The sequence below is a fragment of the Cupriavidus sp. FW305-46 genome, assembly GCF_058787075.1.
On the sequence record NZ_JBYSZI010000049.1, the window covers coordinates 1 to 54933 of the forward strand.

The window sequence follows — 54933 nt, forward strand, 5'->3', positions numbered from 1 at the left end:
CCCCCGCCTTTTCCCAGGAATGGGAACCCCCCCACGCTTCGATAATCCCTGCTGACGAATAGCGGCCTGCCGCTTCGCACGGAGCATGGATGTCCGAAGAAAGCGACCTCGAGAAAACCGAACCCGCCTCACCCCGGCGCCTGGAAAAGGCGCGCGAGGAGGGGCAGGTGGTGCGTTCGCGCGAGCTGGCCACGTTCATCATGCTGATCGCCGGCGTGACCGGCCTGTGGACGCTGGGCGGCCATCTGGGCCGCAGCCTGAACCAGGTGATGCAGGGGGCGCTGCGCTTCGAGCCGGCAACGGCGTTCGATACCTCGCGCATGCTGTCGCGCTTCGCCCTGATGGCGTGGGACAGCCTGCTGGCCTTCTTGCCCCTGCTGCTGTTGTTCGGCGTGGCCGCGCTGGCCGCGCCGCTGCTGCTGGGCGGCTGGGTGTTCTCGACCAAGTCCTTCGCGCCGCAGTTCTCGCGCCTGTCGCCGCTGGCGGGGCTGGGCCGGATGTTCTCCGCGCATTCGCTGGTGGAGCTGCTCAAGGCCCTGGCCAAGTCGCTGCTGGTAGGCAGCGTCGGCGCCTGGGTGCTGTGGAAGCGCCTGCCCGAGGCCATCGCGCTGATGAATGCGCCGGTGCAGGAAGCGCTGCTGCATATGGTCGACCTGGTCATGCATTGCTGCCTGGTGGTGTCGCTGTCGCTGCTGGTGGTGGCGGCCATCGACGTGCCGTGGCAGTACTGGGAGTTCTTCAAGAAGCTGCGCATGACCAAGGAAGAGGTCAAGCAGGAATTCAAGGAAAGCGAGGGCGACCCGCATATCAAGGGCCGCATCCGCCAGCAGCAGCGCGCCATGGCGCGCCGCCGCATGATGACCGAGGTGCCCAAGGCCGACGTGGTGGTGACCAACCCCACCCACTTTGCCGTGGCGCTGCGCTACGAGGAAGGGCGCATGGGCGCGCCGCGCGTGGTGGCCAAAGGCACCGGCGATATTGCCGCCCGCATCCGCGCACTGGCTGCCGAGCACCGTGTGCCGCTGATGTCGGCCCCGCCGCTGGCGCGCGCGCTGCACCGCCACGTGGAGCTGGGCCAGGAAATCCCCGCCGGACTCTATACCGCCGTGGCTGAAGTGCTGGCCTGGGTCTATCAACTGAAGCACTGGCACTACTCGCAGGGCCCGCAGCCGCAGGCGCCCGCGGACCTGCCGGTGCCCGATGAACTCGCCGTACCGGAAATGCGCGAATGAACGCTCTGAGCAACCTGTTCAACCTGCCCGGCCTGCGCTCCGCCGGCCAGCTCAAGGCCATGACCGGGCCGCTGCTGATCATCATGATCCTGGGGATGATGATCCTGCCGCTGCCGGCCTTTGTGCTGGACCTGCTGTTCACCTTCAATATCGCGCTGGCGATCATGGTGCTGCTGGTCAGCATGTACACGCAGAAGCCGCTGGACTTTGCCGCCTTCCCTGCGGTGCTGCTGTTCACCACGCTGCTGCGGCTGTCGCTGAACGTGGCGTCCACGCGCGTGGTGCTGCTGGAAGGCCATACCGGCCCGGACGCTGCTGGCAAGGTGGTGGAGGCCTTCGGCCACTTCCTGGTGGGCGGCAACTTCGCGGTCGGCATCGTGGTGTTTGCGATCCTGGTGGTGATCAACTTCATGGTGATCACCAAGGGCGCGGGGCGTATCGCCGAAGTCGGCGCGCGCTTCATGCTGGATTCGATGCCCGGCAAGCAGATGTCGATCGATGCCGACCTGAACGCGGGCCTGATCGACGAAGCCGCCGCCAAGAAGCGCCGCGCCGAAGTGGCGCAGGAATCTGATTTCTACGGCGCCATGGACGGTGCCAGCAAGTTCGTGCGCGGCGACGCGGTGGCGGGCCTGCTGATCATGTTCATCAACGTCGCCGCCGGCATGGTGGTGGGCATGGTGCAGCACGACCTGGACTTCGGCACCGCCGTGCACAACTACACGCTGCTGACCATCGGCGACGGCCTGGTGGCGCAGATCCCGGCGCTGGTGATCTCCACCGCCGCGGGCGTGATCGTGTCGCGGGTGTCGAACGAGCAGGACGTGGGCGAGCAGCTCACCGGCCAGCTCTTCGCCAACCCGCGCGTGCTGTACCTGACCGCCGGCATCATCGGCCTGATGGGCATCATCCCGGGCATGCCGCACTTTGCCTTCCTGCTGCTGGCGGGCGTGCTGGTGTGGATGGGCCGCTACGTCGCTCGCCGCGCGGCCACGCAGGCGCAGACCAGGCAGCGCGAAGAGCGCACCCCGGCGGTGGCGCAGGAATCGACCGAAGCCAGCTGGGACGATGTCACGCTGGTCGACCCGCTCGGCATGGAAGTGGGCTACCGCCTGATCACGCTGGTGGACCGCGCGCAGGACGGCGAGCTGCTGGGCCGCATCAAGAGCATCCGCAAGAAGGTGGCGCAGGAGATCGGCTTCCTGGTGCCGGTGGTGCATATCCGCGATAACCTCGAACTCAAGCCCAACGCTTACCGCATCACGCTCAAGGGCGTGGAGATCGGCCGCGGCGAAGCCATGCCGGGCCAGTGGATGGCGATCAACCCCGGCCAGGTCAGCGGCACGCTGCCGGGCGCGGCCACGCGCGATCCGGCCTTCGGCCTGCCGGCGGTGTGGATCGATGCGGGCATCAAGGAGCAGGCCCAGTCCTTTGGCTATACGGTGGTCGATGCCAGCACCGTGGTGGCCACGCACCTGAACCACCTGATCCACATGCACGCCGCCGAGCTGCTGGGCCGCCAGGAGGTGCAGGCGCTGCTGGACCGCATCGCCAAGGACTCGCCCAAGCTGACCGAAGACCTGGTGCCGAAGACCATCTCGCTGACCGCGCTGCAGAAGATCCTGCAGAACCTGCTGGACGAAGGCGTGCCCATCCGCGACATGCGCACCATCCTGGATGTGGTGGCCGAGCACGCGCCCAAGATCAGCGACCCGAACGAGCTGACCGCGATGGTGCGTGTGGCGCTGGGCCGCGCCATCACGCAGCAGCTGTTCCCGAACAATGCCGACCTGCAGGTGATCGGCCTCGATGCCGGCCTGGAGCGCGTGCTGTCGCAGGCGCTGACCAATGGCGGCGGAATCGAGCCGGGCCTGGCCGATGCGTTGCTGCAGCAGACCCAGGGCGCGGTCACGCGCCAGGAGCAGATGGGCATGGACCCGGTGCTGCTGGTGCCGTCGCAGCTGCGCCCGCTGATGGCGCGCTTCCTGCGGCGCACCATGCCGCAGCTGAGGGTGCTGTCGCATGCCGAAGTCCCGGACAACCGCAATATCCGCATCACCGCCATGATCGGCGCGTGAGGAGTCAAAGATGAGCGTAGCCAAGTTTGTCGCGGCCAACGGCCGCGAAGCCATGCGCCAGGTGCGCGAAGCCATGGGTCCGGACGCCGTGGTGCTGTCCAACCGCACCGTCGAGGGCGGCGTGGAGATCGTCGCCATGCGCGATATGGATCTGGGCAGCGTGCAGGCCACCGCGCAGGTCTACGTGCCACCCGCGCCGGTGGTCGAACCCGCCGCCATCGGCGACCTGCGCGGCGAGCTGCAATCGATGCGCGCGATGCTGGAGCGCCAGCTGGCCGGGATCAGCCCTGCCCCAAGCGCGGTTCCAAGCGCGGCAGCGCACGGCGTGGCCGCCAGCGACCCGCTGCGCGAATCCCTGTTTGAATGGATGGTCGGCGCCGGCTTCTCCGGGCAACTGGCGCGCACGCTGCTGGCGCGGCTGCCGCTGGGCTATGACCGCCCCGCGGCCATGGGCTGGATCCGCACCGAACTGGCAAGCAAGCTGCCGGTGCTGGGCGATGAGGACAGCCTGTTCGCGCAAGGCGGCGTGCTGGCACTGGTGGGTCCCACCGGCGTAGGCAAGACCACCACCACGGCCAAGCTGGCGGCGCGCTTCGTGCTGCGCCACGGCGCCGACAAGCTGGCGCTGCTGACCACCGACAGCTTCCGTATCGGCGCGCACGAGCAACTGCGCATCTACGGCGACATCCTGGGCGTGCCGGTGCATGCGGTAAAGGATGCCGCCGACCTGCGCTTCGCGCTGGCGGCGATGAAGGACAAGCACCTGGTGATCATCGACACCGTCGGCATGAGCCAGCGCGACCGCAGCCTGTCGGAACAGATCGCGATGCTGGCCGGCGTGCCGGCGCCGGTGCAGCGCGTGCTGCTGCTCAACGGTGCCAGCCACGGCGATACCCTCAATGAAGTGGTGCATGCCTACCGCCATGACGCCGCGCCCGATGGCGGCGGCATCGATGGCTGCATCATCAGCAAGCTGGACGAAGCCACCCACCTGGGATCGGTGCTGGACGTGGTGATCCGCCACCGATTGCCTGTCTTCTATGCCTCCACCGGGCAGCGCGTGCCCGAGCACCTGGAACTGGCCAACAGCACCGCACTGGTCGAGCGCGCCTTCCTGACGCCGCGCCGGGGCTCGGTGTTTGCCGATGCCGATGCCGCGCGCCGTGCCGCCGCTGGCGCGGGGGAAGAGACAACTGTGCGCGGTGGCGCCACCGACGTGCTGCGCTCGCTGACCGACAGCGCCGACGCGCTGGGCCAGTGCGTGGCCGAACTCAACGGCGCGGGCCTGGGCTTCGACCTGGCCCGCTCGCTGTGGCAACAGCGCAGCGCCGGCGCGCCCGCCCTGCGCGCGATGTCGCAGCAGGTGCGCGAAGCGGTCTGCCGCGACGTGACCCGCCAGTGCGAGCAGTACGTGCTGGCCTGCGCCGCCACGCTGCAAGTGGCCGTGCCCGGCCGCCGCACGCCGCAGCCGATGCAGCACACGCTGTGGCTCGCCGACCGCGACGGCATGCCGCTGGCCGCCACTGTGACCCCGACCGGCCGTGCCGGCCAGCCGTTGGGCGAGGCCGAGACCGATGCCGCCAGCCTGCGCGCCGCCATGAGCGCCGCGCGCAAGGTGGTCAACCTGATCGATGCCGTGCCGACCGCCGCCACGCTGGCGCGCTGGCAGCAGGCCGGCGAGCGCTGGGTGGGCGGCGCGCGCAAGACCGCGCGCGTGGTCAGCGCCGGCGCCGCCTGGAAGCTCGATGCGCTGGCCGACACGCTGACCTTCCACGCCGTGGGCGAGGACACCGTGCGCGAGCGTGAAGCCGTGCGCTGGCTGGCCAGCGCCGAAGTGCGCGTGCCGGACAGCCCGGCGCGTGGCAAGGGCACGCCCGAAGGCGGCATCGATGCCTGCCTGGTGGTGGCACGCCTGGCCGACCGCGCCACCGGCGAACTGCTGGATACCCGCTACCTGCTGTGCGATCCGGCGCTGGCGCAGGACGCCGCACAGGTAGCGCGCTGGGCCCTGTGGACCGACGCAGCCGATGCGCGCCTGCGCACGCTGCGCCACGCCATCGACCACTTCGCCCAGGACGCCGAAAACGGCCACGCCGCCGGCGCCGCGCTGGCCGCGTTGCAGCTGGGCCTGTCCGTGCTGCGCCTGGAACACGCGCCGACCGCGGCCGCGCCCGCCTTCCTCGCGCGCCTGGCTGGCCGCACCGTGCGCCAGGGCGTGCCGGTGCCGGGCACGGTGCTCAATGAAGGCATGGGCCGCATGCTGGCATTGCTCGACGTGCTGGAAAACTATCCGGGCCGCGGCAGCGCCGTGTCCGCTGAAACGATGGAGGTGCTGCAGTGAGCGCCCTCGCCATGGACCAGGCCGAGAGCCTGCGCCGGATGCTGGCGCCGCGCACGACGCGCCGCATCGCCGTGGTCGCCAGCGAACGCGGTGCCGGCGCCACCACCGTGGCGCTGGGCTTGTCGCACGCGCTGGCCATGCAGGGCGAACGCGTGCTGCTGGTCGACGAAGACGCCGCCGCGGCGCGCGCCACGCGGCTGTCCGGCGCCAGGCCCGCCGGCACCCTGGCCGATGTCAGCGCAGGCCGACTGCCGCTGGACGCTGCGGCAGGCACCGGTCCCGGTGGCGTGCTGTCGGTGCTGCAGGCTGGCCGGCCTGTGCCGGGCAGCGCCTTGCCGGCTGCTGCTGCGAGCGGTTTCCGCAGCGTGCTGGTGGATGCCTGCGTCGATGCCGACGGCGCGCTGTCGGCGCTAGCGGGCAGCGCGCACAATGTGCTGATCGTGATGCGGCCTGAGCTGGCGTCGATCACCGCCGCCTATGCCTGCATCAAGCGCCTGCACCACTTGTATGCCTGGCGCCAGTTCCACCTGATCGTCAACATGGCGGCGAGCGAGGCTACGGTGCAGGCGATCCTGCGCAACCTGGCGCGCACGGCCAGCCAGTACCTGGGCGTCGAGGCGCTGTGCGCGGGCTGGCTGCCGTCGGACCCGCTGGTGGCGCGCGGCGTGCAACTGGGGCGCTGCGTGGTCGAGGCGTTTCCGGCGGCGCCGGCCACCACCGCGCTGCGCCGCACCGCCGGCAGCATCGGCGCCTGGCCGCTGCGCGCGGACACGTCCGCCCCCGCGCCCGCAGCCGCAATGGCCTGAGCCTGCCAGCCATGCCATCCAACCGAACCAGACCCTGAGCCAGCCCCCGCCGCACGTTGCGGCGGTCCAGCAATCCAGCATTCACGAGAATTGCACCATGTACACGATCCAGGGAAAGCTCGAACAGGCCGATGTGGTCAAGGCGCATGCACAGCTGGTGCGCCGCATCGCCCTGCAACTGGCCGCCAGGCTGCCTGCCAGCGTGCAGATCGACGACCTGATCCAGGCCGGCATGATCGGCCTGCTGGATGCCGCCAAGCGTTATGAAGACACCCACGGCGCGCGCTTCGAAACCTATGCCAGCCAGCGTATCCGCGGCGCCATGCTTGACGAGGTGCGCGCCAACGACTGGCAGTCGCGCAGCCTGCGCCAGTTCACCCGGCGCATCGAGCGCACGCAGCGCGGGCTGGAGCAGAAGCTCGGGCGCGCACCGGTCGACTCCGAAGTGGCCGAGGCCATGGAGATGGCGCTGGACGAATACCAGTTGCTGCTCAATGAGGTCTATGGCTGCCAGCTGCTGCACTACGAGGATTTCGAGCGCTCCGGCGAAGAAGACTTCCTGGACCGGCACCTTGGCGGCAGCGATGACGGCAACCCGCTGACCGTGCTGATGGAAAGCGGCATGCGCGAGGCACTGGTGCGCGCCATCGAACGCCTGCCCGAGCGCGAAAAGCTGGTGCTGTCGCTGTGCTATGACCAGGAACTGAACCTGCGCGAAATCGGCGCGGTGCTCGATGTGACCGAGTCGCGCGTGTGCCAGATCCGCGGCCAGGCGATCACGCGGCTGCGCAACCAGTTGCGCGGCTTGCTGTGATGCAGGCGCTGGGCCGCGCCGCGCGCGGCGCTTGCTGGCTGCTGGCTGCCGTATCGGCCTGCGCCTGGGCCGCCATTGAGGGCGGCACCCGCCATGCCTGGACCGGATCGGTCAACGGGCCGGCACTCCACTGCCGCGGACAGCGCGCGGTGTCGCCGCCGATCCTGCCCACCGGCGTCTTGCCGCAGTCAGAAGGGGTCATCACCTCGGTGCGCTGGCGCTACAGCTTCGCCAAGACCCCACCGCTGGAACTGCAAGCCTATCTCTGCAATGCCCAGCGCTGCGTGCTGCTGCCGCAGGCGGAAGGGAAGACCGATGCGTTCTTCGGGGATGATGCCACCAAGGGCTTTGTATTTGCGTTCCGGGTGCCGGGGCAGGGGAGCCTGGTGCCGGTGCTTCAGGGGCGGAGTAATGAGGTGGTGGTGGGGTTTCGGTAGGAGTGAATGTTCCGTTCTTTCGTCACTTCTGAATAAGTGACGAAAGAACGGAACATCTGGCGATCCCCTCAACCCGCCGCCAGACTCACCCCACCCACCCCAGCCGCCGCCTTCCCATCCTTCCCATACAACCCCGCATCCCCGCCACTATGCTGGCGCAGCGCCTGGATGGCTTCACGGGTGAAGTCGAGATGGGCGTCCACAACCGCCCCGTTGAGCGCATTGGCGTCACGCGCGGTGCGGGCCGCAAAGATCAGCCCGCGCCAGGCATCGGCCACCGCCGGTTCGACCTGGCGGCCGAGCAGCTGGCCTTCGGGGCCGGCGCGCAGGCCCAGCGCGCCCATCTGGGCTTCGCGGGCCTTGAGTTGGCGGGACAGGGCCTGGCCCAGTTCAACCTTGCGCGTCAGCAGTCCGCTCAGGGACTGGAAGTCGCCCCGCTTGAGGGCGTCGCGCTCTTCGGCGAGGAGTTGGCCGAAGGCCTGGATGCCTTCGGTTTCGCGCTGCAGGGACTGGATCAGGCTCTGGTTCATTTGGGCTATCGCGGTTCAGCCTGGCCAAGCTCGCGCAGGGTCGCGAGCAGGCCGTCGGCAATCTTGCCCGGGTCGATCCTGATCCGGCCCTCGGCGATGGCCTGGCGGATCTCTTCGACCTTGGCGGTGTCGATATCGTCGTCCGCGGGCTGCGTCAGGCGGGCGCTGATGTCGCGCACCTGGGCGGCCAGCGGGCTGACGCTCAGGCCGGCGGACGGCGCCGCGGCGCTGGCCGGCGCGGCCTGGGGCCGGGCGGCGGCGGCGTCCGCGGGGGCGTCGGCGGGCCGGGACGAGGCGGTGTGGTTGATCTTCACGGGGCGTTCCTTGCTGGTTTCCTATGGCATTACGGTCGCGCCGGCGAATTCTTTAGGGCGCTCGCCCCGATTTCGCCGCGCGGCGGTTTCGGCGGCATTTTCGCATGCCGCCCGCCACGGGTTTCCAGTCTTTTGGCCACGATCAAGGCACTTTCGGGGGGTTACTGCAGCACCACGGTGTCACCGCTGCGCACCAGCCCGTTGACCACCTGGCCGCTGCGCAGGCGCACCTGCACGGTGTTGCCGGTGGCGGCGTCGGCCAGCACCTTGCCTTCGCTGGTGATCTGGAAGGCATCGCCTTCCACGGCCACGGTGACGGTCTGGCCCTGGCGCACGGCGATGGCCTTGCGCAGCAGGTCGGCGCGTATCGGCGAGCCGGCGGCAATACGGTTGGCGGTGACCGCGCCGGCAAGCTGCGCCGGGTCGGTGATCACCGCGCGCGGCAGCGTGCCCAGGTCGCCCTGGCGGACTTCGATATCGGCCTGGCCGACCGGCTCGCCCGGGCCCAGCGCGCGCGCGGCGACGTAGTAATCGGTCAGCACCGCCACGCGCGCCTGCATGTAGCGCACCCACGGCCGCTCACCGCCGCAGCGCACGCCGACGGAGACGCGGCCCCACGGCGACGTGCCGGCGGGCAGGAACGGGTCGGGCGCAAGGCAATCCGGCGCGCGCCCACCCGAAGGCGGTGCCACCTGCACGCTGACCTTGCCCGGCAGGCCGGCGGTCTGCTGCAGCAGGAAGCGTTCCACGGCAACGCGCGCGGGGTCTTCGGCAAAGGGGCTGGCAGCGGGATTGCCTGCATGAGCGGCCTGCTGCTGCCCGTGCGCGGCCGGCGCCTGCATGGCGACGGGCATGACCTGCGCGGGCGCGGCACCGGCGGCGGCCGGGCCAAGCAGGCAGGCCGCCAGCAGGGCTTGCGCCAGGCTGCGGGCGTTGCGGCGATTCTGTTTCATCTGGACTTCCCGGCAAGGACGGCACGGCATGCACGGCATGCCTGGCGCCCGGCCCCGTGACTGGCTGCGCGCCCCGTTTACATCTGTCATCGGGGTCCCATTGTAGGCAGCCCCTCGCGCGAGGGCGGGCCGAAATGCATGGATTTCCCGTCCTTATTCATCCGATTGGCGTGACAGGTCGCCGCCTAAGATGGCAACCCTGAAGAAGGTCGTTCGCTCCGTTCATGTGAGCAGGGAGATGCCAGGATGATTGACAGACTCGACGCGGCACTACGTTTCCAGCAGGAAGCGCTGAGCCTGCGCAACCAGCGGCAGTCGGTGATTGCCTCCAACATCGCGCACGCGGACACGCCCGGCTACAAGGCGCGCGATTTTGATTTCTCCAGCACGCTGGCGCAGAGCGTCGAGCGCGGCCATCGCAATGAAGGCATGTCGCTATCCACCACCTCGGTGCGCCATCTGCCCGCGCAGGCCCCGGGGCGCGAGGAATTCGACCTGGCCTACCGCATCCCGCTGCAGTCCAGCGTCGACGGCAACACCGTGGAAATGGATGCCGAGCGCGTGGCCTTCGCCGACAACGCCGTGCACTTCGAGTCCGGCCTGACGGTGATGAATTCCAAGATCAAGACCATGCTGGCCGCGATCCAGCAATAAATCGAGCAGTAAGGGAGAGAGCGCATGCCGGCAATGAACATCTTCGACGTCGCGGGCTCGGCCATGGCCGCGCAGTCGCAGCGCATGAACGTGACCGCTTCCAACCTGGCCAATGCCGACAGCGTGGTCAGCCCCGACGGCCAGGCCTATCGCGCCAAGCAGGTCGTGTTTGGCATGGCGCCCACGCCGGGGCAGACGGACATCGGCGGCGTGCAGGTGCGAGGCGTGTCGGAAGACCCGTCGCCGCCGCGCATGGTGCACAACCCCACGCACCCCATGGCCAATGCCCAGGGCTACGTGGTGATGCCCAACGTCAATCCGGTGGAAGAGATGGTCAACATGATCTCGGCCTCGCGCTCCTACCAGGCCAATGTGGAAGTGCTCAACACCGCCAAGAACATGATGCTCAAGACGCTGACGATCGGCCAGTGACAAGCCCCGGCCTGTATCGGCAACGCCTCCACCAGCACGCAGACAACGAACCGACATGACAACCACCTCCGCGGTAGGCAGCAACACCCAGGGCATCAACGACGCCCTCAAGAGCGGCAGCGCCAGCGCGTCCGAGCTGCAGAACAACTTCCTGACCATGCTCGTCACGCAGATGAACAACCAGGACCCGCTCAATCCGATGGACAACGCGCAGCTGACCTCGCAGCTGGCGCAGATCAGCACGGTCAGCGGCATGCAGACCATGAACGCCACGCTGTCGCAGTTGCTGTCGCAGGTCAGCGCCAGCCGCGCCATGGACTCCGCAGCGCTGATCGGCCATACCGTGATGGTGCCGGGCAAGCAGGTGTCGGTGGCAGGCGGCGTGCCGGGCAAGTTCGGCCTGGACCTGCCGTCGACCGCGGATGCGGTCACCGTCGACGTGCTCGACAAGGACGGCAACGTGGTGCGCACCATTGACATGAAAGGGCAGACCGCGGGCGTGCACAACGTCGCATGGGACGGCAAGAACAACGCCGGCGCGGCCGTGGCCGACGGCGACTACACCTTCAAGGTGACCGCCACCGCCAACGGCACCTCGGTGCAGCCGGTGGCGCTGGTCTACGGCAAGGTCCAGAGCATCAGCGGCGACGCCAGCGGCGTGCTGGTGGACCTGGGCGACGGACAGACCGCGAACGTCGACGACGTGCGCCGCATTCTCTAGTACGCAGGTGCCGGCAGCGCACAGGCGCCGGCCGGCTTCAACGACAGCCTAGTCAAAAGGAAGCAATCATGGGTTTCGGTCAAGGGGTAAGCGGCCTGAACGCCGCCGCGTCCAATCTGGACGTGATTGGCAACAACATCGCCAATGCCAACACGGTTGGCTACAAGCAATCGGCAGCGCAGTTTGCCGACATCTACGCGGGCACCAAGATCGGCCTGGGCGTGCGTGTGAACTCCGTGGTCCAGTCGTTCAACCAGGGCAATATCGAGGCCTCCGGCCGCTCGCTGGATGTGGCCATCACTAACGGCAATGGTTTTTTCCGCCTGACCAGCCCGGAAGGCGCGGTCTACTACTCGCGCAATGGCCAGTTCCAGCGCCAGGAAGACGGCCGCATCACCAATATGCAGGGCCTGCAAGTGACCGGCTATCCGGCAGGCGTGGCTGGCGGCGCAGGCGTGCAGCCGCAGCCGCTGGTCATCAGCAACGCCCAGATGGAGCCCCGCGCCACCAGCAGCATCACCGCCAAGTTCCAGCTGGATTCGCGCGCTACTGTGCCGACGCAGGCCTTCGCCAGTGCGGCCGGCTCGCCGCCGACCAGCAATATGTTCAACTACAGCACGGCGATCAACGTCTATGACTCGCTGGGCAACAAGCAGCAGCTGATGGCGTACTTCGCCAAGTCGGCAGGCGCCCCGACCGTCGCTGGTGGCACCGACTGGCGGATGTACGTGACCGACGTCAACGGCAACGCGGTCGGCGGCGCACCGGTCACGCTCGCGTTCGACAACGCGGGCGCTCTGCAGTCGCCCGCGGCCGGCGCCGTCACCCTGACCCAGCCGGCCGTCAACGGCGCGCAGGCCATGGCGATGAAGCTGGACCTGACCGGCACCACCCAGTTCGGCGCCGACAACGACGTCAAGCAGCTCAGCCAGAACGGCTACACCTCGGGCAGCCTGCTGGGCTTCTCGGTCAATGGCGACGGCACCATCACCGGCAACTATTCCAACGAGCAGACCAAGCCGCTCGGCCAGATCGTGATGGCCGCATTCGGCAACGTCGAAGGCCTGAAGCCGGAAGGCGACAACGTGTGGTCGGCCACCGGTGCCTCCGGCCAGGCGCTGGTCGGCGCGGCCGGCGGCAGCATGGGCACGCTGCGCTCCAATGCGGTGGAAGCTTCCAACGTGGACCTGTCCGGCCAGCTGGTCAACCTGATCGTTGCGCAGCGCAACTACCAGGCCAATGCGCAGACCATCAAGGCGCAGGACACGGTCATGCAGACCCTGGTCAACCTGTGACCGCCACGCTGAGCTGAGCCGCCGCCATGGACCGCATGATCTACACCGCCCTGTCGGGCGCCAAGCAGATACTCGACCAGCAAGCGGCGGTATCGAACAACCTCGCCAACGTCTCCACGCCGGCCTTCCGCGCGCAGGTCAACCTGTACCGCGCGGTGCCGGTGGTGGGGCCGGAGGCGGGCACGCGCGCCTTTGCGCTGGCCTCGACCCCCGGCGCCGACATGCGCGCCGGCCCGCTGACCTACACCGGCCGCACGCTGGACGTGGCGCTGCAGGGCAACGGCTGGCTGGTGGTGCAGGCCCCGGACGGCAGCGAAGCTTACACCCGTGCCGGCGCGCTGCAGGTGGCGCAGGACGGCCAGGTGCAGACCATCTCCGGCCTGCCGGTGATGGGCGACGGCGGTCCGCTGGCGGTGCCGCCGGGCTCGCAGGTAACCATCGGCACCGACGGCACCATCACCGCGCGCGGCCCCGGCGAAGCCTCTGCCGGCCTGGCGCAGGTGGGCCGGCTGCGCGTGGTCAACCCGCCCAACGACGCCATCGCGCGCGGCGATGACGGCCTGTTCCGCCTGCGCCCCGGCGCGCAGCCGCTGGAGGCCGATCCCACCGTGCGCGTGATCTCGGGCGCGCTGGAAGGCAGCAACGTCAACCCGACCGAAGCCATGGTCGAGATGATCGCCAATGCCCGCCGCTTCGAGATGCAGATGAAGATGATCCAGGGCGCCGACGGCAACGAGCAGCGCGCCAACCAGCTGCTCTCGACCAACTGACCTGAATGACTGACCGGCACGGCGCGCCGTGCCAGCACCAACGCAAGGACCACCATGATCCGCTCTCTCTGGATTGCCAAGACCGGCCTCGATGCGCAGCAGACGCAGATGGACGTGATCTCGAACAACCTGGCCAACGTGTCGACCAACGGCTTCAAGCGCGGCCGCGCGGTGTTCGAGGAACTGATGTACCAGACCATCCGCCAGCCCGGCGCGCTGTCATCGGACCAGACCACGCTGCCTTCCGGCATGCAGCTGGGCACCGGCGTGCGCCCCGTGGCTACCGAGCGCATCCACACCCAGGGCAACCCGCAGCAGACCGGCAATGCCAAGGACGTGGCCATCCTGGGCCAGGGCTTCTTCCAGGTGGCGCTGCCCGACGGCACCACCGCCTACACCCGCGACGGCTCGTTCCAGGTGGACCAGAACGGCCAGCTGGTGACCTCCAGCGGCTTCGTGATCCAGCCTGCCATCACCATCCCGGCCAACACGCTGTCGATGACCATTGCGCGCGACGGCACCGTGTCGGTGACGCAGCCGGGCTCCAGCGCCAACGTGCAGGTGGGGCAGCTGCAGCTGGCCACCTTCATGAACCCGGCCGGCCTGGAAAGCATGGGCGAGAACCTGTACGTGCAGACCGATGCCTCGGGCGCGCCCAACACCACCGTACCGGGCCTGAACGGCGCTGGCGTGGTGCAGCAGAACTACGTGGAAGCCTCCAACGTGAACGTGGTGGAAGAGCTGGTCAGCATGATCCAGACGCAGCGCGCGTATGAGATCAACAGCAAGGCCGTGCAGGCATCCGACCAGATGCTGCAGCGCCTGTCGCAACTGGGTTGACTGGTGTGAACATGGCCACCTTGCTTTCCCGCCTGGGCGCGCATGCGCTGGTTTGCCTGGCCGGCGTGGCAATGCTGGCCAGCGGCGGCTGCGCGCTGATGCCGCGCGAGCCGCTGGTGCAACTGCCCACCACCGCGCGCGCAGAGCCGCGGCCGATGGGGCCGGCCACCGGTTCGATCTTCGCGTCCTCGTATGCTGGCAACCCGCTGTTCGAGGATCGCCGTCCGCGCAATGTCGGCGACATCCTGACGATCGTCATCACCGAGAACGTCAACGCCAGCAAGAACTCGGGCACCAACGCCAGCCGCAACGGCAACACGTCGCTGGCATTCGACGCCGTGCCCAAGGCGCTGGCCGGGCTGTTCAGCAGCAGCTCGAACGCCAGCATCAATGGCGCCAACACGCTCAAGGCCAGCGGCGGCGCCAGCGCGGCCAACACCTTCAACGGCACCATCACCGTCACCGTGCTTGAGGTGCTGGCCAACGGCAACCTGGTGGTCTCCGGCGAAAAGCAGATGGCCATCAACCAGGGTGCCGAGTTCATCCGTTTCTCCGGCGTGGTCAACCCGCGCACGATCACCGGCGACAACGCCGTGCCCTCAACCCAGGTGGCCGATGCGCGCATCGAATACACCGCCAAGGGCGTGATCGACGAAGCGCAGAACATGGGCTGGCTGCAGCGCTTCTTCCTCAATGTTTCTCCGTTCTGACCGCGCCATGTCTGCTCCGATGCTCGCCCGTTTCCTGTCCCGCCTGCTGCGCCTGAGCGTGATCAGCCTGGCGCTGGGCGTGGCCTTTGGCGCCTTTGCCAGCGTCGCCAAGGCCGAGCGCCTGAAGAACCTGGCCACGTTCCAGGGCGTGCGCGAGAACCCGCTGGTGGGCTACGGCCTGGTGGTCGGCCTGGACAACACCGGCGACCAGACCATGCAGACGCCGTTCACCACGCAGAGCCTGACCAACATGCTCTCGCAGCTGGGGATCACGCTGCCGGCCGGCAAGAACATGCAGCTCAAGAACGTGGCGGCGGTGATGGTGACCGCCTCGCTGCCCGCGTTCGCGCAGCCCGGCAGCCAGCTGGACATCGTGGTGTCGTCGATGGGCAATGCCAAGAGCCTGCGTGGCGGCACGCTGCTGATGACCCCGCTCAAGGGCGCCGACGGCCAGGTCTATGCCATCGCCCAGGGCAATATGCTGGTGGGCGGCGCGGGCGCGTCAGCCAACGGCAGCAAGGTGCAGATCAATCAGCTGGCGGTGGGGCGCATCGCCAACGGCGCGATCGTCGAGCGCGCGGTGGCGCCGTTCCAGCCGGATGGCGGCGTACTCAACCTGGAACTGAAGGACACCGATTTCGGCACCGCCGAGCGCGTGGTGGAGGCCATCAACCGCTCCATGGGCGGCGGCGTTGCCGCGGCGCTGGATGGCCGCGTGGTGCAGGTGCGTGCGCCGGCCTCGGCGGCTGCGCGCGTGGGCTTCCTGGCCCGCATCGAGAATATCGACGTGACCCCGGCCAAGGCCGCGGCCAAGGTGATCCTGAACGCCCGCACCGGTTCCATCGTGATGAACCAGGCCGTGACCGTGGAAGACTGCGCGGTGGCGCATGGCAACCTGTCGGTGGTGATCAACACGCAACCGGTGATCAGCCAGCCCGCGCCGTTCAGCGGCGGCCAGACAGTGGTGGCGCCGGTGTCGCAGATCGACATGAAGCAGCAGGGCGGCTCGCTGCAGATCGTCAAGGCGGGTGCCTCGCTGGCCGCCGTGGTCAAGGGGCTGAACGCTCTGGGTGCGACTCCGGCCGACCTGCAGACCATCCTGGAGGCCATGCGCGCGGCCGGGGCGCTGCGTGCCGAGCTGGAAGTCATCTGACCATGAACACGGCACGACCCCCGCAGGCGGCGGAGCTGACGCAGCGCTTCGCGCTGGACACGCAGGGCTTCGAGGCGCTCAAGCACAGCGCGCGCGGCGGCGCCGACGCCAATACGCTGCAGGCAGTCGCCAAGCAGTTCGAGGCGGTGTTCACGCAGATGGTGCTCAAGAGCATGCGCGATGCCACGCCGCAGGATGGCCTGTTCGACAATGAGCAGAGCAAGCTCTATATGTCGATGATGGACCAGCAGCTGGCGCAGCAGATGTCGTCGCGCGGCATTGGCCTGGCCGATGTGATGGTGCGCCAGCTGGCGCGCGCCACCGGCACGCCGATGCCGGCCGGCATGAATGCCATGAGCCCGGCCGAATCAGGCAAGGCCGCGGATGCCGAGATGGCAAGGCTGCTTGACAGCCGCGGCGCGGGTGCCATGCCTGCCGACGCCGGCGAGCTGGCCGACCTGCCTGCCATCGGCACCATCGTGCCGGGGCAGAACTGGAATCCCACCGCAGGGCTGCGCCAGTATCAGCCGCAATCCTATGCGGATCGCGGCCAGGGTGACGACCGGCTTGGCAGGCTGCCGGACGACGCGCCGGCCCACGTCAGCGCCTTTGTCGCCCGCATGGCCGGACCCGCGGAAGCCGCCGCGCGCGCCAGCGGCGTGCCGGCGCGGCTGATCGTAGGGCAGGCCGCGCTGGAATCAGGCTGGGGCCAGCGCGAGATCACGCACGCCGACGGCTCCACCACCTTCAACGTCTTCGGCATCAAGGCCGGCGCCAGCTGGAAGGGGCGCGTGGCCGAGATCACCACCACGGAGTATGTCGACGGGCAGCCGCAGAAGGTGCGGGCGAAGTTCCGTGCCTATGGCTCGTATGACGAGGCCTGTGCCGACTATGCCCGCCTGCTGACCAACAACCCGCGCTATGCGGGCGTGGTCAGCGCGGCGTCCGCTGAAGAGGCGGCGCATGGCCTGCAGCGCGCGGGCTATGCCACCGATCCGGCGTACGGGCACAAGCTGGTGAAGATCATGAAGAAGGTGGCGGCCTGAGGGCAGGGGTGTTGCACTGGCGCCGGCCGTAGCTGACACCGTATGAACGCGGCTCCTCTCTCCCGCACGCGGGAGAGGGGAGCAAACCAGCCGGGATCTGGAAAGCGCCACTTCCACACCTAAAGTCCCGCCCCAACCAGCCGATAACTTCCACATCCACCACCGCCGGCCCTTGCCGCGGCAGTCCCATCAATCCGGGGTCAGAGCACAATGTCTCTCTTCAGTATTGGTCTTTCCGGCCTGAACACCGCGCAGAACGCGCTGACGACGACCGGCCACAACTTTGCCAATTCGGCGACCGAAGGCTATTCGCGCCAGAACACCATCGTGGCCTCGGCCGGCGGCCAATACACCAGCCAGGGTTTCTATGGCTTCGGCTCCAACACCACCACGGTGATCCGCGTCTATGACGAGTTCCTGACCGGCCAGCTGCGCGGCGCCACCTCGGCCAGCGCATCGCTGGCGGCGTACTCGGACCAGATCGCCCAGATCGACAACCTGCTCGCCGACCAGAAGGGCGGCCTGGCGCCGCTGATGCAGAAGTTCTTCGCGGCGGTGCAGGCCGTGGCCGACACACCGGCCGATCCGGCAGCGCGCCAGGGAATGCTGTCGGCGGGACAGGCGCTGGTGGGGCAGGTGCGCTCGGCCAGCAACTACTTCAAGCAGCTGCAATCGGGCGTCAACGAGCAGGTCGGCACCGCCGTCACGCAGGTCAACGCATATACCAAGCAGATTGCCAACCTGAACCAGGAAATCACCCGCCTGAAGGCTGCCTCCGGCGGCCAGCCGCCCAACGACCTGCTCGACCAGCGCGACCAGGCCGTGGCCGAGCTGACCAAGCTGGTCGGCGCCAAGGTGGTGGTGCAGGACAGCGGCACCTACAACGTCTTCGTCGGCAACGGCCAGCCGCTGGTGATGGGCAATGATGCGTACGCGCTGAAGGCGGTTGCCTCGGCGGCCGATCCCAACCGCACCGTGGTGGCCTACACCCTGCCCAACGGCAACGTGTTCGAGAGCGAGCCGGGCGCGATCACCGGCGGTTCGCTGGGCGGCCTGCTGCAGTTCCGCACCGAATCCCTGGACGCGGCGCAGAGTGCCATTGGCCGGCTGTCGCTGGCGATCGGCCAGCGCTTCAATGCGCAGCACAAGCTGGGCATCGACCTGAACGGCGCCATTGGCACCGACATGTTTGAACTGGGTAGCGCGACCTCGATCCCCAACGCCAACAACACCGTGAAGACCACGGTGGCAACGGCCAGGATCGACAATGCCTCGGCCCTGACCACCAGCGACTACAAGCTGCAGTTCGACGGTACCAACTACACGCTGACGCGCCTCTCCGACAACCAGCAGGTGGTCACGCCGGTGCCCGCCGGCGGCGCCAGCTACCCGCTGCAGTTCAGCGCCGACGGCTTTACCGTCGAGATCAACGCGGCGATGGGCACCAACGATTCGTTCACGATCCAGCCCACGCGCAATGCCGCCACCGGCTTCGACATGGCGATCAGCGACCCGGCCAGGATCGCCGCGGCATCGCCGGCTCGCGCCGACGCGGCGGCATCGAACAAGGGCAACGGAACGGCCAGCCTGGGCAAGGTCGCGCCCGGCTATTCACTGCTGTCCGGCACGATCACCGCCAGGTTCGACGGAGCCAACTATGTCTTCAGCGATGCCAACGGACCACTCGCGACCCAGCCAACGCCCGTGCCCAACGGCAGCAATACCGACTACACCCTCAACGGCCTGACCTTCAGCTTCGGCGGCACGCCCGCGACGGGCGACACCTTCACGCTGAGCAGCAACGCCGGCGCGGTCAAGGACAACGGCAACATGCTGGCGCTGGCCAAGCTGCAGAACGCCAAGACCATCGGCGGCGTGTCCAGCTTCAGCGAGGGCTATGCCCAGCTGGTCAACGACGTCGGCACGCGTGCCAAGTCGGTCAAGATCGCCTCTGCCTCGCAGGACAGCATCACCACCCAGATCAAGACCGCGCAGCAATCGGTGTCCGGCGTCAACATGGACGAGGAGACCGTGTCGATGCTGCGCTTCCAGCAGCTGTACCAGGCCAACGCCCGGGTGATCCAGACGGCCGGCACGCTGTTCGACACCATCATCGGCATCGGCAGGTAAGCGGCGGCACCCACCAGCGTCAGCAGAGTCAGAAGAGGTAACCAATATGCGCGTTGCAAGCTCCACCCTGTACCAGCAAGGCCTGGCTTCGATGAACTACCAGCAGGGCTCGCTGCTGCATATCCAGCAGCAGCTCGGCACCGGCCGCAGCATCCTGACGCCGTCCGACGACCCCGTCGGCGCCACCCGCGCGCTGGGCGTGAGCCAGGCCCAGGCCGTCAACGGCCAGTACGCTACCTCACGCAAGCAGGCCAATATCGCGCTGGCCGCGGAAGAGAACGCGCTGCAGTCGGTGACCACCGTCACGCAGAACATCCAGACGCTGCTGGTGCAGGCCGGCAACGGCACCATGAGCGATGCCGACCGCGGCTCGCTGGCCACGGCGCTGGAAGGCCTGTACAACCAGCTGGTGGGTCTGGCCAACTCCGACGACGGCAACGGCCAGTACCTGTTCGGCGGCACCCGCTCCGGCAGCGCGCCGTTCACGCAGAGCAAAGGTCCGGGCACCTATATCGGCGACAACGGCCAGCAACTGCTGCAGGTCGATGTGGCGCGCCAGATGCCCGCCGGCAACACCGGGCGCGAAGTGTTCATGAGCGTGACCGGCGGCGCCGGCTATGTGGTCAAGGGCAATGCCAACAACACCGGCAGCGCCACGTTCGGCACGGTGTCGACCACGAACCCGAGCGATCCCGACTACGGGCTCTCGATGGAGGTCAAGTTTGCGACCAATGCCAGCGGCCAGATGGAGTACACCATCACCAACCTGTCGGCAGGCACGACCCCCGCGCCGGTCGTGAAGGGGCCCGTAGCCTACACGTCGCCAGCCCATATCGACGTCGCCGGCGTCAGCTTCAACGTGACCGGCGATCCCAAGGACGGCGACACCATGACCATGGCTCCCGCCAGCGAGGCCGGCACCGACATGTTCGCCAACCTGCAGACCGTGATCGACACGCTGCGCCAGCCCACGCCCGACAGCAGCGATCGGGCCCATCTCGGCAACGTCATCTCCACCGCCACGCGCCAGTTCTCCAACTCGCTCGACAACGTGCTGACCGTGCGGGCATCGGTGGGTTCGCGCATGAATGAACTGGATGCGCTGGACGACGTGGGATCCAATCGTGACCTGACGTATGCGCAGACGCTGTCGGGGCTGCAGGATCTGGATTACGCGAAGGCGATTACCGAGTACTACCAGCGGCAGACGGCGCTGCAGGGGGCGCAGCAGTCGTTCATGCAGATACAGGGGATGAATTTGTTTAAGTATCTGTAAGGCGGGTGGGGCGCGGCGCTGATGTGCCTCCTGTTGTGAGGGACGAACTTTCCAACCTTTGTTCGTCCCTCACATCGCTAAACCTGAACCGGAAGAAGTCGCACTCGTAGATCGCGTTGAGCACTGAGTGCGGTCCAGTGCGGCTGCGCAATGGCGGAAGCCCAGTTATTGCGCAAACTAATGTGCTATTAGGATGGTGGAACCTCGGCCAGTCAGGAACCACGTATGAAGTGTGCCTAAGCCTTTCGCCTCAATGGCTCCCCGCTCTTCCACAAGGAACTCTCTTCCAAGCAAGCGCCGCGTGGCATCCGTCAATTGCACGCGCCCGGCGACACCGTGGGATTCCATCCGGCTGGCAGTGTTAACCGCATCACCCCATAAATCGTAGATGAACTTCCGTTTGCCAATGACGCCGGCGACCACTGGGCCACTATTCAGTCCGATCCGCATCCGCAACCCGAAGCCCCTGCACTGCCTTAGCCCCGTGCAGTCTCGTACCGGCTGGCGGGAAGCGCCTCGCGTTCGTTCGCCGCATCCTGCAAGCGGAAGTCGAACCGGATCCGGGTGAATGGGGCGGTGATTTCGAGCGACTCGTACCCTGCAGTGCTTTTAGCCTGCTCAAGCTCCACAATGAGCCCGTCACGCGTGGCAAAGGCGAAATCGTCGTCCAGGTAGGTGTCTCCCGGAATGTTGACCTGTGTGGTCAGCGCACGCTTGCCCTCACCGGAAACGAGGAAGTGGATATGCGCGGGGCGGTTGCCGTGACGGCCCAGCAGATCGAAGAGCTCGGATACGGGGCTGTTGGGCGGAATCGCGTAACCGGGCGGCAGGAAGCTGCGGAAGCGATAGCGGCCGAGTTCGTCGGTCTCGATGCGGCGGCGCAGGTTGTAATCTGGCTGGGACGGGTCGAAGTGGGAGTAGCGACCGAATTCATTGCAGTGCCAGACGTCGACCACGGCGTACGGCACGGGTCGGCCATCGGTGCCGAGCACCTGCCCTTCCATGACGAACGGTGTGCCCTTGTCCTCGTTGCCGGCGTCCAGACGAACCTCGTTGCGGCACAGCGGGGCGCCGGGCACGTAGAGCGGGCCCTCGATGGCGCGCGACGTGCCAGAGGCGCGTGCGGCAGCCAGGTCGGCCTCATCCTCGCGGATGTCGAGCAGGCGGTCGAAGCCGAGACCGGCGGTGATGAGGCCGATCATGTCGGCCTGCCCCAGACGGGTTAGCCATTGGGCGGCGGCCCAGAACTCATCTGGCTTGACGTCGAATTCGTCGATGGTGCGGAACAGGTCGCCGACGATGCGCGCGGTGATGGCGCGCACGCGCTCGTTGCCGTCCTTGCCGATGCGGCGGCTGTTCACCAGTTCAAGCAGTTGTGCGGCATGCATTTCAGCCATGATGGAGTCTCCTTTTGTTTTGGGGTATTGATGGTTGGAAGCGGCGCAGGGCCGCCGTGCTACAGATCCAGAACGATGCGGGCCGTGCGCGAGCGCGACACGCAGGCACAGATTTGCTGGTTGGACGCCTTCTCCTTCTTGGAAAGGCAGTTGTCGCGGTGATCCGGCTCGCCCGCGATCACGGGCACCACGCACGTGCCGCAAATGCCTTCGCGGCATTCGGTGTCGATATCGCAACCAGCGGCCTGCAGGGCATCGACGAGCGAAATGCCTGCCGGGACGACAATGACCTTTCCACTCTGCGCCAGTTCGGCCTCGAAGGCTCCGGCCGGCAGACTCGCCGCCTCGGGATCGGCCTGGAAGTGCTCCAGGTGAACCGCATCCGGCCCAATGCTGCGTTCGCCCTCCTCGACGACGCGGCGCATGAAGGCCGCAGGTCCGCAGGTATAGGCGAGCGCGCCCGGCGTTGCCTTCGCCATGCAGCCGGCAAGCACTTGCCCGACCGCATCGCGCTCCTTGGCGATGTGGAACGTCACCTTGCCCTCGAACGCTTCGGACTCCAGCAGATGGACAAAGGCGGCATGCTCGCGCGAGCGCACAAAGTAGTGCAGGTGATACGGCTGGCCGATCTGGTTCAGACGGTACGCCATGCTAAGCAGCGGCGTGATGCCGATGCCGGCGGCGAACAGCAGGTACTCACTGGCGCCCGCCGCGAGGCTGAAGAGGTTGCGCGGGGCGCTGATCGATAATTCCTCGCCTTCTTGCACGCTCTCGTGCAGGGCAGCGGAGCCACCGCGCGAGGCGTCCTCGCGCTTCACTGCGATCAGGTAGCCAGACGTATCGTCGGGCGGGCTGCACAGGGAATACTGGCGTGTGACGCCGGTCGGCCCGAGCACGTCGACGTGAGCCCCCGGCTCATACGGCGCAAGCGCCGCGCCATCACAGGGCACGAGGCGGAATGAGCGAATGCCGACTGCCTCTTCCACAACCTTTTCGACTCTGACTTTGTACATGACTACCCTTCCAGACTAACTACCTTAAACCAGTTTTCGCGCGCAAGATCAGCGCATCAGGAGGCCGCCGTTCGCGTCCCAGTTGGCCCCGGTGACCGCGCCCGCGGCGTCGGCGGCCAGCAGCAGCACGACATCCGCCACATATTCGGGCGACCCAAGCCGCTGGACGGGGATCGACCGGCGAATCGCGTCGAGCCGATCCGCCGGCACGGTTTCGTGCACGATCGGCAGGTCCAGCGGACCAGGCGAGACGCAGTTCACGGTCACCCCATGCGCAGCCAGCTCGCGCGCGAAGACTTTGGTCAGGACCGCGACGCCACCTTTTGCCGCGGCGTAGTGCGCGCCAGTGGCGGTGCCGCCGCTCTGGCCGGCGAGCGATCCGATGTTGACGATGCGGCCGAAGCCGCGCTGCGCGAAATGCGCGCCGAACACCTGCGAGCCGACGAAGGTGCCGCGCAGGTTGATGGCCACCACCTGGTCGAACTCTTCAGGGCTGATATCCATCAGCGCCGACACTTTGGACTTGCCAGCGTTGTTGACCAGCACGTCGGTGCCGCCCCAGCGCTCCTGCAATGCCGCCAGGGCTGACTCGAACGCGCTCTTGTCGGTCACGTCGAGGGCAAGGCCGATGGCCGATGCGCCGGAGGGATCCAGTGAATCGGCGACGGCGCATGCCGCACGGAAGTCGAGGTCGCCAAGCGCCACCCGGTACCCGGCGGCGTGCATGCGGCGCGCGATGACTTCGCCGAGGCCGCGGGCGGCGCCGGTGATCAGGGCAACTCGTTGCATGATGCCTCCTACAGCAGGAATCCGAGAGCGTTCAGGCTGTCGGTCGAGTTGATCAGGCGCACCACCTTCTGTTCCAGGCGGATGCCTTCCTGCGTGAAGCGCAGGCGGTGTGTCAGGTCTGCCGCGAACAGCGTGTGGATCTCGCGCTTGTACGCAACCAGGACCTGCGCCGAGCTGACCTCGATGACGTCGGCCGAACGCGATACTTCGGTGAAGCGCGAGACGGTGCGCACGGTGCGGGCGGCATCGACGGCCGACACAGAGTTGCCGGAGGTCAGGCGCTCGATGCGCATGTCACGCATGCGCGCGTCGTCGTAGGCGTAGTTCAGCGTGGCCTCGAAGTCGGTGGTATCCGGGTTGATCGGCACCACGTAGTGGCCGGTGTCGCTCCACAGTCCGGCCCACTGGTGATAGTTCTTGCGGTCGAGCAGTTCCGCCTCGCGCCAGATGAACTCGGCGGCAAGCTGCAGCGAGGGCGAGACCATGGACAGTTCGTTCGGCTTATTCATCGCTCATCATCCTTTTCCACATGCGGTAGGCTTCGCGCATGCCGCCTTCGTCGGTGGCGTGCGAGATCTTGTCGCCGTTGTCGGCGACGACTTCGCGGTTCAGGCCGCGGTTGACCAGGATCGGCACGTCCTTGCCGGCGTACGAGCCGCGCTGCACGCGCTCCCAGGCTTCGGCGTCGTCAGGACTGCCGAAGCCGAAGGGGCCCTGGAAGTGCTCATGGATGCGCAGCCGCTCGCGGTTGGCGATCTCGGGGCCGCCGTCCATGCCCAGGGCAATGTGGCGAATCTCGGTTTCCGTCGCCGATACCGGATGCAGCACGCGGAAGAAGGCCATCGACATCGCGACGTTGGGGAACAGGTTCAGGTTGAAGCCCGCGCCATGCAGCGCACGGACAATGCGGCGCACCTGCTCGGGCGGCATCTCTTTTGAGAGCGCCTCGGTCACGTGCGCGAAGCGTTCCTGCAACGGCTCCGTGCCGTCGTCCTGGTCGAGGTCGACGTGCCCGGGCACCATCACCATCACGCTGTGGCCGTTGCCCAGTGCGTGGGTGACTGCCTTTTCGTCGGTCATGAAAGACAGCATCTCGGACGTCTCTTCATCCACCGACGACATCCACGACTTGTGGACGATCGGGAAGTGGTAGCCGTCGGTGGTGTTCTCGAGCTGGATCTTCCAGTTGCCCCGGAAGCGGAACTTGTGTTCGCCCTGGGTCTTGATGGGGTAGCCCGCGCCCTGCTTCATGAACAGGTCGATCCAGCGCTTTGCTTCGCCGAGGAAGTCGCCGAGCGGTTCCACGTCCTGGTTGAAGCTGGCGAAGACCATGCCGGCGTAGCTGTCCACGCGCAGCGAGCGCAGCGGCAGTTCCGACTTGTCCAGGATGTCCTCGTAGCCGTCGGGGTAGGGCAGGGCGCGCAGCTTGCCGTCCAGGCCGTAGGACCAGCTATGGTATGGGCAGGTGAAGCCGGTGGCGTTGCCTTTCGACTTCTCGCACACCGTGGCGCCGCGATGGCGGCAGCGATTCTCGAGCACGCGGATGGCGCCGGTCTTGTCGCGCACGACGATGACGGGCTGGCGGCCAATCTTCGTGGTCTTGAAGTCGCCGGGGTTGCGGATCTCGCTCTCGTGCGCGACCCAGATCCAGGTCTTGTAGAAAATGCGCTCTTGCTCGAGCTCGAACAGGCCGGGATCGTAGTACATCGAACCGTCCACGCGGTCCGCCTGCACCAGTTGCTCAGGCTTTGCCGCGAAGGTCAGCGGCTGGTAGCTATCGTGGGTATCGTGGGAACACATGCTAGTTCTCCGTGGGTTCAGTGGGAGGCACCATCGGCAGCGACCGCGCGCTCGATCCGGGTGGCGATGGCGCAGACCGTTTCGTCGTCACGCTTGCGTCCGACGATCTGGAGCCCGGCCCTGATTGGGATGCCGGGGACGCCGGGCAGCGACACGGGCAGGGTGAGTGCGGGATGGCCGCTCAGGTTGAAGGGCCGCACCAGCGAGGTCAGGCCAAGGATCGGCGCTCCTTCGCGGACTGCGGCAAGGGTTGGGGGCAATCCGGGAAGCGTGGGCAGCACGATCGCGTCGACTTCGTCGAGCACGGCGTCGACCTGCGCCATGAATGCGTGGCGCACGACTTTGGCCTGCAGCAGATCGTCGCGCCCGACCTGGCTCGCGGCGATCAGGCGTTGCCCGACATCGGGCTGCAATGCACCCGAGCCGGCCAGGTGGCCGAAGGCCGCCCAGGTCTCGGCACTGATGATCTGCATGCCGGCCTCATAAGCGGCGCTCATGCCGTCGAGTCGGACGCGCTGCGTGGAGAAGCCTGACTTGCATAGCGCACTGGCGACGGCTTCGAGAATCGCGGGGTCCGCCTGCACCTCGTCCAGCAGGCCGATGCGGAAGCACCGCCCGGCACCGTGCGCCTGCAATGGATCGAAGCCCGGCGCAATCACCGCCATCGCGGCGACGATGCCGGCGACGTCATCTGCAAAGGGTCCAACGCAATCCAGCGAGGACTCGGCCGGATGCGCACCGCGTCGGCTGACGCGGCCAAAGGTCGGCTTCAGGCCAACGACCCCGCAACAGGCCGCGGGCATGCGGATGGATCCGCCGGTATCGGTGCCCAGCGCGATGCGCACTTCACCGGCGGCTACCGCGGCGGCGGAGCCGCTGGAAGAACCACCCGGAATCCGGTCGGGAGCCTGGGGATTGACCGGTGTGCCGACGAAGTCGTTGATGCCCGAGATGCCGAAGGCGAGTTCGTGCATCGTGGTCTTGCCGACGATGGACCAGCCGGCATTGAGCAGCCGGGACACCACTTCCGCGTGTTCGGCAGCGGGCGGCGCGTCGCGCAGCGCCCGGCTGCCCGCGGCCGTGGGGTAGCCCGCGATGTCGATGCAATCCTTGATGGCGATGGCGGGACCGGAGCCCCCCAGGCGGATGCGTGAGACGAAGCCGGTCATTGCGGCGTCTCCTTGCGCGCAAGCGCGACCTCCAGGCAGGACAACCGCTCCGTCTGGAAATGCCTGATGCGGGCGGTTCCGTCAGTGTCGACCGCGAATTCGACCGCCAGGCGTGCCGAAATCAGTTCGGTCTTCCCGCCGGCATGGACCGATAGCTGCTGCATGATCCAGTGGCCGCGCACAACGCCCGCTTCCGCGGCCATCGCTTCGCTGGTGAGGAAGTGCACGTTGCGCAGGAAATGCGGCGAGGGCGGAAGGTAGCTGCGCAGGAAGTTGGCGATGGCGGCCGGTCCGACGTGCCGGCCGAACCCCGTGGCGTACTCGGCGCCGACGCCTTCCCATACGGCGTCGCCGGTGAACAGCGCTTCCAGTTCGCCGTCGCGCGCATCGTTCGGCGCCGGCACGTCGCACAACGACATATAACGGGACAGCGTGCGTCGCGCCGCGTTCTGGGCTTCGAGCGCGGCGAGCCGGGTTGCCAGGAGACTCGCGGCGGCGCCGGTCTCGCCGGACTGCGCGATGCACTGCGCTTGCGTCATGGCTTCAGGCCGCCTCGGCGGGGATTTCGAGCGCGCGACCCACGCGCGCCTCGATCTTGGCGTAGCGCCACAGGCTATGCTCGCCGACCGGCGTGGTGCGGAACAGGTTGCAGGCGGCGACGACGGTTGCATAGTCCACGACGTCGGCCATGATGTAGACGGTCCATGGCGACGTCGTGGAGGGGCCGACCATCAGGCGGTCATCGTCGATGGCGCCGAGGATCGTGACGCCGGGCAGTGCCGCCATGGATTTCATCATGGCGCTGAATCCCTTCCACACTTCGATGCCCTGGCCCGTCGGCAAGTCGAAGAAGTTCTGGGTGATGCCGATGCAGAAGAGGACGCGCAGGGGAGTTTGGGCAGGTTGCGACATGGGGACTCCAGGTGGTTCTATGGTGGAAGGAGGGACGATGTAGCGGGTCAGATATACCCCGGCATGGGGGGCACGCCCAGGCACACGGCGCCGGCGGCGTCGTACAGTCCTTCGCCAAGGAACGCGTGCTGGGTCACGACCATCGCGTCGCGCAGGTAGCGCTGCAGCGGGTGCCCGTCGTAGATCGCGGCCGTGCCCGCGAGCAGGTAGGCTGCCTGCACAGCGGATGCGCCCGCGCGCGTGGCCTGCACTGCCGCAAGGCGCACCAGGCTGGTTTGTTCGGCAGAGACGGCGTCGCCCTTCAGGATCGAATCCCAGGCCGCCTCGGTGGTCTCGTAGAAGAAGCCGCGCGCTGACCGCAGCTCGGCTTCCGCCTTGGCCACGGAGATGCGCAGGTATGGGCGGTCGGCCATCTTCGGCGCGCCGGTAATGCCGGTGCGGCCGCCGGCCATCCGCGACACCTCATCCAGCGCCGCGCGGGCGACGCCAAGATTGACCACCGCCAGTACCTGCGCCGCGTAGGCGAGGGACGGGTAGCGGTAGAGCGGTTCGTCTACGGAAGGCGTGCCGCCGCGCACGAAGGTCCACGCGTCGGAGACGAATACGTTCCTGACGCGAAGATCATGACTGCCGGTGCCGCGCAGCCCGATCACTTCCCAGTTCTCGACGATCTCCACATCCTCGGGCATCAGCACGGCCGTGCGCGGCTTGCCGCCGTCGCCGACGCCGATGCCCACGCCGAGAATGTCGGCGCCCTTGCAGCCGCTCGCGAACTTCCACAGCCCGTTGACGCGCCAGCCGCCATCGACCTTCTCGGCTGGCTGGATGGGAAACAGGCCACCGGCGAACGCGATGTCCGGCCCATTTGCGTAGAGGCGGGCGAGGGTGTCGCGGGGCAGCGCTGCAAGGTAGACCGCGGCCGAGCCGAAGCTCGCGACCCATCCGGCGGAGCCGTCGGCCTCGGAGATCGTCTCGATCAGCTTGAGGAATTCAGACGGCGACCTTGCATCGCCGCCGAAGCACCGCGGCGTGGCCGCGCGATAGACACCGAGCTGCTTCAGGCGGGATACCATATCCCGCGGCACGTGCCGCTTCGCGTCGAATTCGTCCCGGCGGGCGCGGACCTCGTCCAGTACGCGGGCGAGCAGGTCCGGGCGCGGCCCGGCATCGGTGGCCTGGGGCGCAGCGATGCCGGGGTGTTGGTTGAGGAGGCTTTCCGACACGGCGGAATGCAACATAGTTGTCTCCTGTGGATGGTGTGGGCCGGCTCGGGAACCGGCTCTGACGGTGTGGACCGTTGAAACCAGTCTAGCGACGGCCCAGGGGGCCAAACAATTGGAGCGGGGCGTGCATTGCCGCACGGTTTCCCGGGGCCGGGTAAAGGAAATACCTATACGGGTCCGGGCTGTCCCGGCGGTACGCTTCGGGATGGACCTATTCACCAGCGCGGCCGTGGCCTCCGGGCGAGCTTCCGCGCGCAGGAACCACCATGTACTCATTCGGCAAAGATGACTTCTATCGCATGGTCGAGGCGCTGACCCTGCGCGTGATCCTCCATGACGCTGACACCAAGTCCATCCTCTGGGCGAACCGCGCGGCGCGCGAGACACTGGGCTTTACGCTGGAAGAGTTTCCGGCGCTTAAGGCACCCGACATGACCAGCAGCGCGGCGAAATACCGGCGCGAGGTGGGGCTCAAATGGCTGGATGACGCGGCCCGGACGGGCCAGAGCGTGATCGAATGGTGTTACCGGGCAAAGAACGGCAACGAGATCCTGTCGGAGGCCATCGCCACGCGTGTGTCGCTGGAGTCCCGTGACGTGCTGATGGTGCAGTTCCGGGACATCTCGGCGGAGGAGGCGCTCAAGCGCGAGCTGCGGCGCTCGGAAAGCCGGCTCAGGGAGTTCATGCATGACCTGGCCGAAGGCGTCGTGGTGGTAGATCGCGGCGGGTGCGTGGTGTACGTCAGCGAATCCGGGTGCCGGATCCTCGGGCGTGCCGAGGAAGCCGTGCTCGGGACGACGTTTGACACCTTCTGCGAAGTTCCCCTGATGCCTTTACTGCGCGACAACGTGCCGCCGGATGCGACCACCCGGGGCTCCTTTTCCACGCGGTACCGCGTGCGGACCGCGACGGGGGAGCTGCAGTGGCATCAGGCGGCCATGCGCTACGTAGAGATCGAGGACGATGTCAGCGGCTACCTGCTGCTGTTTCGCGACGTCACGGCGCAGGTCGAGGCCGAATCCCTGGAGCGCGAGCGGGAGCGGGAGATCGAATACCTCGCCCGCTACAACGCGATGGGGGAAATGGCGATGACGATCGCGCATGAGCTGAGCCAGCCCCTCGCGGCAACGCGCAACTTCATCGAGGGCGCGTCGATGCGCCTGGCGAAGAACCATGCCGATCCGCATCCGATCCGCTTCGGGCTCGAGGCGGCGGCCCGCCAGGTGGAGCATGCGTCGCTGATCATCAAGAGCATCCGCGAGTATGTCGTCAAGCTCGAACAGGCCGAAGTGCTGGCCAACCTGAACGACATCGTCAACGACAGCGCGTATTTCATCTCCCTCAAGTGCGAGGAAGCGGATGTGCGGCTCGAACTGGCGCTATCCACCGACCCGTTGCCGATCAGCTGCGAGAAGGTCCTGATCGGTCAGGTGATCCTCAATATCGCGTTCAACGCCATCGAGGAGATGGCGGCGCTCCCCAGCGACCGCCGCACGCTGCGCATCGAAACCTGCGCCGCCGCAGACAAGGCGATCCTCTCGGTGCACGACCAGGGGCGCGGGCTGCCGCATGCAGACAGTCAGCGGATCTTCGACGGATTCTTCTCCGGCAAGCCGGGCGGCAACGGGATCGGGCTCGCGCTCTGCAAGAGTATCGTATCGCGGCATCGCGGCGACATCTGGGCGCAGAATCGCGTGCCCTACGGCACGTCATTCGCCTTTTCCGTGCCACTGTGCGCGAGCCCTGCCGACCGCAGGCGCCGTGCCGCAGGCCGCCGCGCCAGCTAGCCCGGCGTGCCGCCCGAACCCGACGCCCAGACCTCCATCACCTCACGCACCAGCGTGGCCGTGCTCACCACGCCGAGTTTCTCGCGGATCTTGGTGCGATGGACGTCGACGGTCTTCACGCTGATGTGCAGTTCGTCCGCAATCACCTTGCTCGCCTTCCCGTCCAGCACGCGGCGCAGGATTTCCTGTTCGCGCGCGGTGAGTTTGTCCAGCTTCGCGCGGATCTTCTTGCGTTGCTCGGCGCAGTCGTGCAACTGGATCGCCCGCTTCAGTGCCCCCTGGATCTTCTCGAGCATCTGCTGCGGGTTGTAGGGCTTCTCGACGAAGTCGATCGCGCCGTGCTGCAGCGCCTTCACCGACATCGGAATATCCCCGTGCGCCGAGACAAAGATGATCGGCAGCGTTGCGCCTTGCGCGTTGAGCATTTCCTGCAGCTGGAATCCGCCGGTCTCGGGCATGCGGACGTCCAGCACCAGGCACGCAGGGCGCTCGGGATCGTAGGCGGCCAGGAAGTCCCGCGCGCCGGCAAAGCACTCGGCCTGGACCGACACCGTCTCAAGGAGCCATGCCAGGGAAGTACGGAGTTCTTTGTCATCGTCGACGATGTAGACGATAGCCGAGGAAGCAGTCATGTCGGGGGCGCTTTCGTGTATGACGTACCGCACCAACGGGTCGGCGGGTGCACATCTGAGTGGGCTGCCCGGTCGGGTGCTTGAAGTGTCAAGGGTACACCAAGCCCGCTGACTACCAGGATAAAGAAAACACGTAGATGGCCTCTCACTAGCCTGCCAATCCGGGTGGTTCGCATGAATAGCGGCCACGCCTGGCATTGCCCTACGCTTTTAGCGAAGCCGATAACGTAGGGAGGCCCCCCGATGAATGCCGTCAATCAAACAGATTTCCGCCAGGCCATGGCGCACCTGCCCGCCGGGGTCAACATCGTCACGACACAGGGCTCGGCAGGCCGGTGCGGTATCACCGCCAGCGCCGTGTGCTCGGTAACGGACTCACCGCCGACCATCCTCGTTTGCGTGAACCGGGGCAGTGCCTCGCACGCCATCTTCCAACGCAATGGCCGGCTGTGCGTCAATGTGTTGAATAGCGAACAGGAAGAGCTTGCCCGGCATTTCGCCGGTATGACGCAGGTGCCCATGGAAGACCGTTTCGCGTGGGACATCTGGGACGAAGGCGATGCCGACCAGCCGGCCCTGCGCGATGCCATTGTCAAGCTGCAAGGCAGCATCAGCGATTGCAAGGAGGTGGGTTCCCACTCGGTCATCTTCGTCACGCTCGATCGTGTCGCGGTCGGCCACCAAGGCGGGAGCCTGGTGTATTTCAACCGCGATTTTCACCGCGTGCAGCACGCGAGATAGCGCCTGCCGTTTTGTGCCGAGCGCACCGCCGGGGCACGTTCTTGCAACGCGGTTCCATCGTCGCCCTGTTGGGCGGCATCACCAACTGGCGCGGGTCTAAGGGAATTACCTATGCGCCCCGCCAGAATCCTCTATGCGAGCGCAAACGCGACCCAATATCGCACCCCCGCGGTACGTCATACGCTGCGCTGGGAATTTCATGAAAGGAGAGAGGCAATGCCAGTCGTGCAGATTTACCTGATCGAAGGCCGGTCGCAGCAGCAGAAGGAGGCGTTCATCACCGATGTCACTGACGCCGCGATCAATGCGCTTGGCGTCGACCGCTCTTCGGTCAGGGTGATGTTCCTCGACGTGCCGAAGACCGACTACGCCATCGGCGGCCAGACCGCGAAGGCGCTTGGCCGGTAGGCCTCCAGTCACTCAAGCAAGAAACGCGACACCGGGCCGTCCGCGCATCGCACACGGCCTGACAAAGGCGTACGCCCACCACGGTTGTCGCGGCCATTATCCACAAAGGAGACAAGTCATGCGACCAGATAGCGATCTTACGATCGATGCCATGCCCGCCGCTGCCATGCCGTTGCCGGGGGAAAGATTCCGCGAAGCAGACGCCATGGCCGGCGAACGCGGAGTCCGAAGGTTCTACCGCCGGTTGCTCGCCCTCTTCGTTCCGCTGCTGGTGCCGCTGGCGGGACTCGCCGCTGAGGGACGGCCCATGGAATGGGTTGTCGGCTATGCCGCTGGCGGGGGCTCCGATGTTGTCGCCCGCATGCTGGCCGAAGCGATGGGCAAGACGCTCGACCGCACCATCGTCGTCGTCAACAAGCCGGGGGCCGGCTCCAATATCGCAGCCGACTACGTCGGCAAGAGCAAGGACATCGGCAACGTCGTGATGACCGCCGATTCGGCGATGTTGGCCGCCAACCCATCGCTCTACAGCAAGCTCACCTACAGCGCGGAGAAAGACTTCGCGCCGGTCGGATCGATCGCTCGCTTTCCGCTGGTGCTGGTGGTGGCGCCGAACGTGCCGGCGACGAACCTGAAGGAGTTTCTTGCCTGGGCCAAACGCAACCCGGAGGGCATGACCTACGCCTCGCCGGGACCAGGCAGCCCGCACCATCTGGTGACCGAACTGTTCCGCCAGCAAACAGGACTGAAGCTTACGCACGTGCCGTACCGCGGCGCGGCGCCGGCGCTGCTGGACCTGATCGGCGGGCGGGTGCCGTTCATGTTCGTCGACACCTCGAGTGGGGGCGCCTACATCACGTCGGGCAAGGTCAAGCCGATCGGCGTGGCCAGTGCCTCACGGCTCAAGACGATGGGCGAGATTCCGACCTTGAGCGAGCAGGGCATGGCCGGCTTCGAGGCCTATGCGTGGCAGGCGCTGGTGGTGCCGACGGCCACGCCGCGGGAGGCAGTCACCGCCCTCAACAAAGCGTTGGTCGAGGCGCTCGGCACGACGGCCATCAAGGCGCGCCTGCAGGCACTTGGCATCGAGCCCGCGCCGAGCACGCCGGCCGAGCTCGCCACCTATGCGCGCAGCGAGCGTGAGCGGTGGGGACGCGTGATCCGCGATGCCGGAATCAAGCTGGATTGATTCGCACGCGAGCAAGGAGACCTTGGCATGAGCAGGTACGGCGACAACCGCGACGCCGTGCGTGACCGCGCGCACCGCGACGTCTACATCGACCCGGAGCTGTTCCCGCTGGAACAGGAGCACTTTTTCGCCAACACCTGGAACTACGTTGGCTATGAAAGCAAGAAACGCGACACCGGGCCGTCTGCGCATCGCACACGGCCTGACAAAGGCGTACGCCCACCACGGTTGTCGTGGCCAATCCACAAGGGAGACAAGTCATGAGACCAGGTAGCGATCCCACGATCGATGCCATGCCCGCCCCTGCCATGCCGTTGTCGGAGGAAAGATTCCGCGAAGCAGACGCCATGGCCGACGAACGCGTGGTCGGAAAGATCTACCGCCGGTTGATCGGCTTCCTGTTCGTCCTCTTCATGCTCTCATCCCTAGGCCACATCAATATCGGCTTCGCGGGACTGACGATGGGGCGCGACCTCGGCCTCTCGGCAACGGAGTTCAACCTCGCCTCGACCGTGCTCTATGGCGCCTACATTTTTTCGGGGTGCCGAGCAACATCATGCTCGGCAAGCTCGGCGCGCGTCGCTGGGTCGCGATCATCATGGTGGCGTGGGGCATTGCATCGACCGCGACGATGTTCGCCTCGGATGCCAACAGCCTTTACGTCCTGCGCATCCTGGTCGGCATCACGGAAGCGGGCTTCCTGCCCGGCGTCCTGCTGTACATGATGTTCTGGTTCCCGTCGGCGCATCGCGCACGCGCCAACGCGTTCTTCATGATCGCCATGCCTGTGACGTCGGCCCTCGGCGCCTAGCGGAGGCGCATGACGTGTCGCTGGCGAAGACGCTGTGCTCGCTGCCGGTGATGCAACTGGCCGTGGCCTATTTCCTGCTGGTCAAAGTTGGACTGGCCGAAATTGCCGAACATGCCCGACGACGAAGTGGTCATCACGATGCGGCCATACTCCTGGGCGCGCATGATTTCCCAGACGGCCTTGGTGCAGTAGATCGAGCCCATGAGGTGCACGTCCAGCACGGCCTTGATGTCGGCGATCTCGAGCTTGCTGAATGACTTGTCGCGCAGGATGCCGGCGTTGTTGACTGGGTGTCCTGGTACAACCATCACCGGCTGCTCGGCTCCATTGGGTACGTGCCACCGGCCGAAGCCGAAGCCGAAGCAACGTATTATCGGCAACTTACCGAGCAGGCCGCCACGGCCTGACTTAAACCAACTAGCCTCCACGAAAGCCGGGGCGATTCAGGACGCTGATCGTCACGTCGTTGCTTCCCTCGTTGAAGCCGTTCGCCGTGGCGACGATGATGGAAACGGCGCCGGTGATGCTGGACGCCGAACTGAGCCCGGAAACCAACACGCTGGGAATGATCAGCACCTGGGTGCCGCAGATTGTCAAGAGCTGCTCTCAGGCCTGATGCGGCGCAAGCTGCTGCGTGCAATGGGTCTTGCCGACGTCAGGATTGCATATATCGGTTCAGCCGCGGTGCCCACATACCTGCTGCGCTGGTATTGCCGGCTTGGCCTGGAGTTGCCCGAGGGTTACGCGATGACGGAAAATTTCGGATACTCGCATTTCAACAGCTTGGGTAGCGCGCGCGAAGGATATGTCGGACAGTGTTCTCCCGATGTGCAGTGCCGTATTGCGCCAAACGGCGAGATCCTGGTCAAGAGTCCAGCACAGATGCTTGGGTACTACAAGGAATCCGGCCTGACGGCCGACAGCCTGACGCCAGACGGCTACATCAAGACCGGCGACCGTGGCTACATAGACGCCCGTGCGTTCCTGCGCATTACCGGTCGCATGAATGATCCATTCAAGACGGCCAAGGGTATCTTTGTCAACCCGGCACCAATCGAAGCCAGCCTGACCAGCCATCCATGGATCGAAGCTGCCTGCGTGACCGGGGCTGGCCGCACGCAACCGTTTGCGCTGCTGATGCTGAACCAGGCGGCCCGCGAGTTCGTGGCGCGGGGAGCATGCGCAGCCGTGGCGCGGACCCTGGAACAGTTGCGCCATCGGATCAACACGCAACTGCCGGCTCATGAGAGGCTCGATATGATGGTGGTTGTCCGCAAGCGCTGGAGCGTGCAGAGCGGCGACTTGACGCCGAGCCTGAAGATCCGTCGTGCCTCCGTCGAAGACCGCCATTTGTGGCAAGTGAATTCGTTCTCGAGTTGCGGGGACACAATCGTGTTTGAATAGCGAGGTATGCCAGCATGGCTTCACCCTCTTCAGGAGGGGCGCGCGCTGCAGTCAACGCTGGTGCTGGGTCTCGTTCAACGCTACAGCTCTATAAGCGTGCGGCTGTTGCCGGTATCCGTGGCCGCATGAACGGCTTACGCGAGCACGTGGAACGGGCGTTGGAAGGCTACCGACCCGGCGTCTTGCCCGGGCGTAGCTTCCGCAGAGGGCGGAAGGTCCAGCAACGCGCGCACATCCCGCTCGATCGTTGCGAGCGAAGCGGACCTGGACAGGGCGCGGGCAAACCGGCCGTCGAGGCCTGGTGGCAGACGCAGCCACATATTGTCCGAGACCAGCAGCAGGCGCCTTGGCTTCAGCACCAGGCTGGCCAGGCGCAGCAGGTGCCAGCCTTCGGCAAGATCCGGCGGCATGCCGAACACAAGCAATGCCGGAGCCGGCAGGCGCGCATTGCGTGCCGCCAGGGCGTCCGTTTCCACGAGTTCGACCCGGCCAATGCCCGGCATTTCTCCGAGCAGGCGCATGACTCCGTGCCGGTACACCGGCATGTCGTCGATCACCACGGCATGTGCCTCGCGGCTGCGCCCCAGGACTTGCTCCCAGGCGGCCGCTCCACGGTTCGTCCAGCTCATCCTTGTCTCCTCCGGTTTGCCTGCGCTGGCTTCGTGACCAGCGCCCTGCACCAGTACCAGCAAGGGCAATGCCAACTCTGGCACGGCCGCCTCGTGCCATCGCGCACAAGCGCGGGAGCCAGGCCCGCTGCGGGTTTCCGGGAGGTTGACGCAGACCTGCCGGCCTTTGCGGACGACTGACGGCCGCGGCGGGGTGTTACGTGTAACGTAACGTGTTACGCGACCGGCCTCGGCCGGACGCCGGAGGCTGTCGAAACCAGCGTCCCGCGCAGGGCAGGACGCCAACGACCGAAAGCTGGTGCTCAATCGCGATCGGTCTCAATTCGCCTTAATCTGCCACAGAGCCCCACCCTGGAACCGCGCGATGCAAGCACATCCCTTACGCCTTTGTCCCGGCGACGATCTGCGTGCCGCACTCGAAGACGTCGGACGACCGCCTTACGCATGAAGCCTATGCCTTGGCACACTTGATGACGGTATCGAGCGTGCGAGTGGTGATGCCCTTCCCGAACGAGCGTTCGAGCAGGCGCATGAACACCGGGCCTTTCTTCGGATCGGGCACGTAGGCGCTGAAGACCTCCGTGGCATTGGCCTTGACGATGCTTGCGCCGTCGCGCTCGATGGGCAGCTCCACGTCTGGCGGCACCGGGTTGCGGAGAAAGGTGACAACCCGCTTGGCCGAAGGCGCAAGGCTGAGCCCGGCGAAAGGGTCCGAGTCGATGAGGTCCTGGAGATAGCGGGACGGCCGGACGAAGGTGTCGAAGCTGTGGCCCAGTTCAGACTGCATCGCCTTCTCGGCGCGTCGCTCCAGGCTGGCCAGTGACGACGATCGCGCGTTGAACACGACATTGCCGCTGGAGAGCAGGGTTTTCACTTCGGAGAAGCCCGCCGCCTCGAAGCAGCGCTTGAGTTCGGGCATCCGGGCGTTCATCGGGCTGATGCCGCGAAGAAAGGCAACGTATCGGGACATGGCTATCTCGTGATTGCTGGCGAATCGCCACACAGCTTGCGGTCAACGGTAGACAGGCTGGTTCGAATGGCTGCAGACATGATGCGAGCAATGCGCTGGTGTGTCTGCCACCTTGCCATGTCCCGTGCATGAACGGCACGGAAGTTGGCGTCCCAGGCTTGCGGCAAATGCGCTGGCGTCAGCGGCGCCACTAGCGGCGAACCCGCCGTGGCGGGCGCTGGATCGCAAATCCAGGCCGCTGCGGCCGGGTTGCCCCCTCCATGCCCACATAAGAAGAAAAATAGGCATCGAGCTGATCCCGGGTAAGGACGTTTCCTTGCATTTCCTGCTGCATCCCGCGCAGCAGCGCCGGCAGTGGCTACGCCTTGATGGCCTCGCTTGCCGCCTCGTCGATCAAGGCCGCGACTTCTGGTGCCTGCGACGCCAGCGAAGCATGGCTTGCCGCCAGGGTGATGACTTTCCTGGCATTGAGCCGGGCCGCCATCTTCTGCTGGTTCTCCGGGGCGATCATCCGGTCTTCGCTTGAGACCTGGTACCAGGACGGCTTCTTCTTCCACGCCGGCGCGGTGATGGTATCGCCAAAGGTGCTGGCAAGCGGCGCCTTCTGCGTCACCGCCATCACCAGGGCTTCGTCGGGCGACAGGTCCTGGCAGAAGCTCTCGTGGAACTTGTCGGGGTTGAGCCAAAGGTAGCCATCGCTGTCGGGCACCAGGTTCGGCGCTGCGGCAGGAAGATGCTGCTGCGTGATTGCGCCGGGGCTCTCCCCCGCGTCGGGAGCGAAGGCCGCGATATAGACAAGCCCGACCACATTCGGCTGGTCACCCGCCTGGGTAATCACGGCGCCGCCGTACGAATGCCCCACCAGCAGGACAGGGCCTGCCTGCTGGGCAATCATCTTGCGGGTGCGCTCGGCATCGTCAGCCAGCGAGGTCAACGGGAGCTCCACGGCGCGCAGGGACGGATACCCCTTGCGTGCCAGCTCAATGATGACGTTGCGCCAATGCGCGGCGCCGCCCCAGAACCCGTGCACCAACACAACCGTAGGCTTGTTGCTCATGACCTGGACTCCTGTTCGTGGATGAATACGGCTCGCCGATCATGGCGGCGAGCCGTGGGTCTTCGGCGGAGCGGCCCGGCTTGAACCGATGCCACGAAGGCTCGGCCTGGCGCCCCATACGACTATAGGAACAATGGCGCAACGGGGCGAGCCATGATCGCGGGCCCTGAGGTATGCGGAATTTGCCGCGCTGGCATCGGGGCTGCGCGTCTGCGCCGAAGGAGCGCAGGCGCATCGGCAAGCTCAGCCTGCGGCGTTCTCCTGCGCCGCGTCGTATTGACCCAGGCAGGCCATGGCATTCAGCCGTGAGCGCTGCAGCAGCGCCCGTTGCGCTTGCGCGGCGTTGGCGGCGTCGCCGCGCCAGGCCAGCAGGGGCGGCTCCTGCAAGGCGCGCCCGTAGGAGAAGGACAATCGCCAGGGCAGCGGGGCAAGCCGGTTCATGGCGTCCAGATTGACGGTGGCCTCGGTGGGCGTCTGGCCGCCGGACAGGAAGAAGATGCCCGGCACCGCCGCCGGCACCGTGCGCCTGAGCACCTGCACGGTCTGCATGGCGACCTCGGCCGGGGCCGCGTGCCCGGCCTCCTTGCCGGGCAGCACCATGCTCGGCTTCAGCAGCATGTGCTCGAGCACCACCGCATGCCGGTGCAAGGCATGAAAGACTGCGTGCAGCACGGCCTCGGTAACCTCGGCGCAACGCGCCATGGAGTGCGCGCCGTCCATCAGCACCTCGGGCTCGACGATGGGTACCACGCCTGCTTCCTGGCAGATCGCGGCATAGCGTGCCAGCGCTTCCGCATTGGCCTGGACGGCAGCCCAGCCCGGCAACTTGTCCGAAACGTTGTAGACCGCACGCCACTTGGCAAAGCGCGCGCCCTGCTGGCGATAGCCGGCAAGCCGCTTGGCCAGCCCGTCGAGACCCTCGGTGATCTCGTCCCCGGGTGCCAGGGCGAGCGCGATCTTGCCCTTGTCCACCTTGATACCGGGCACGATGCCCTGGCGCGCCGCCAGTTCCGGCAGCGGCGTGCCATCGTCGGCGCGCTGACCCAAGGTTTCCTCGTACAGGATCACGCCGCTGATGAACTCGCCAAGACCTGGGCTCGACAAGAGCAGGTTGCGCCACGCGCGGCGGTTTTCCTCGCTCGACTCCACGCCGATGCGTTCGAACCGCTTGGCGATGGTCGGCCCGCTCTCGTCGGCTGCCAGCAACCCTTTGCCCGCTTGTGCCAGGGCGTCCACGGTGGCTTGCAATTCGCTTTTTCTGTCCATGATCAGGCTCCGTGCAGGTGACATAGGAACAAGCATTGGCGCGAAAACGCCGTCGCGCAAGCCAGGCGGGGCGCGTAGCGCCTGCCTAAGGTGGCCGCCCGAACGCTTCGCGCAGCTTGCCCTTGGCCTTTTCCAGCGTGGCGCGGCGCGCCTTGGGCAGATGACGGCCGGCGCGATTGATGTAGAAATTGAGCATCGACATCGCCGACTGGAACGCCGTGCCCTTGCGGCGCCGGCTGCTCACGGCGGAACGCTTGAGCGAGGCGGCAATTTCCTCAGGGTTGTCCGAGGCGAAGAGGTGCGGTTCGAGGTCCAGCGCGTCGCTGTGCTCGGTTACCTGCTGCGACCAGCGCCGCGTCTTGCCGCGGCCCTTTGCCGGCTTGCGGGTGGATTTCGTGGCGGCCATTTCCGGTCCTCCCACAGCGTTATCGGGATCCGTCTAGCGTAGGCAACTTCTCGCGGTCCGTGGGGCTCAGGCGGGACCGGTGCGTGGTGGCAAGACCGCCCGAGCGGTGTGGGATAATTGCGCTTTTGCCCAGGGCGCAGCTCAAGAGGTTGTTCGCAACGGGCGCGCAAGGGCCCTTATTCCTGTGGCCCGCTTCCTTTCTGCGATATTTCTTCAGCAATAAAAAATGCCCACATACCGTTCCAAAACCTCCACCGCCGGCCGCAACATGGCAGGGGCGCGCTCGCTCTGGCGCGCCACCGGCATGAAAGACGAAGATTTTTCCAAGCCCATCGTTGCGGTGGTCAACTCCTTCACCCAGTTCGTGCCCGGGCACGTGCACCTGAAGGACCTGGGCCAGCTGGTCGCGCGCGAGATCGAGGCCGCGGGCGGCGTGGCCAAGGAGTTCAATACGATCGCGGTCGATGACGGCATCGCCATGGGCCACGACGGCATGCTGTATTCGCTGCCCAGCCGCGACATCATCGCGGACTCGGTGGAATACATGGTCAACGCGCACTGCGCCGACGCCATGGTGTGCATCTCCAACTGCGACAAGATCACCCCCGGCATGCTGATGGCCGCGATGCGGCTCAACATCCCGGTGATCTTCGTCTCCGGCGGCCCGATGGAAGCCGGCAAGACGCGCCTGGCCAACCCCGTCACCAAGGCCATGGAGTTCAAGAAGCTCGACCTGGTGGACGCCATGGTGATCGCCGCCGACAGCGCTTATTCCGACGCCGACGTGGCCGAGGTGGAGCGCTCCGCCTGCCCCACCTGCGGTTCGTGCTCGGGCATGTTCACCGCCAACTCCATGAACTGCCTGACCGAGGCGCTGGGCCTGTCGCTGCCCGGCAACGGCACGGTGGTGGCCACCCACGCGGACCGCGAGCAGCTGTTCAAGCGCGCCGGCAGCCGCATCGTGGAACTGGCGCGCCAGTACTACGAGCAGGAAGACGCGCGCGTCCTGCCGCGCGCGGTAGGCTTCAAGGCGTTCGAGAACGCCATGACGCTGGATATCGCCATGGGCGGCTCCACCAACACCATCCTGCACCTGCTGGCGATCGCGAGCGAGGCGGGCATCGACTTCGGCATGACCGATATCGACCGTCTCTCGCGCGTGGTGCCGCAGCTGTGCAAGGTGGCGCCCAACACCAACAAGTACCACATCGAAGACGTGCATCGCGCGGGCGGCATCATGGCCATCCTGGGCGAGCTGGAGCGCGCCGGCAAGCTGCACACCGACGTGCCCACGGTGCATGCCCCCACGCTCAAGGACGCGCTGGAGCAGTGGGACATCAGCCGGACCCGGGACGAAGCCGTCAGGAACTTCTACCTGGCCGGCCCGGCGGGCGTTCCCACCCAGGTGGCGTTCAGCCAGAACACGCGCTGGCCCAGCCTGGACCTGGACCGCGCCGAGGGCTGCATCCGCTCCTACGAGCACGCCTTCTCCAAGGAAGGCGGCCTGGCGGTGCTGACGGGCAATATCGCGCTCGACGGCTGCGTGGTGAAGACCGCCGGCGTGGACGAGAGCATCCTCGTGTTCGAAGGCACGGCCCACGTCACCGAATCGCAGGACGAGGCGGTGGAGAACATCCTCAACGACAAGGTCAAGGCCGGCGACGTGGTGATCGTGCGCTACGAAGGCCCCAAGGGCGGCCCCGGCATGCAGGAGATGCTCTACCCCACCAGCTACATCAAGTCCAAGGGCCTGGGCAAGGCCTGCGCGCTGCTGACCGACGGCCGCTTCTCCGGCGGCACCTCGGGTTTGTCCATCGGCCACTGCTCGCCCGAAGCGGCGGCTGGCGGCGCCATCGGCCTGGTGCGCGACGGCGACAAGATCCGCATCGACATTCCCAACCGCACCATCAACGTGCTGCTGTCCGACGAGGAACTGGCGAGCCGCCGCGAAGAGCAGAACGCCAAGGGGTGGAAGCCGGCCAAGGCGCGTCCGCGCAAGGTGTCTGCTGCGCTAAAGGCTTACGCCAAGCTGGTGATGTCGGCGGACAAGGGCGCGGTGCGGGACTTGTCGTTGCTGGATGACTGATCCTGGGGCGACCCTTTACTTCGTTTGCCGGGAAGGCCGCTCTTTGGAGCGGCTTTTTTTTGGTTCTTGTATGAACGCGCCCCGTGGCTGGCCTTCCGTCGATCCAGGAGGTCGTTTGCTGGCTACTGGGGCGAAGTGCTGACGGTCGCGGCCGAGGCGGCGGGCATTGCCGCACTGGTGATCGACGGCGGCGTACGCGATATCGCGGCACTTACCGCGCGGTGACGGCTTAAGCCCGCGTGTTTAAGCGATTCATGCCGCCACGCAAAAGGAAGCTGGACGCACCAGGCCCGAGATGCAGTCCTATGGTAAGGTTGCTGGCATGAGTTTACGGACTTTCAACCAGTGACGCATGGGCCGCAGCCATGTGGTGCTGGGAGAGTGATGCAGCGTGAGTGATGCGAAGCAGGATGCGCGGCGCGCGCCGCCGACTGAGAGAGTTTCAACCAGCAGGGCTTTGCGCCTGAGCGTGCCGCCAGAGGCCAGGCCTGCGCCGGTCAACGGGAAAGACTGGCTGCGGCAGAGGAAAGAGCAATTGCAGGCTGCCCGTGCCGCTGCCAGGCAAAGGCGCGATCTGCTAAGAGCCGAAATCATGTCGGCCGTGCAAGATGTTGCCCGAGAGGAACGCACTGCCGCGCGGCTGGAGGCTGAACGCCTGAAGGCGGAAGCCAAGACCGCGCGGGCCTACGCGCGGGAGGATGCACGCGCCGCCGCCAAGTTCGAGCGCGGCCAACCAACCCGCTCGGCGTCCAAACGAAAGACGCTTGCCAATGAGAAACGCAAGCTGGTTTCTTACGCTGATCTGTTGCGGATGCGTGGGTGATCCGGTCATTCCATGGGCCTTGAAACGGACGGTTAATCCGATCCGCCTGCGGGAGCTGACTATCTGACCCTTGGTCAAGGGCCACTCCCCGCCGCGGCCAGACTGCCTGATAAAGCGCGCTGCGCAACATCGCGCGATTCATGGATGGTGCGGGGGCAAACGCGATACGTGGCGTTCCATCAATTCGCCCACCCAATCGATAAACACCCTGAGCTTCACGCTGACGTGCCTGTTCGGCCGATAAACGACGTACATGGGCATGGGATCAAGGCGCCAGCTCTCCAAGACCGGCACTAGCTGGCCGCGCGCCACATATTCCCGGGCCATGTAGTGCGGTAGCCAAAGGACACCTACGCCGGCGAGACCCGCCGCGAGATAGGCATTGCCATCATCGAGCGCGGCCAGATAGCGGCCTCGGACACTGATGCTCTCGCCATCGCGTTGCATCGTAACCGGTGCGACCTTGCCGCTGCTGGCTCCCAGGAATCCGACGATGCGGTGGTGGGTGTCTTCCAGTTCGCCCGGATGCATGGGTGTGCCCGCTTGCTCGAGATAGCCGGGGGCCGCGTAGACACCGAGCCTTAGCTCGCCCACGCGGCGCGCTTGCAAGGAGGAATCGGTCAACTCCCCACCCCGCAATACGCAATCCACGTTGTCGCCAATCACGTCCACCATCCGGTCGCTGACGCCGATGTGAAGCTGGAATCGACGCTGACGCATGGCTCTACGGCTTCCAGTTTGAGATCAAGGTGATCGCCAAACTGCCTGGCCCGGTGTCCGACTAGCTGAGCGGAAGCGTTGCCACGGAAGAGGGGAGCGCCGTAGTGTAGGGGACCGGATTCGTCAGACTGCGTTTTCCGAAAGAGTTATTAGCTAATGACGTCGCCGTGCGCCCGCCCAAGAACCGGAATTAACGAGACTGCGCTGACGAGAATAGCTGGACTGCACGGCAGACGCCATTTGACGCAGATTTATTCGCTCTCCAAAGCGAAAAAAGGGGACATCGCCACCAATGCCCCTGCCACGTCAGAAGATATGTTTGATGCCGGCAACCACGCCGGTCTGGTTGACACCTGGCGCTACGGTTGAAGCGGTCGCGGCACGTCGACGTTAGATGCCAAGCCTTGCCAACCTAGTCGTCCCGGCTAAGAACGTGTGTCACCAGACGAGCGAGCGTCGCATTGAGCAACGCACGTTCCTCCTCGGTCAGGATCTCTTGCGTGTCAGCGGCGATGTCTTTGGCCGCAACGTCGACTTTGTCATAGACGGCCTCTCCAACCGGCGTCAATCTCACCTCAACCACTCGAGCGTTGGTCGGGCGCTTATTCCTCACGGCAAATCCGCGTTGCTCAAGCTGATCAACGATGCGACTCACCACCGACTGCTCGATGATCGTCTCCTTGCATATCTCCCCGATTGTCCGGGGACCTTGGTCAAGGCACATCCCCTGTCCTTGCCAGGCTATGGCTTCTACCTGATGGCAACCGCTCATCATCCAAGGCAGGCGTCCATTGACGCCTTCGCGGGCTGGATCCAGTCGACGGCGTTGAAGACCGAGCTGATGTAGGGCCGATCCGCACTGCCAGAGCGGCCACTGCCAGCCACGCCTCAGGCGACCGCACCCGGCGGCGCATGGCGTGCCAGGAAGCGGTCCAATTGGCCAGCGAACGCCTTGCTGTCCTGCTGGGCGTACGGTGCCGGCCCGCCGGTATCAACGCCCGAACTGCGGAGTTGTTCCATCACCTCGCGCATCGTCAGGCGCTCCTGGATGTTCTCACGGCTGAACCAGCTTCCTCGCGGGTCGAGCACATAGGCGCCCTTGTCAAGGGCGGCGGCGGCAAGAACGATGTCCGCAGTAATTACGAGGTCCCCGCTGCAGACCAGTTCGACGATACGGTCATCGGCGACGTCGAAGCCCGCAGGCACTTGCAGTGACTTGATAAAGCGCGAAGGCGGCGTGCGCATGTACTGGTTGGCAACCAGCGTGACGCACACTTCGACACGTTGTGCGGCCCGGTACAGCATTTCCTTGACGACAACCGGGCAGGCGTCCGCGTCAACCAGTACTTGCATCGCGATACTTCCAATGGGGGGAGGAGCGCTCATATTACTGCCTGCGCGTCCCGTTCGTTTGTTATTCGGCCAACGCCTGGTCCGGCGGTAGCCGGCCCGAACGCACCTTCGCTTTTACTTCCCCCGCCGCTGCGCATCCCGCCAGCCCCGCGCAGCAGTGCCGAGTTCCTTTCCATTCAATACGAAATCGGGCGAGTCCAGCAGGCGGGAAATCGCCAGATCCAGAAATTCCCGCACGCGCTTCGGTTGTGCGGTGCGGCTTCCGTAATAGATGTGCAGTCCGATGTGAGCGCTCATGTGCTGGAGCAGCACAGGTACCAGTCTGCCGGCACGGATGTGCGCCGCCGCGGAGAAGTTTGCGAGTTGGCCGATCGCTTGCCCGGCGAGCACGGCCTGCAGTTCGAGTTCGGTGTCGTTGGTCGAGAATGCCGGTGACATCAGCCTGTGCTCGAGCTTGCCATCCACCGTCAAATACCAGGGCGATACCGTGCCGGTTGCGGGGTGGCGAAAAACAGCGCATCGGTGGGCGACCAGGTCGCCCAGTGTGGCGGGAACGCCGTGGCTGGCCAGGTAGGCCGGTGCAGCGCACACGATCATCTGGATCGGGAACAACTGGCGGCCGATCACGCCCTCGTTCGGCGAAATGCCAATCCTGAAGCCGACATCCATGCGATCCAATACCCAGTTGCCAATGCCGTCGTCAAGCTGGATGTCTGGCTGGATGTCGGGATACGTCCGGCAGAACTCATCGAGCACCGGCATGAGGATGGGCGCGAAAGACGACTTTGGACCGACGATGCGCAGGGGCCCGGCAATGTCGTCCTTGGCTTCTCGGGCAATGGCCAGGGCCCGGTCCAGCGCCGCGATCGCCGGCTGGGTGTTCTCGAGCAGGCGCTGTCCTTCTTCGGTAAGCGCCAGGTTGCGCGTGGTGCGGTGGAGCAGGCGAACGCCCAGATGCTGCTCCAGTTGTGCGATCGCCTGGCTGGCTGCCTGTGGCGTCACCCGCTGCGCCTGGGCGGCGCGTCGGATGCTGCCCAACTCGACCGCCTTGGCGAACATGGCGATCGCCCTGAATTCGTTGACCGGCATGGCAATCTCCCGGCTTGGAAGCCGATTATCAAGTTTTTCTTGTAACTGATGCAAACGGGAATGGCCTAGTTGGTTGAGACAGTGGTCTTTACAGTCCCGGGTATCGGACCAATTGGACGGGAGACCACCATGCACAAGCGACAACTCGGCCGTTCTGGCCTGGAAGTTTCTGCCCTGGGCTTCGGCTGCATGGGGCTGAGTTTTGGTTACGGCCCCGGACTGGAACGTGCGGCGGCGGTCCAGATGATCCGCGACGCTTTCGAGCGCGGGGTGACCTTCTTCGATACCGCAGAAGCCTACGGTGCCCTGAACGAGGAAATGGTTGGCGAAGCCTTGCAGCCGATTCGGGATCAGGTTGTCATCGCCACCAAGTTTGGCTTCAAGGACGGCGATGCCACCAAAGGCATGGACAGCCGCCCCGAGCGCATTCGCTCCGTGGTGGAAACTTCCCTCGAGCAGGGCAATTTCGGCGACTTTACGGTCGCCCGCATTACCGACATGCCTGCCTTCGACGTGCACATCGTGCCCAGTGCCGATGCGCCGACCGGCATGGGTGAACCAGGTCTGCCACCGCTTGCGCCGGCGTTCGCGAATGCCATCGCGCGGCTGACCGGCAAGCGGCAGCGCGGCCTGCCTTTTCAGCTATAGCCATACGCGGGTATCAGCGAGCCACCGCTCGGGCTCTGAGGGTGCTGACATGCTTCTTGATTTTCGTGTTCTTCTTGCCTTGCCACTCATCTGCACAGCGGTCTTCGGCGGCAACGCTCTCTCCGCGCCGCTCGTGCTCCAGGCCCAGGGCAGCTTCGCGGTCGGCGGCACTGTCGTGCGTAGCCCGGGTATCTATGAACTGGGTAAGGCTGGTCCTGACGGACAGACGCTCCATGGTGACCATGCGCGCGTGGCTTACCAGATCCCCGTGAACCCGCGCAAGCTGCCCCTGGTGATGTGGCACGGATTTGGCGAGTTTTCGAAGACGTGGGAGACCACCCCCGACGGTCGCGAAGGATTCCAGACCATCTTCCTGCGCCGCCGCTTTCCGGTGTATCTGCTGGACCAACCGCGCCGGGGCGGCGCGGGCCGAAGCACCGTCGCCGCGCGAATCGCCGCCGAACCGGATGAACAACGCTGGTTCAATATGTTCCGCCTGGGCGCATGGCCGGACTTTTACCCCGGCGTGCAGTTCTCGAAGGATCCGGAGGCACTGAACCAGTTCTTCAGGCAAATGGTGCCGGATACCGGGCCGTTGGATAACCAGGTGGCGGTCGATGCCGTATCGGCGCTCTTCCACCGTATCGGCCCCGGCATCCTGGTCACGCATTCCTACAGCGGCGGGCTGGGATGGCAAGCGGTCATGCGCAACCCGGCCATCCGCGCCGTGGTGTCTTACGAACCTGGCAGCGGCTTCGTGTTTCCGGAAGGGGAGGTGCCTGCGGCAATGCCAAGCCTCACCGGACCCTTGGCCGGCGTGGCGGTGACGATGGCGCAATTCAAGTCGCTCACGCGCATTCCGATCGTGCTCTTCTACGGCGACAACATCCCGACCCGGCCTGGCGCGGACCCAGGGCTGGACAACTGGCGCGTGCGGTTGGCGATGGCAAAGCTGTGGGTCGATGCCGTCAATCGCCATGGCGGCGACGCCAGGCTGGTTCACTTGCCGGACCTCGGGGTACGCGGGAACACGCATTTTCCGTTTTCGGACTTGAACAACCTGCAGGTGGCAGATCTGATGCAGGCGTTCTTGTCGGAGAAGGGGCTCGACTAAATAGAGCAGTCAATCCAATAGCTTATAGCTGGCAATTTTCCCTGGCGCGAGCGGCATGGGTTCCTGGACGTAGGAAGTAACCGCAAGCGCCGCCGGCGCCTCTTCACGCATGCCGGCCACCCCTCATGATCGCGCTGGCTGTGTCGACCACGGCGGCCAGGGCAAGCATGGCGATGATCACCGTGCAAGCCTGGGGCAGATGGAACAGGGACAGCTCGAAATACAGCATCTGCCCAAGTCCGCCGGCGCCGACAAAGCCAAGGATTGCCGCCACGCGGATATTCGTTTCCCAGCGGTACAGGATGTAGGCCAGGAACTGGGGCCATACGCACGGCAGCGTCCCGTACATGAAGACCAGCGCGGCAGGAGTGCCCCCTTCCATCAGCGCGCGGGCGGGTGCGCGCGGCGCATTCTCCAGCGCCTCGGCGAACAGGCGCCCGAGCACGCCCGCGGTATGCAGTGCCAGGGCGAGGGTGCCGGCAAACGGTCCGAGGCCGACTGCGAGCACGGTCAGCGCAGCCCATACCAGCTCGGGGATCGAGCGCAACAGGTTCAGTAGCAAGCGCGACAACGCGCGCAGCGCATCGCCGTAGAGCCCGGAAGCCGGTAGTGCCAGGCCAAAGCCCAGCACCGCCGCACACAGCGTGCCCACCGCGGAAACCGCGAGCGTTTCGAGCATGCTGCCAGCGGTTCTGGCCAGAAAGGCGGGTGACAGCTGCGGCGGGAAGAACGTCAGCAGGAAGCGCGCCATCTCGGCTGCAGCGTCCGCGGAAAAAAGCTGGCCCAGATCGAGCGACAGATACGCGAAGCTGCCCGAAACCGCGGCGGCCACCGCGATCAGGGTGAGCAGGCAGCGCATGCAGAATTGAGCGGCCTTGACTTTGTGCGCCATGATTCAGTCGAGCAGCTTGCGCAGGTGCGCGCTGAGCGCGTCCGCCAGCAGGACCAGCAGCAGGAACACTAGCAGGATGGTCGCGGCTTCCCCGCCGTTGAGCAGTTTCATGGCCTGGTCCATCAACTGCCCAAGTCCGCCGGCGCCAACGAAGCCCATGACCACGGAAGCCCGGATGGCACATTCCCAGCGGTAGACGGTGTACGAGACCAGCTCCTGCGCGGCATGGGGAAGCAGCCCATAGAACAGTGCCGCCAGGCGCCCGCTGCCGCTGCCAAGCAGGGCATCCACGGCGCGTTTGTCGCTGGATTCGAGGATTTCCGCATAGACCTTTGCCAGCATGCCGCCATAGGTGATGGCCAGAGCGAGCACGCCCGCCGCCGCCCCCAGGCCGAGGGCACGCACGAAGACCAGTGCCCACACCAGCTCCGGCACCCCGCGCAGCAGCAGCACCAGGGCGCGCACGCCAGCGCGCACCGCCATGCGCGGCTTGCGTCCCCGGCCGGGGCCGATGCGCGACACCGACAGGCTGCCCGTCAAGGCCACGGCCAGAGGTGTTGCGATCACAAAGGCGAGCGCAATGCCAGCGGTGGCGATCGCCAGCGTTTCCAGCGTGGCGTTGACCACAAGCCCGAGGAATCCGGGCGAAACCTCGGGGGGAAGGAAGTTGCGCACGAAGGCGCCCATCACCTTGAGGTTTCCGGTGTCGAACAAGGCTGAAGGGCTGAACCGGGACAGCTGCAACAATGGCCACAGCAGAAGCAGCGCGACCACCAGGCCGCTGGCGCGCCGCAGCGCCTGGGGATCGCGCGGGTGGGCGGTCATCGGCACGCAGGCCTGGGTCGGGTATCGCCACCGATGGCGGCGCTCGCACCCGCCGCGATGCTCATCAGGGCCTGGCTGCCCTGTACCGGTGGCGATGCGCTTTCGGAGGCATAGAGTTCGCGCAGCAGCGCGTCGGTGACGCGCTCGGCCGGCAGGTCGAAGGCGATCTCGCCCGCCTTCAGGCCGACGATGCGGGGAAACCAGCGCAGCGCCAGGTCCACTGCGTGCAGGCTGGCGACCAGGGGCACGGCGCGTGTATCCGCTTCCTTGCGCAGCTCGCCCAGGGTGAGGTTGGCCAGCACCGGGTCCATCGCCGAGACCGGCTCGTCCGCCAGGATCAGATCCGGGCGCTGGTAAAGCACGCGGGCGACGCCCACGCGCTGCAGTTGGCCGCCCGAGAGCTGGTCGCAGCGGTCGAACAGGCGGTCGGCCAGCTCAAGGCGGGCGAGCTGTTCGCCGGCACCATCGATGTCTGCCGGATAGACCAGCGACAGCAAGGATTTCCAGGCGGGCCAGATGCCCAGGCGGCCGGCAAGGATGGCGGTGATCACGCGCTGGCGCGGCGGCATCGGCGGCGCCTGGTGCACCATGCCGATGCGGCAGCGCAACTGCCGCAGGCGTGCGGCGGACACCGCCCAGGGGCTTTGCTCCAGCACCTCCACACGGCCCTCGCTTGGCCGCAGCGACGTTGCCAGCAAGCGCAGCAAGGAGGTCTTGCCGGCTCCCGACGGACCGATGACGGCGATGGGCTCGCCGCGGCCGGCCGCCAGCGTGATCTGGCTGAGCGCACGCTGTCCGTTGGCGTAGCTGATGCTGGCGGCGTCCAGGCGGAAGCTCATCAGACCGGCATCACTGGATCAGGCCCGCGGCCCGGGCTGCGGCCTCGATGCCGTCGTAGTTTTCCGGCCGGGTGGGAATGTACTTGGCGGTCCGCTGCAATGCCATGATCTCCCGGTGCTCGGGATTGGCCGGGTCAAGCCGCAGGAACGCTTCGGTCAGCTTCTTGCGCAAGGCCGGATCGAGCCCGCCGCGCACGGTCCAGTTGTAGTCGTAGTAGGGCGGTGTGACAGCAAATACCCTGACCTTGGCGGGATCCACCTTGCGTTGCTCCACCAGCTTGTCCCACACCGAGGCATTGAGCACGCCGGCGTCGGCCCTGCCGGCCTGCACAAAAGCCACCGTCGCATCGTGGGCGCCCGAATAGGCGACCGTCTTGAAGTCCTTGTCCGGGTCGATGCCCGCCTGCAGCAGGAAGTGCCGTGGCATCAGGTGGCCGGAGGTAGAGGACGGCGCGCCGAAGACGAAGGTGTGGCCTTTGAGGTTGGCCAGTGACTTGATCGCGCTGTCGGCGGTGATGAACTTGCTGGTGAACGCGGCATCTTCCTGGCGCTGGACGATGGGGATGGTGGCTCCCTTCGTCCGGATCTTGCTCTGCACATAGGTAAAGCCGCCCAGCCACGCCATGTCGATCTTGCCGGTGGCCAGCGCTTCGACCACCGCAGCGTAGTCCGTGACGGGCACGAACTTCACCTTCATGCCGGTTTCCTTCTCCAGGTAGTTGCCAAGCGGCGCGAACTTGCGCTGCAGTTCGGTGGGGGACTCGTCGGGAATGGCCGAGACCTTCAGGACAGCCTGGGCACTGGCGAGGCCGGCAAAGCCCAGCAGGGTCAGCGCGGCAAGGCGCTTAAGCAACGGCAACACGGGCGGCACCTTGCGTCATTTCTCCGATCACGGCAGCGTCTGCGAAGCCTTCCCGGCTAAAGATCTCCAGGATCTCGTCCACGGCTTCCGGTGCGCACGACACCAGCAAGCCGCCGCTGGTCTGGGGATCGGTCAGCAGTGCCTGCTGGCTTGGCGTGACCGACGTGGACAGGTCCACCTCGCTGCCGTAGCTGACCCAGTTGCGCCCCGATGCGCCGGTCACCAGCCCTTCGGCGGCCATGCGCTCGACCCGCGGCAGCAGTGGAATCCGCCCCATGTCCAGCCGCGCGCCGACGCCCGCGCCACGACACAGCTCCAGCAGGTGGCCGAGCAGGCCGAAGCCGGTCACGTCGGTCAGCGCGTGGACAGCCGGCAATTCGGCCAGCAGTCGGCCGGGCGTGTTGAGTTTGGTGGTGCAGGCAATCAGTTCCTGATAGCCAGCCGCGTCGAGCTTGTCCTTCTTCACCGCGGCGGACAACACGCCCACGCCCAACGGCTTGCCGAGGATCAGCTTGTCACCCGCCTTGGCGCCGCTGTTCTTCTTGACCCGGTTCGGGTGCACCAGACCAAGGACCACCAGCCCGTAGATCGGCTCAAGGGAATCGATGGTGTGGCCGCCCGCGACCGGGATGCCCGCCTGGGCGCAGATCGATTCGCCGCCTTCGAGGATCTTGCCGATGACCTCGGGCGGCAGCTTTTCGATGGGCATGCCGACCAGCGCCAGCGCCATGATCGGGGTTCCGCCCATGGCATAGACGTCGGAGATGGCGTTGGTGGCGGCGATACGCCCGAAATCGTACGGATCGTCCACCACCGGCATGAAGAAGTCCGTGGTGGCGATCAGGGCCTGGCTCTCATTGAGCTGGTAGACCGCCGCGTCGTCGCTGGTTTCCTTGCCGACCAGCAGGGCTGCCGGAGCAGGGAAGCCGACCGAATTCCTGAGGATTTCAGAAAGCACACCGGGGGCGATCTTGCACCCACACCCGCCGCCGTGGGAAAAGGCGGTGAGCTTGATCTTTGCGTTGTCTGGCTGGTCCACTGCGGGGCTCCGAGTCATTCTGGTTTCAAGGCGTCGGCGACAAGTTTACTCACTTCCGCCCGTTCCCGCGCCGGCGCGAACAGCGGCGCGCGAATTGCGCATTGCTGCCGCAGGCGGTCCAGGAACCCGGCATCCCGGCTGGTGCGTTCCAGCACCAGTGCCAATTGCGCGGCGTCACCCAACGGAAAATAGCCTTCGTAATCACGGCCCAGCATGCCGACGTTGCCCGGGATGCGGCTGGCCAGCACCGGCACGCTACTGGCGACGGCCTCGATGATCACGTTGGCGCCGCCTTCCATGGCGCTGGAGATCACCATGGCCTGTGCTTTCCGGATGTGCTGCAGGGTTTCGTCATGGGGCAGGTTTCCCAGCCAGACATAGCGCCGCACACCGGGCCAGGCTCGTGCTTCCAGCGCCAGGGCTTCCTGCTGATAGGCGTCATCCAGCGCGCCGCCGATGTGGATCAGGCGCACGCGCGAATCGTCGGGAAGCAGCGAGAGCGCGCGCATGGGCGTCAGCGGGTCTTTTTCCGCCCGCATGTGGCCGACCAGCACGACCTCGAAGTGATTCTGGCGGGGCGCCGCGGGCGCGCATGCCGGGGCAGACTGGTAGATCACCCGGCACCGGGCGCGATGCGCGGCCGCCAGTTCGGCCAGCCCTTCGTCCTGCAGCACCACCAGGTGGGTGGCGAGTTCGAGCGAGCGCTGGGCCGATGCATCGGTGCGGATGTCGCGGTACAGATCGGTGCCGGTCAGCACGACGATCAGCGCACGATCCGGACAAGCCTCGGCGAACCTGGCGATGGACTCGGCCGAGCGTCGGGCGTGCAGGGCGATGAGGCAATCGGGCAGGGCGCCGCCCGGGCTGGCCGTCGACCATTCAGCGGCCAGCGTGACATCGTAGTCCCCCTGCAGGAACCGGGCCCAGCGATTGGCGGTTTGCCAGTTGCCATTGTTGGCTTTGCGCAGCGCTGGACTGATAATCGCGACGGTGGCCTTGGGAGGACGCATGACGACAGGTTCTGAGGGGGCGGCAGCAAGAAGGATAAACAAGTTCGAGCTGGATGCGGCGTTTGCCGATGCGCACCGGCGCACCTGGGCCGTGCTTGAAGAGCTGTCGCCGTCCCAATGGCAGGTTCCGTATGACGCGGGAATCAATCCGCCCTTGTGGGAGTATGCCCATATCGCCTGGTTCACGGAGCAATGGGTGCTGCGGGAGCCACGTGCCGGCCAGGACGGCTGCTGGGTGGCCAGCCTCCCGTCCATGCTGCCGGACGCCGACCGCCTCTTCGATTCCATGCGCGTCGCCCACCGGGACCGATGGCATCTTACGCTGCCCCGGCTCTCCGAGATTCGCGACTACGCAGCCGCCGTGCTGGAGCAAGTTCGCGCCAGGCTCGCCACATCGGACGATACGGACGCGGCGCTCTATTTTTTCCGGCTCGCCTTGTTCCACGAAGACATGCATGCGGAGGCGCTGACCTATATGCGCCAGACCCTCGATTATCCGCTGCATGCCCCGCTCGGCATGCCTTCCATTGCGCCAGGCGCCGGCGCGGCAGCCGCGGGCGGCGGCACGTTCCAGATGGGGTTGCCCAGCGGGGCCGACGGGTTCGTCTTCGACAACGAGAAGTGGTCCCACCCGGTCCCCATCGCCCCGTTCCGCATCGATCGCACTTGCGTCAGCAATGCCGCATTTGCGGAGTTTGTGGCCGCCGGCGGCTACCGCGACCGTCAATGGTGGTCCGACGACGGACGCGCATGGCTGCAACAGAGCAGGCTGGCGCATCCGGTGCGCTGGCGCCGGACAGCCGGCGGCGCCCCGGGGCAATGGGCGTTGCGCTGGTTCGGGCAGTGGGTGCCGCTGCCGCTCGAGCAGCCGGTGTGTCATATCAATGCCTACGAGGCGGAAGCCTATTGCCGCTGGGCCGGCAAGCGCTTGCCCACGGAAGCCGAATGGGAGTATGCGGCAACGCATGACCTGATCCGCTGGGGTAGCGCCGTGTGGGAATGGACGGCAGATCCTTTCGTGCCCTATGCAGGGTTCTCGCCCGACCCCTACCAGGAATATTCCGCCCCCTGGTTTCACACGCATCGCTCGGTTCGCGGCGGATCGTTCGCCACCCATGCCCGCATGCAACATCCTCGCTACCGGAACTTCTACCTGCCGCACCGCAGCGACCTCTTCGTCGGATTCCGCTGCTGCGGTTGAGGAAGGGGGGCGTCGTCAGGTGATATCTACTATACGGCTGACAACGACCTGACGATTGCCGGCTATCGAGCGATGAACCAAGCGGTGGCGACGAGCGAGTTCATGTTCGATATCAGCGGCTACCAGACCACGTTCGTGGCGAGCGCCGCGCTGTTGCTCGTGGCAGCGTTCCCTTGCCCTCCAGGGCGGCGAAGGATAGCGTGGGCAGGATAGCCGTCCCACTGCCGCCCATGCCGAATATCGGTTTCACTGCTCATCGGCCGAGAGTAAAATTCCGGCCATGCAACGCATCCAGGC

The 54933-nt window shown here is 66.2% G+C and carries 58 protein-coding genes and 5 pseudogenes; 32 read left to right on the plus strand and 31 right to left on the minus strand.

Annotated elements, in window-relative coordinates; translation table 11 throughout:
* Positions 1-89: 89 nt before the first annotated feature.
* The 6 genes from flhB to AC3WON_RS22175 all read left to right on the plus strand — a co-directional run bounded on the left by flhB (position 90) and on the right by AC3WON_RS22175 (position 7708).
* Positions 90-1232, plus strand: coding sequence for a flagellar biosynthesis protein FlhB (flhB, locus tag AC3WON_RS22150; protein WP_492352770.1), 1143 nt, complete (start codon positions 90-92; stop codon positions 1230-1232).
* Positions 1229-3310: a flagellar biosynthesis protein FlhA gene (gene flhA, locus AC3WON_RS22155; RefSeq protein WP_492352771.1), complete on the plus strand. Its 2082-nt coding sequence runs from the start codon at positions 1229-1231 to the stop codon at positions 3308-3310. Before flhB ends, flhA begins: the two co-directional genes overlap by 4 nt.
* A gap of 10 nt (positions 3311-3320) precedes the next feature.
* Entirely contained in the window at positions 3321-5651 is a 2331-nt protein-coding gene (gene flhF / locus AC3WON_RS22160; RefSeq protein WP_492352772.1) for a flagellar biosynthesis GTPase FlhF, read from the plus strand.
* Between the two features lie 11 nt (positions 5652-5662).
* The gene (locus tag AC3WON_RS22165; protein ID WP_492352794.1) at positions 5663-6457 is read left to right on the plus strand and encodes a MinD/ParA family ATP-binding protein; all 795 of its coding nucleotides are present in this window, start codon (positions 5663-5665) and stop codon (positions 6455-6457) included.
* Between the two features lie 97 nt (positions 6458-6554).
* Positions 6555-7271 carry an RNA polymerase sigma factor FliA gene (locus AC3WON_RS22170; RefSeq protein WP_492318128.1) on the plus strand — a complete coding sequence of 239 codons (717 nt, stop codon included), beginning with the start codon at positions 6555-6557 and terminating at the stop codon, positions 7269-7271.
* A complete protein-coding gene (locus AC3WON_RS22175) occupies positions 7271-7708 on the plus strand; it encodes a flagellar protein FlhE (RefSeq protein ID WP_492318127.1) in 438 nt (145 codons plus the stop codon). Before AC3WON_RS22170 ends, AC3WON_RS22175 begins: the two co-directional genes overlap by 1 nt.
* Before the next feature lie 68 nt (positions 7709-7776).
* Here the strand turns inward: AC3WON_RS22175 and AC3WON_RS22180 are convergent, their stop codons facing one another.
* From AC3WON_RS22180 to flgA, 3 genes are all read right to left on the minus strand, one after another.
* Complete coding sequence (locus AC3WON_RS22180; protein WP_492352773.1) at positions 7777-8238, minus strand: flagellar protein FlgN; 462 nt, start codon at positions 8236-8238, stop codon at positions 7777-7779.
* A gap of 5 nt (positions 8239-8243) precedes the next feature.
* Positions 8244-8552, minus strand: coding sequence for a flagellar biosynthesis anti-sigma factor FlgM (flgM, locus tag AC3WON_RS22185; protein ID WP_492318125.1), 309 nt, complete (start codon positions 8550-8552; stop codon positions 8244-8246).
* 161 nt (positions 8553-8713) lie between these two features.
* A complete protein-coding gene (flgA, locus tag AC3WON_RS22190) occupies positions 8714-9505 on the minus strand; it encodes a flagellar basal body P-ring formation chaperone FlgA (protein ID WP_492318124.1) in 792 nt (263 codons plus the stop codon).
* A gap of 246 nt (positions 9506-9751) precedes the next feature.
* Between flgA and flgB the strand changes: the two genes are divergently transcribed.
* From flgB to flgL, 11 genes are all read left to right on the plus strand, one after another.
* Entirely contained in the window at positions 9752-10159 is a 408-nt protein-coding gene (flgB, locus tag AC3WON_RS22195; protein ID WP_010812668.1) for a flagellar basal body rod protein FlgB, read from the plus strand.
* Positions 10160-10183: 24 nt separating this feature from the next.
* The gene (flgC, locus tag AC3WON_RS22200) at positions 10184-10591 is read left to right on the plus strand and encodes a flagellar basal body rod protein FlgC (protein WP_010812667.1); all 408 of its coding nucleotides are present in this window, start codon (positions 10184-10186) and stop codon (positions 10589-10591) included.
* Positions 10592-10646: 55 nt separating this feature from the next.
* Positions 10647-11312, plus strand: a complete 666-nt coding sequence (gene flgD / locus AC3WON_RS22205) for a flagellar hook assembly protein FlgD (protein ID WP_010812666.1) — start codon at positions 10647-10649, stop codon at positions 11310-11312.
* A gap of 68 nt (positions 11313-11380) precedes the next feature.
* Positions 11381-12607: a flagellar hook protein FlgE gene (gene flgE / locus AC3WON_RS22210; RefSeq protein ID WP_492318122.1), complete on the plus strand. Its 1227-nt coding sequence runs from the start codon at positions 11381-11383 to the stop codon at positions 12605-12607.
* Positions 12608-12633: 26 nt separating this feature from the next.
* Positions 12634-13377, plus strand: coding sequence for a flagellar basal body rod protein FlgF (locus tag AC3WON_RS22215; RefSeq protein WP_492318121.1), 744 nt, complete (start codon positions 12634-12636; stop codon positions 13375-13377).
* A 54-nt stretch (positions 13378-13431) separates the two neighbouring features.
* Positions 13432-14217: a flagellar basal-body rod protein FlgG gene (gene flgG / locus AC3WON_RS22220; RefSeq protein WP_010812663.1), complete on the plus strand. Its 786-nt coding sequence runs from the start codon at positions 13432-13434 to the stop codon at positions 14215-14217.
* Between the two features lie 11 nt (positions 14218-14228).
* Complete coding sequence (gene flgH, locus AC3WON_RS22225) at positions 14229-14927, plus strand: flagellar basal body L-ring protein FlgH (RefSeq protein WP_492318120.1); 699 nt, start codon at positions 14229-14231, stop codon at positions 14925-14927.
* A complete protein-coding gene (locus tag AC3WON_RS22230; protein WP_410054210.1) occupies positions 14911-16080 on the plus strand; it encodes a flagellar basal body P-ring protein FlgI in 1170 nt (389 codons plus the stop codon). The genes flgH and AC3WON_RS22230 overlap by 17 nt, the downstream gene beginning before the upstream one ends.
* A gap of 2 nt (positions 16081-16082) precedes the next feature.
* Positions 16083-17126, plus strand: a complete 1044-nt coding sequence (gene flgJ, locus AC3WON_RS22235) for a flagellar assembly peptidoglycan hydrolase FlgJ (protein WP_492318119.1) — start codon at positions 16083-16085, stop codon at positions 17124-17126.
* 210 nt (positions 17127-17336) lie between these two features.
* Positions 17337-19256 carry a flagellar hook-associated protein FlgK gene (flgK, locus tag AC3WON_RS22240; RefSeq protein ID WP_492352774.1) on the plus strand — a complete coding sequence of 640 codons (1920 nt, stop codon included), beginning with the start codon at positions 17337-17339 and terminating at the stop codon, positions 19254-19256.
* Positions 19257-19302: 46 nt separating this feature from the next.
* Positions 19303-20532, plus strand: a complete 1230-nt coding sequence (flgL, locus tag AC3WON_RS22245) for a flagellar hook-associated protein FlgL (RefSeq protein ID WP_492318117.1) — start codon at positions 19303-19305, stop codon at positions 20530-20532.
* A gap of 177 nt (positions 20533-20709) precedes the next feature.
* On the opposite strand, the pseudogene AC3WON_RS22250 reads toward flgL, so the two are convergent.
* From AC3WON_RS22250 to AC3WON_RS22295, 10 genes and pseudogenes are all read right to left on the minus strand, one after another.
* A pseudogene (locus tag AC3WON_RS22250) lies at positions 20710-20991 on the minus strand (adenylate/guanylate cyclase domain-containing protein); the annotation flags it as partial.
* Positions 20992-21008: 17 nt separating this feature from the next.
* The gene (locus AC3WON_RS22255; protein ID WP_492352775.1) at positions 21009-21929 is read right to left on the minus strand and encodes a dioxygenase family protein; all 921 of its coding nucleotides are present in this window, start codon (positions 21927-21929) and stop codon (positions 21009-21011) included.
* Between the two features lie 59 nt (positions 21930-21988).
* The gene (locus AC3WON_RS22260; RefSeq protein ID WP_492352776.1) at positions 21989-22942 is read right to left on the minus strand and encodes a PDR/VanB family oxidoreductase; all 954 of its coding nucleotides are present in this window, start codon (positions 22940-22942) and stop codon (positions 21989-21991) included.
* Positions 22943-22990: 48 nt separating this feature from the next.
* Positions 22991-23734 (minus strand): SDR family NAD(P)-dependent oxidoreductase, encoded by a 744-nt coding sequence (locus AC3WON_RS22265; RefSeq protein WP_492352795.1) that lies wholly within the window; start codon positions 23732-23734, stop codon positions 22991-22993.
* 5 nt (positions 23735-23739) lie between these two features.
* On the minus strand, positions 23740-24240 hold the full coding sequence (locus AC3WON_RS22270; RefSeq protein WP_492352777.1) for an aromatic-ring-hydroxylating dioxygenase subunit beta: 501 nt from the start codon (positions 24238-24240) through the stop codon (positions 23740-23742).
* The gene (locus AC3WON_RS22275; protein WP_492352778.1) at positions 24233-25531 is read right to left on the minus strand and encodes an aromatic ring-hydroxylating oxygenase subunit alpha; all 1299 of its coding nucleotides are present in this window, start codon (positions 25529-25531) and stop codon (positions 24233-24235) included. The genes AC3WON_RS22270 and AC3WON_RS22275 overlap by 8 nt, the downstream gene beginning before the upstream one ends.
* A gap of 17 nt (positions 25532-25548) precedes the next feature.
* A complete protein-coding gene (locus tag AC3WON_RS22280) occupies positions 25549-26700 on the minus strand; it encodes an amidase (protein ID WP_492352779.1) in 1152 nt (383 codons plus the stop codon).
* A complete protein-coding gene (locus tag AC3WON_RS22285) occupies positions 26697-27239 on the minus strand; it encodes a nuclear transport factor 2 family protein (RefSeq protein ID WP_492352780.1) in 543 nt (180 codons plus the stop codon). The genes AC3WON_RS22280 and AC3WON_RS22285 overlap by 4 nt, the downstream gene beginning before the upstream one ends.
* A 4-nt stretch (positions 27240-27243) precedes the next feature.
* Complete coding sequence (locus tag AC3WON_RS22290) at positions 27244-27612, minus strand: hypothetical protein (protein ID WP_209762072.1); 369 nt, start codon at positions 27610-27612, stop codon at positions 27244-27246.
* A gap of 47 nt (positions 27613-27659) precedes the next feature.
* The gene (locus AC3WON_RS22295) at positions 27660-28850 is read right to left on the minus strand and encodes an acyl-CoA dehydrogenase family protein (RefSeq protein ID WP_492352781.1); all 1191 of its coding nucleotides are present in this window, start codon (positions 28848-28850) and stop codon (positions 27660-27662) included.
* A gap of 251 nt (positions 28851-29101) precedes the next feature.
* On the opposite strand from AC3WON_RS22295, the gene AC3WON_RS22300 reads away from it, so the two are divergent.
* Positions 29102-30622 (plus strand): sensor histidine kinase, encoded by a 1521-nt coding sequence (locus tag AC3WON_RS22300; protein WP_492318109.1) that lies wholly within the window; start codon positions 29102-29104, stop codon positions 30620-30622.
* Here AC3WON_RS22300 and AC3WON_RS22305 read toward each other — a convergent pair.
* Positions 30619-31254 carry a response regulator transcription factor gene (locus AC3WON_RS22305; RefSeq protein ID WP_492318108.1) on the minus strand — a complete coding sequence of 212 codons (636 nt, stop codon included), beginning with the start codon at positions 31252-31254 and terminating at the stop codon, positions 30619-30621. The two genes, AC3WON_RS22300 and AC3WON_RS22305, sit on opposite strands and share 4 nt — an antisense overlap.
* Positions 31255-31497: 243 nt before the next feature.
* Between AC3WON_RS22305 and hpaC the strand changes: the two genes are divergently transcribed.
* From hpaC to AC3WON_RS22330, 5 genes are all read left to right on the plus strand, one after another.
* Positions 31498-31995, plus strand: a complete 498-nt coding sequence (hpaC, locus tag AC3WON_RS22310) for a 4-hydroxyphenylacetate 3-monooxygenase, reductase component (RefSeq protein WP_492318107.1) — start codon at positions 31498-31500, stop codon at positions 31993-31995.
* Positions 31996-32106: 111 nt separating this feature from the next.
* The gene (locus tag AC3WON_RS22315; protein WP_492352782.1) at positions 32107-32403 is read left to right on the plus strand and encodes a tautomerase family protein; all 297 of its coding nucleotides are present in this window, start codon (positions 32107-32109) and stop codon (positions 32401-32403) included.
* A 205-nt stretch (positions 32404-32608) separates the two neighbouring features.
* Positions 32609-33592, plus strand: a complete 984-nt coding sequence (locus AC3WON_RS22320; protein ID WP_492318215.1) for a Bug family tripartite tricarboxylate transporter substrate binding protein — start codon at positions 32609-32611, stop codon at positions 33590-33592.
* A 27-nt stretch (positions 33593-33619) separates the two neighbouring features.
* Positions 33620-33856, plus strand: a complete 237-nt coding sequence (locus AC3WON_RS22325) for a hypothetical protein (RefSeq protein ID WP_492352783.1) — start codon at positions 33620-33622, stop codon at positions 33854-33856.
* 292 nt (positions 33857-34148) lie between these two features.
* Entirely contained in the window at positions 34149-34403 is a 255-nt protein-coding gene (locus tag AC3WON_RS22330) for an MFS transporter (protein ID WP_492318104.1), read from the plus strand.
* Positions 34404-34486: 83 nt separating this feature from the next.
* Here AC3WON_RS22330 and AC3WON_RS22335 read toward each other — a convergent pair.
* A pseudogene (locus tag AC3WON_RS22335) lies at positions 34487-34690 on the minus strand (SDR family NAD(P)-dependent oxidoreductase); the annotation flags it as partial.
* Between the two features lie 130 nt (positions 34691-34820).
* Positions 34821-35000: a hypothetical protein gene (locus AC3WON_RS22340; protein WP_492352784.1), complete on the minus strand. Its 180-nt coding sequence runs from the start codon at positions 34998-35000 to the stop codon at positions 34821-34823.
* Between the two features lie 18 nt (positions 35001-35018).
* Here AC3WON_RS22340 and AC3WON_RS22345 point away from each other — a divergent pair, with 18 nt between their 5' ends.
* Positions 35019-35807 carry an acyl-CoA synthetase family protein gene (locus tag AC3WON_RS22345; protein ID WP_492352785.1) on the plus strand — a complete coding sequence of 263 codons (789 nt, stop codon included), beginning with the start codon at positions 35019-35021 and terminating at the stop codon, positions 35805-35807.
* Positions 35808-35941: 134 nt separating this feature from the next.
* On the opposite strand, the gene AC3WON_RS22350 is transcribed toward AC3WON_RS22345, so the two are convergent.
* The 5 genes from AC3WON_RS22350 to AC3WON_RS22370 all read right to left on the minus strand — a co-directional run bounded on the left by AC3WON_RS22350 (position 35942) and on the right by AC3WON_RS22370 (position 40135).
* Positions 35942-36520, minus strand: a complete 579-nt coding sequence (locus AC3WON_RS22350; protein WP_492352786.1) for a DNA-binding response regulator — start codon at positions 36518-36520, stop codon at positions 35942-35944.
* A gap of 367 nt (positions 36521-36887) precedes the next feature.
* Entirely contained in the window at positions 36888-37406 is a 519-nt protein-coding gene (locus AC3WON_RS22355) for a DUF1697 domain-containing protein (RefSeq protein ID WP_492318100.1), read from the minus strand.
* A gap of 358 nt (positions 37407-37764) precedes the next feature.
* Positions 37765-38463 (minus strand): alpha/beta hydrolase, encoded by a 699-nt coding sequence (locus tag AC3WON_RS22360; RefSeq protein WP_492318099.1) that lies wholly within the window; start codon positions 38461-38463, stop codon positions 37765-37767.
* Between the two features lie 243 nt (positions 38464-38706).
* Positions 38707-39729, minus strand: a complete 1023-nt coding sequence (locus tag AC3WON_RS22365) for a class I fructose-bisphosphate aldolase (RefSeq protein ID WP_492318098.1) — start codon at positions 39727-39729, stop codon at positions 38707-38709.
* An 85-nt stretch (positions 39730-39814) separates the two neighbouring features.
* A complete protein-coding gene (locus AC3WON_RS22370) occupies positions 39815-40135 on the minus strand; it encodes a DUF3175 domain-containing protein (RefSeq protein ID WP_492318097.1) in 321 nt (106 codons plus the stop codon).
* 226 nt (positions 40136-40361) lie between these two features.
* Here AC3WON_RS22370 and ilvD point away from each other — a divergent pair, with 226 nt between their 5' ends.
* The 3 genes from ilvD to AC3WON_RS22385 all read left to right on the plus strand — a co-directional run bounded on the left by ilvD (position 40362) and on the right by AC3WON_RS22385 (position 43044).
* On the plus strand, positions 40362-42221 hold the full coding sequence (gene ilvD / locus AC3WON_RS22375) for a dihydroxy-acid dehydratase (protein ID WP_492352787.1): 1860 nt from the start codon (positions 40362-40364) through the stop codon (positions 42219-42221).
* A 66-nt stretch (positions 42222-42287) separates the two neighbouring features.
* Entirely contained in the window at positions 42288-42446 is a 159-nt protein-coding gene (locus AC3WON_RS22380) for an RraA family protein (protein WP_492318095.1), read from the plus strand.
* A 166-nt stretch (positions 42447-42612) separates the two neighbouring features.
* On the plus strand, positions 42613-43044 hold the full coding sequence (locus AC3WON_RS22385; protein ID WP_492340470.1) for a hypothetical protein: 432 nt from the start codon (positions 42613-42615) through the stop codon (positions 43042-43044).
* 138 nt (positions 43045-43182) lie between these two features.
* On the opposite strand, the pseudogene AC3WON_RS22390 reads toward AC3WON_RS22385, so the two are convergent.
* Positions 43183-43746 (minus strand): annotated as a pseudogene (locus tag AC3WON_RS22390) (LysR substrate-binding domain-containing protein); the annotation flags it as partial.
* Between the two features lie 258 nt (positions 43747-44004).
* On the opposite strand from AC3WON_RS22390, the gene AC3WON_RS22395 reads away from it, so the two are divergent.
* Positions 44005-44133 carry a hypothetical protein gene (locus AC3WON_RS22395; protein WP_492318093.1) on the plus strand — a complete coding sequence of 43 codons (129 nt, stop codon included), beginning with the start codon at positions 44005-44007 and terminating at the stop codon, positions 44131-44133.
* 43 nt (positions 44134-44176) lie between these two features.
* Here the strand turns inward: AC3WON_RS22395 and AC3WON_RS22400 are convergent, their stop codons facing one another.
* The 3 genes from AC3WON_RS22400 to AC3WON_RS22410 form a co-directional block, all read right to left on the minus strand.
* Complete coding sequence (locus AC3WON_RS22400; RefSeq protein WP_492352788.1) at positions 44177-44539, minus strand: MarR family winged helix-turn-helix transcriptional regulator; 363 nt, start codon at positions 44537-44539, stop codon at positions 44177-44179.
* A 113-nt stretch (positions 44540-44652) separates the two neighbouring features.
* Positions 44653-45117: a YaiI/YqxD family protein gene (locus tag AC3WON_RS22405; protein ID WP_492352789.1), complete on the minus strand. Its 465-nt coding sequence runs from the start codon at positions 45115-45117 to the stop codon at positions 44653-44655.
* Between the two features lie 114 nt (positions 45118-45231).
* Positions 45232-46206 (minus strand): LysR family transcriptional regulator, encoded by a 975-nt coding sequence (locus AC3WON_RS22410; RefSeq protein WP_492352790.1) that lies wholly within the window; start codon positions 46204-46206, stop codon positions 45232-45234.
* A 129-nt stretch (positions 46207-46335) separates the two neighbouring features.
* Here AC3WON_RS22410 and AC3WON_RS22415 point away from each other — a divergent pair.
* From AC3WON_RS22415 to AC3WON_RS22425, 3 genes and pseudogenes are all read left to right on the plus strand, one after another.
* Positions 46336-46665 (plus strand): annotated as a pseudogene (locus AC3WON_RS22415) (aldo/keto reductase); the annotation flags it as partial.
* Positions 46657-46854: pseudogene (locus AC3WON_RS22420) on the plus strand (hypothetical protein); the annotation flags it as partial. The pseudogenes AC3WON_RS22415 and AC3WON_RS22420, both read left to right, overlap by 9 nt.
* A gap of 49 nt (positions 46855-46903) precedes the next feature.
* A complete protein-coding gene (locus AC3WON_RS22425) occupies positions 46904-47968 on the plus strand; it encodes an alpha/beta hydrolase (protein WP_492352791.1) in 1065 nt (354 codons plus the stop codon).
* 103 nt (positions 47969-48071) lie between these two features.
* Here the strand turns inward: AC3WON_RS22425 and phnE are convergent, their stop codons facing one another.
* Genes phnE through senB form a run of 6 tightly spaced genes read right to left on the minus strand, consistent with a single transcriptional unit; the run spans position 48072 to position 53435 of the window.
* A complete protein-coding gene (phnE, locus tag AC3WON_RS22430; protein ID WP_492318083.1) occupies positions 48072-48860 on the minus strand; it encodes a phosphonate ABC transporter, permease protein PhnE in 789 nt (262 codons plus the stop codon).
* Between the two features lie 3 nt (positions 48861-48863).
* Complete coding sequence (locus AC3WON_RS22435) at positions 48864-49685, minus strand: PhnE/PtxC family ABC transporter permease (protein ID WP_492318082.1); 822 nt, start codon at positions 49683-49685, stop codon at positions 48864-48866.
* On the minus strand, positions 49682-50524 hold the full coding sequence (locus AC3WON_RS22440; protein WP_492318081.1) for a phosphonate ABC transporter ATP-binding protein: 843 nt from the start codon (positions 50522-50524) through the stop codon (positions 49682-49684). The genes AC3WON_RS22435 and AC3WON_RS22440 overlap by 4 nt, the downstream gene beginning before the upstream one ends.
* A gap of 10 nt (positions 50525-50534) precedes the next feature.
* The gene (locus AC3WON_RS22445; RefSeq protein WP_492318080.1) at positions 50535-51386 is read right to left on the minus strand and encodes a putative selenate ABC transporter substrate-binding protein; all 852 of its coding nucleotides are present in this window, start codon (positions 51384-51386) and stop codon (positions 50535-50537) included.
* On the minus strand, positions 51370-52443 hold the full coding sequence (gene selD / locus AC3WON_RS22450; protein ID WP_492318079.1) for a selenide, water dikinase SelD: 1074 nt from the start codon (positions 52441-52443) through the stop codon (positions 51370-51372). Before selD ends, AC3WON_RS22445 begins: the two co-directional genes overlap by 17 nt.
* Entirely contained in the window at positions 52440-53435 is a 996-nt protein-coding gene (senB, locus tag AC3WON_RS22455; protein ID WP_492352792.1) for a selenoneine biosynthesis selenosugar synthase SenB, read from the minus strand. The genes selD and senB overlap by 4 nt, the downstream gene beginning before the upstream one ends.
* Between senB and senA the strand changes: the two genes are divergently transcribed.
* Complete coding sequence (gene senA / locus AC3WON_RS22460; protein WP_492352793.1) at positions 53434-54636, plus strand: selenoneine synthase SenA; 1203 nt, start codon at positions 53434-53436, stop codon at positions 54634-54636. The two genes, senB and senA, sit on opposite strands and share 2 nt — an antisense overlap.
* The last annotated feature ends 297 nt before the right edge of the window (positions 54637-54933 follow it).

Coding starts and splice junctions, on each gene's coding strand:
- flhB (WP_492352770.1), top strand. CDS start 90: ATGTCCGAAGAAAGCGACCTCGAGAAAACCGAACCCGCCTCACCCCGG.
- flhA (WP_492352771.1), top strand. CDS start 1,229: ATGAACGCTCTGAGCAACCTGTTCAACCTGCCCGGCCTGCGCTCCGCC.
- flhF (WP_492352772.1), top strand. CDS start 3,321: ATGAGCGTAGCCAAGTTTGTCGCGGCCAACGGCCGCGAAGCCATGCGC.
- AC3WON_RS22165 (WP_492352794.1), top strand. CDS start 5,663: ATGGACCAGGCCGAGAGCCTGCGCCGGATGCTGGCGCCGCGCACGACG.
- AC3WON_RS22170 (WP_492318128.1), top strand. CDS start 6,555: ATGTACACGATCCAGGGAAAGCTCGAACAGGCCGATGTGGTCAAGGCG.
- AC3WON_RS22175 (WP_492318127.1), top strand. CDS start 7,271: ATGCAGGCGCTGGGCCGCGCCGCGCGCGGCGCTTGCTGGCTGCTGGCT.
- AC3WON_RS22180 (WP_492352773.1), bottom strand. CDS start 8,238: ATGAACCAGAGCCTGATCCAGTCCCTGCAGCGCGAAACCGAAGGCATC.
- flgA (WP_492318124.1), bottom strand. CDS start 9,505: ATGAAACAGAATCGCCGCAACGCCCGCAGCCTGGCGCAAGCCCTGCTG.
- flgB (WP_010812668.1), top strand. CDS start 9,752: ATGATTGACAGACTCGACGCGGCACTACGTTTCCAGCAGGAAGCGCTG.
- flgC (WP_010812667.1), top strand. CDS start 10,184: ATGCCGGCAATGAACATCTTCGACGTCGCGGGCTCGGCCATGGCCGCG.
- flgD (WP_010812666.1), top strand. CDS start 10,647: ATGACAACCACCTCCGCGGTAGGCAGCAACACCCAGGGCATCAACGAC.
- flgE (WP_492318122.1), top strand. CDS start 11,381: ATGGGTTTCGGTCAAGGGGTAAGCGGCCTGAACGCCGCCGCGTCCAAT.
- AC3WON_RS22215 (WP_492318121.1), top strand. CDS start 12,634: ATGGACCGCATGATCTACACCGCCCTGTCGGGCGCCAAGCAGATACTC.
- flgG (WP_010812663.1), top strand. CDS start 13,432: ATGATCCGCTCTCTCTGGATTGCCAAGACCGGCCTCGATGCGCAGCAG.
- flgH (WP_492318120.1), top strand. CDS start 14,229: ATGGCCACCTTGCTTTCCCGCCTGGGCGCGCATGCGCTGGTTTGCCTG.
- AC3WON_RS22230 (WP_410054210.1), top strand. CDS start 14,911: ATGTTTCTCCGTTCTGACCGCGCCATGTCTGCTCCGATGCTCGCCCGT.
- flgJ (WP_492318119.1), top strand. CDS start 16,083: ATGAACACGGCACGACCCCCGCAGGCGGCGGAGCTGACGCAGCGCTTC.
- flgK (WP_492352774.1), top strand. CDS start 17,337: ATGTCTCTCTTCAGTATTGGTCTTTCCGGCCTGAACACCGCGCAGAAC.
- flgL (WP_492318117.1), top strand. CDS start 19,303: ATGCGCGTTGCAAGCTCCACCCTGTACCAGCAAGGCCTGGCTTCGATG.
- AC3WON_RS22255 (WP_492352775.1), bottom strand. CDS start 21,929: ATGGCTGAAATGCATGCCGCACAACTGCTTGAACTGGTGAACAGCCGC.
- AC3WON_RS22260 (WP_492352776.1), bottom strand. CDS start 22,942: ATGTACAAAGTCAGAGTCGAAAAGGTTGTGGAAGAGGCAGTCGGCATT.
- AC3WON_RS22270 (WP_492352777.1), bottom strand. CDS start 24,240: ATGAATAAGCCGAACGAACTGTCCATGGTCTCGCCCTCGCTGCAGCTT.
- AC3WON_RS22275 (WP_492352778.1), bottom strand. CDS start 25,531: ATGTGTTCCCACGATACCCACGATAGCTACCAGCCGCTGACCTTCGCG.
- AC3WON_RS22280 (WP_492352779.1), bottom strand. CDS start 26,700: ATGACCGGCTTCGTCTCACGCATCCGCCTGGGGGGCTCCGGTCCCGCC.
- AC3WON_RS22285 (WP_492352780.1), bottom strand. CDS start 27,239: ATGACGCAAGCGCAGTGCATCGCGCAGTCCGGCGAGACCGGCGCCGCC.
- AC3WON_RS22290 (WP_209762072.1), bottom strand. CDS start 27,612: ATGTCGCAACCTGCCCAAACTCCCCTGCGCGTCCTCTTCTGCATCGGC.
- AC3WON_RS22295 (WP_492352781.1), bottom strand. CDS start 28,850: ATGTTGCATTCCGCCGTGTCGGAAAGCCTCCTCAACCAACACCCCGGC.
- AC3WON_RS22300 (WP_492318109.1), top strand. CDS start 29,102: ATGTACTCATTCGGCAAAGATGACTTCTATCGCATGGTCGAGGCGCTG.
- AC3WON_RS22305 (WP_492318108.1), bottom strand. CDS start 31,254: ATGACTGCTTCCTCGGCTATCGTCTACATCGTCGACGATGACAAAGAA.
- hpaC (WP_492318107.1), top strand. CDS start 31,498: ATGAATGCCGTCAATCAAACAGATTTCCGCCAGGCCATGGCGCACCTG.
- AC3WON_RS22315 (WP_492352782.1), top strand. CDS start 32,107: ATGCGCCCCGCCAGAATCCTCTATGCGAGCGCAAACGCGACCCAATAT.
- AC3WON_RS22320 (WP_492318215.1), top strand. CDS start 32,609: ATGGCCGGCGAACGCGGAGTCCGAAGGTTCTACCGCCGGTTGCTCGCC.
- AC3WON_RS22325 (WP_492352783.1), top strand. CDS start 33,620: ATGAGCAGGTACGGCGACAACCGCGACGCCGTGCGTGACCGCGCGCAC.
- AC3WON_RS22330 (WP_492318104.1), top strand. CDS start 34,149: ATGCTCGGCAAGCTCGGCGCGCGTCGCTGGGTCGCGATCATCATGGTG.
- AC3WON_RS22345 (WP_492352785.1), top strand. CDS start 35,019: ATGCGGCGCAAGCTGCTGCGTGCAATGGGTCTTGCCGACGTCAGGATT.
- AC3WON_RS22355 (WP_492318100.1), bottom strand. CDS start 37,406: ATGTCCCGATACGTTGCCTTTCTTCGCGGCATCAGCCCGATGAACGCC.
- AC3WON_RS22360 (WP_492318099.1), bottom strand. CDS start 38,463: ATGAGCAACAAGCCTACGGTTGTGTTGGTGCACGGGTTCTGGGGCGGC.
- AC3WON_RS22365 (WP_492318098.1), bottom strand. CDS start 39,729: ATGGACAGAAAAAGCGAATTGCAAGCCACCGTGGACGCCCTGGCACAA.
- AC3WON_RS22370 (WP_492318097.1), bottom strand. CDS start 40,135: ATGGCCGCCACGAAATCCACCCGCAAGCCGGCAAAGGGCCGCGGCAAG.
- ilvD (WP_492352787.1), top strand. CDS start 40,362: ATGCCCACATACCGTTCCAAAACCTCCACCGCCGGCCGCAACATGGCA.
- AC3WON_RS22400 (WP_492352788.1), bottom strand. CDS start 44,539: ATGATGAGCGGTTGCCATCAGGTAGAAGCCATAGCCTGGCAAGGACAG.
- AC3WON_RS22405 (WP_492352789.1), bottom strand. CDS start 45,117: ATGCAAGTACTGGTTGACGCGGACGCCTGCCCGGTTGTCGTCAAGGAA.
- AC3WON_RS22410 (WP_492352790.1), bottom strand. CDS start 46,206: ATGCCGGTCAACGAATTCAGGGCGATCGCCATGTTCGCCAAGGCGGTC.
- AC3WON_RS22425 (WP_492352791.1), top strand. CDS start 46,904: ATGCTTCTTGATTTTCGTGTTCTTCTTGCCTTGCCACTCATCTGCACA.
- phnE (WP_492318083.1), bottom strand. CDS start 48,860: ATGGCGCACAAAGTCAAGGCCGCTCAATTCTGCATGCGCTGCCTGCTC.
- AC3WON_RS22435 (WP_492318082.1), bottom strand. CDS start 49,685: ATGACCGCCCACCCGCGCGATCCCCAGGCGCTGCGGCGCGCCAGCGGC.
- AC3WON_RS22440 (WP_492318081.1), bottom strand. CDS start 50,524: ATGAGCTTCCGCCTGGACGCCGCCAGCATCAGCTACGCCAACGGACAG.
- selD (WP_492318079.1), bottom strand. CDS start 52,443: ATGACTCGGAGCCCCGCAGTGGACCAGCCAGACAACGCAAAGATCAAG.
- senA (WP_492352793.1), top strand. CDS start 53,434: ATGACGACAGGTTCTGAGGGGGCGGCAGCAAGAAGGATAAACAAGTTC.
- senB (WP_492352792.1), bottom strand. CDS start 53,435: ATGCGTCCTCCCAAGGCCACCGTCGCGATTATCAGTCCAGCGCTGCGC.